This window comes from Umezawaea sp. NPDC059074 (genome assembly GCF_042738955.1).
Lineage (GTDB): Bacteria > Actinomycetota > Actinomycetes > Mycobacteriales > Pseudonocardiaceae > Umezawaea.
Window position 1 is genome coordinate 114128 of record NZ_JBHYHC010000005.1, and the last position, 51933, is coordinate 166060.

51 protein-coding genes and 2 riboswitches (1 of these 53 running past the window's edge) are annotated in these 51933 nt (G+C 71.0%); of the genes, 23 read left to right on the forward strand and 28 right to left on the reverse strand.

Translation table 11 applies throughout. From position 1 onward, the window contains the following. The 5 genes in view from ACFWW9_RS04095 to ACFWW9_RS04115 are tightly spaced (at most 52 nt apart) and all read right to left on the reverse strand, a layout consistent with a single transcriptional unit that may run on beyond the window. On the reverse strand, window positions 1-1887 hold the 5' portion of the coding sequence (locus ACFWW9_RS04095; protein WP_390371137.1) for a xanthine dehydrogenase family protein molybdopterin-binding subunit. It extends 549 nt beyond the left edge of the window; the window shows 1887 of its 2436 coding nt (coding positions 1-1887); it begins with the start codon at window positions 1885-1887; its stop codon lies off the left edge, out of view. Continuing rightward, entirely contained in the window at window positions 1884-2402 is a 519-nt protein-coding gene (locus tag ACFWW9_RS04100) for a (2Fe-2S)-binding protein (RefSeq protein ID WP_390371139.1), read from the reverse strand. Before ACFWW9_RS04100 ends, ACFWW9_RS04095 begins: the two co-directional genes overlap by 4 nt. A 52-nt stretch (window positions 2403-2454) precedes the next feature. Further along, window positions 2455-3567 carry an XdhC family protein gene (locus tag ACFWW9_RS04105; RefSeq protein WP_390371140.1) on the reverse strand — a complete coding sequence of 371 codons (1113 nt, stop codon included), beginning with the start codon at window positions 3565-3567 and terminating at the stop codon, window positions 2455-2457. Then, entirely contained in the window at window positions 3560-4636 is a 1077-nt protein-coding gene (locus ACFWW9_RS04110; protein WP_390371142.1) for a VWA domain-containing protein, read from the reverse strand. The genes ACFWW9_RS04105 and ACFWW9_RS04110 overlap by 8 nt, the downstream gene beginning before the upstream one ends. Before the next feature lie 46 nt (window positions 4637-4682). Next, the gene (locus ACFWW9_RS04115; protein ID WP_390371144.1) at window positions 4683-5549 is read right to left on the reverse strand and encodes an AAA family ATPase; all 867 of its coding nucleotides are present in this window, start codon (window positions 5547-5549) and stop codon (window positions 4683-4685) included. A 91-nt stretch (window positions 5550-5640) separates the two neighbouring features. On the opposite strand from ACFWW9_RS04115, the gene ACFWW9_RS04120 reads away from it, so the two are divergent. Further along, window positions 5641-5907: a PspC domain-containing protein gene (locus ACFWW9_RS04120; RefSeq protein ID WP_390371146.1), complete on the forward strand. Its 267-nt coding sequence runs from the start codon at window positions 5641-5643 to the stop codon at window positions 5905-5907. On the opposite strand, the gene ACFWW9_RS04125 is transcribed toward ACFWW9_RS04120, so the two are convergent. From ACFWW9_RS04125 to ACFWW9_RS04145, 5 genes are all read right to left on the reverse strand, one after another. After that, entirely contained in the window at window positions 5908-7296 is a 1389-nt protein-coding gene (locus ACFWW9_RS04125; RefSeq protein ID WP_390371148.1) for a beta-N-acetylhexosaminidase, read from the reverse strand. After that, window positions 7293-8135, reverse strand: a complete 843-nt coding sequence (locus tag ACFWW9_RS04130; RefSeq protein ID WP_390371150.1) for a carbohydrate ABC transporter permease — start codon at window positions 8133-8135, stop codon at window positions 7293-7295. The genes ACFWW9_RS04125 and ACFWW9_RS04130 overlap by 4 nt, the downstream gene beginning before the upstream one ends. Beyond that, complete coding sequence (locus tag ACFWW9_RS04135; protein ID WP_390371226.1) at window positions 8132-9013, reverse strand: carbohydrate ABC transporter permease; 882 nt, start codon at window positions 9011-9013, stop codon at window positions 8132-8134. The genes ACFWW9_RS04130 and ACFWW9_RS04135 overlap by 4 nt, the downstream gene beginning before the upstream one ends. An 8-nt stretch (window positions 9014-9021) precedes the next feature. Continuing rightward, window positions 9022-10305, reverse strand: coding sequence for an extracellular solute-binding protein (locus ACFWW9_RS04140; RefSeq protein WP_390371152.1), 1284 nt, complete (start codon window positions 10303-10305; stop codon window positions 9022-9024). Between the two features lie 106 nt (window positions 10306-10411). Further along, a complete protein-coding gene (locus ACFWW9_RS04145; protein WP_390371154.1) occupies window positions 10412-11071 on the reverse strand; it encodes a copper homeostasis protein CutC in 660 nt (219 codons plus the stop codon). A 437-nt stretch (window positions 11072-11508) separates the two neighbouring features. On the opposite strand from ACFWW9_RS04145, the gene ACFWW9_RS04150 reads away from it, so the two are divergent. Both ACFWW9_RS04150 and ACFWW9_RS04155 read left to right on the forward strand, forming a co-directional pair. After that, a complete protein-coding gene (locus tag ACFWW9_RS04150) occupies window positions 11509-12114 on the forward strand; it encodes an RNA polymerase sigma factor (protein ID WP_390371156.1) in 606 nt (201 codons plus the stop codon). Window positions 12115-12173: 59 nt separating this feature from the next. Beyond that, window positions 12174-12596 (forward strand): carboxypeptidase regulatory-like domain-containing protein, encoded by a 423-nt coding sequence (locus ACFWW9_RS04155; protein WP_390371228.1) that lies wholly within the window; start codon window positions 12174-12176, stop codon window positions 12594-12596. A 613-nt stretch (window positions 12597-13209) separates the two neighbouring features. Here ACFWW9_RS04155 and groL read toward each other — a convergent pair. The 4 genes from groL to ACFWW9_RS04175 form a co-directional block, all read right to left on the reverse strand. After that, window positions 13210-14829: a chaperonin GroEL gene (gene groL / locus ACFWW9_RS04160; protein WP_390371157.1), complete on the reverse strand. Its 1620-nt coding sequence runs from the start codon at window positions 14827-14829 to the stop codon at window positions 13210-13212. 218 nt (window positions 14830-15047) lie between these two features. Beyond that, entirely contained in the window at window positions 15048-16376 is a 1329-nt protein-coding gene (locus tag ACFWW9_RS04165; RefSeq protein WP_390371159.1) for a serine/threonine protein kinase, read from the reverse strand. Window positions 16377-16407: 31 nt separating this feature from the next. Then, entirely contained in the window at window positions 16408-16614 is a 207-nt protein-coding gene (locus tag ACFWW9_RS04170; protein ID WP_390371160.1) for a cold-shock protein, read from the reverse strand. A gap of 82 nt (window positions 16615-16696) precedes the next feature. Then, a complete protein-coding gene (locus ACFWW9_RS04175; protein ID WP_390371162.1) occupies window positions 16697-17377 on the reverse strand; it encodes an AIM24 family protein in 681 nt (226 codons plus the stop codon). A gap of 40 nt (window positions 17378-17417) precedes the next feature. Here ACFWW9_RS04175 and glp point away from each other — a divergent pair, with 40 nt between their 5' ends. The 5 genes from glp (at window position 17418) to ACFWW9_RS04200 (ending at window position 24301) form a co-directional block, all read left to right on the forward strand. Then, window positions 17418-18626 (forward strand): gephyrin-like molybdotransferase Glp, encoded by a 1209-nt coding sequence (glp, locus tag ACFWW9_RS04180; RefSeq protein ID WP_390371229.1) that lies wholly within the window; start codon window positions 17418-17420, stop codon window positions 18624-18626. Window positions 18627-18664: 38 nt separating this feature from the next. Continuing rightward, a complete protein-coding gene (locus tag ACFWW9_RS04185) occupies window positions 18665-20092 on the forward strand; it encodes a M48 family metalloprotease (protein WP_390371164.1) in 1428 nt (475 codons plus the stop codon). Window positions 20093-20317: 225 nt separating this feature from the next. Beyond that, window positions 20318-21028 (forward strand): phosphatidylserine decarboxylase, encoded by a 711-nt coding sequence (locus tag ACFWW9_RS04190; protein WP_390371166.1) that lies wholly within the window; start codon window positions 20318-20320, stop codon window positions 21026-21028. A gap of 3 nt (window positions 21029-21031) precedes the next feature. Beyond that, window positions 21032-22009, forward strand: coding sequence for a CDP-diacylglycerol--serine O-phosphatidyltransferase (gene pssA / locus ACFWW9_RS04195; protein WP_390371167.1), 978 nt, complete (start codon window positions 21032-21034; stop codon window positions 22007-22009). 66 nt (window positions 22010-22075) lie between these two features. After that, window positions 22076-24301, forward strand: coding sequence for an AAA family ATPase (locus tag ACFWW9_RS04200; protein ID WP_390371169.1), 2226 nt, complete (start codon window positions 22076-22078; stop codon window positions 24299-24301). Window positions 24302-24304: 3 nt separating this feature from the next. Here the strand turns inward: ACFWW9_RS04200 and ACFWW9_RS04205 are convergent, their stop codons facing one another. Further along, window positions 24305-24949 (reverse strand): LytR C-terminal domain-containing protein, encoded by a 645-nt coding sequence (locus tag ACFWW9_RS04205; protein WP_390371171.1) that lies wholly within the window; start codon window positions 24947-24949, stop codon window positions 24305-24307. Beyond that, window positions 24946-25245 carry a DUF3263 domain-containing protein gene (locus tag ACFWW9_RS04210; protein ID WP_390371173.1) on the reverse strand — a complete coding sequence of 100 codons (300 nt, stop codon included), beginning with the start codon at window positions 25243-25245 and terminating at the stop codon, window positions 24946-24948. Before ACFWW9_RS04210 ends, ACFWW9_RS04205 begins: the two co-directional genes overlap by 4 nt. A 135-nt stretch (window positions 25246-25380) precedes the next feature. Between ACFWW9_RS04210 and ACFWW9_RS04215 the strand changes: the two genes are divergently transcribed. Further along, window positions 25381-25965, forward strand: coding sequence for a peptide deformylase (locus ACFWW9_RS04215; protein ID WP_390371175.1), 585 nt, complete (start codon window positions 25381-25383; stop codon window positions 25963-25965). A gap of 9 nt (window positions 25966-25974) precedes the next feature. After that, window positions 25975-26538 (forward strand): dihydrofolate reductase family protein, encoded by a 564-nt coding sequence (locus tag ACFWW9_RS04220; protein WP_390371177.1) that lies wholly within the window; start codon window positions 25975-25977, stop codon window positions 26536-26538. A gap of 1097 nt (window positions 26539-27635) precedes the next feature. Here the strand turns inward: ACFWW9_RS04220 and ACFWW9_RS04225 are convergent. Next, window positions 27636-28229, reverse strand: coding sequence for a YdeI family protein (locus ACFWW9_RS04225; protein ID WP_390371178.1), 594 nt, complete (start codon window positions 28227-28229; stop codon window positions 27636-27638). Between the two features lie 153 nt (window positions 28230-28382). On the opposite strand from ACFWW9_RS04225, the gene ACFWW9_RS04230 reads away from it, so the two are divergent. Next, a complete protein-coding gene (locus ACFWW9_RS04230) occupies window positions 28383-28988 on the forward strand; it encodes a LysE family translocator (protein ID WP_390371180.1) in 606 nt (201 codons plus the stop codon). Here the strand turns inward: ACFWW9_RS04230 and ACFWW9_RS04235 are convergent. Beyond that, window positions 28975-29709, reverse strand: a complete 735-nt coding sequence (locus tag ACFWW9_RS04235) for a hypothetical protein (RefSeq protein WP_390371181.1) — start codon at window positions 29707-29709, stop codon at window positions 28975-28977. The genes ACFWW9_RS04230 and ACFWW9_RS04235 overlap by 14 nt on opposite strands. A 121-nt stretch (window positions 29710-29830) precedes the next feature. Next, window positions 29831-29957, forward strand: a riboswitch (TPP riboswitch). Here ACFWW9_RS04235 and thiC point away from each other — a divergent pair. Together thiC and thiD are read left to right on the forward strand one after the other, a co-directional pair. Continuing rightward, window positions 29949-31604, forward strand: a complete 1656-nt coding sequence (gene thiC / locus ACFWW9_RS04240; protein ID WP_390371183.1) for a phosphomethylpyrimidine synthase ThiC — start codon at window positions 29949-29951, stop codon at window positions 31602-31604. It overlaps the preceding riboswitch by 9 nt. 1 nt (window position 31605) lies before the next feature. After that, window positions 31606-32427, forward strand: a complete 822-nt coding sequence (gene thiD, locus ACFWW9_RS04245; protein ID WP_390371185.1) for a bifunctional hydroxymethylpyrimidine kinase/phosphomethylpyrimidine kinase — start codon at window positions 31606-31608, stop codon at window positions 32425-32427. Here the strand turns inward: thiD and ACFWW9_RS04250 are convergent. After that, window positions 32398-32985 (reverse strand): TetR/AcrR family transcriptional regulator, encoded by a 588-nt coding sequence (locus ACFWW9_RS04250; protein WP_390371187.1) that lies wholly within the window; start codon window positions 32983-32985, stop codon window positions 32398-32400. The two genes, thiD and ACFWW9_RS04250, sit on opposite strands and share 30 nt — an antisense overlap. A 47-nt stretch (window positions 32986-33032) precedes the next feature. On the opposite strand from ACFWW9_RS04250, the gene ACFWW9_RS04255 reads away from it, so the two are divergent. Next, a complete protein-coding gene (locus ACFWW9_RS04255) occupies window positions 33033-33431 on the forward strand; it encodes a DUF1707 domain-containing protein (protein WP_390371231.1) in 399 nt (132 codons plus the stop codon). Between the two features lie 36 nt (window positions 33432-33467). Further along, window positions 33468-33998: a VanZ family protein gene (locus tag ACFWW9_RS04260; RefSeq protein WP_390371189.1), complete on the forward strand. Its 531-nt coding sequence runs from the start codon at window positions 33468-33470 to the stop codon at window positions 33996-33998. On the opposite strand, the gene ACFWW9_RS04265 is transcribed toward ACFWW9_RS04260, so the two are convergent. The 4 genes from ACFWW9_RS04265 to thiO form a co-directional block, all read right to left on the reverse strand. Continuing rightward, window positions 33995-34438: a MarR family winged helix-turn-helix transcriptional regulator gene (locus tag ACFWW9_RS04265; RefSeq protein WP_390371191.1), complete on the reverse strand. Its 444-nt coding sequence runs from the start codon at window positions 34436-34438 to the stop codon at window positions 33995-33997. The genes ACFWW9_RS04260 and ACFWW9_RS04265 overlap by 4 nt on opposite strands. 81 nt (window positions 34439-34519) lie before the next feature. After that, window positions 34520-35281 (reverse strand): thiazole synthase, encoded by a 762-nt coding sequence (locus tag ACFWW9_RS04270; protein ID WP_390371193.1) that lies wholly within the window; start codon window positions 35279-35281, stop codon window positions 34520-34522. A gap of 2 nt (window positions 35282-35283) precedes the next feature. After that, window positions 35284-35484 carry a sulfur carrier protein ThiS gene (thiS, locus tag ACFWW9_RS04275; RefSeq protein ID WP_390371195.1) on the reverse strand — a complete coding sequence of 67 codons (201 nt, stop codon included), beginning with the start codon at window positions 35482-35484 and terminating at the stop codon, window positions 35284-35286. Beyond that, entirely contained in the window at window positions 35481-36482 is a 1002-nt protein-coding gene (gene thiO / locus ACFWW9_RS04280; RefSeq protein ID WP_390371196.1) for a glycine oxidase ThiO, read from the reverse strand. The genes thiS and thiO overlap by 4 nt, the downstream gene beginning before the upstream one ends. 6 nt (window positions 36483-36488) lie before the next feature. Further along, window positions 36489-36600: riboswitch (TPP riboswitch) on the reverse strand. Window positions 36601-36646: 46 nt separating this feature from the next. Between thiO and thiE the strand changes: the two genes are divergently transcribed. Beyond that, window positions 36647-37288, forward strand: a complete 642-nt coding sequence (gene thiE, locus ACFWW9_RS04285; protein ID WP_390371198.1) for a thiamine phosphate synthase — start codon at window positions 36647-36649, stop codon at window positions 37286-37288. Between the two features lie 102 nt (window positions 37289-37390). Here the strand turns inward: thiE and ACFWW9_RS04290 are convergent, their stop codons facing one another. Both ACFWW9_RS04290 and ACFWW9_RS04295 read right to left on the reverse strand, forming a co-directional pair. Beyond that, a complete protein-coding gene (locus ACFWW9_RS04290; RefSeq protein ID WP_390371200.1) occupies window positions 37391-38554 on the reverse strand; it encodes a S1 family peptidase in 1164 nt (387 codons plus the stop codon). A gap of 441 nt (window positions 38555-38995) precedes the next feature. Then, on the reverse strand, window positions 38996-39727 hold the full coding sequence (locus ACFWW9_RS04295; protein WP_390371202.1) for a hypothetical protein: 732 nt from the start codon (window positions 39725-39727) through the stop codon (window positions 38996-38998). 101 nt (window positions 39728-39828) lie between these two features. Between ACFWW9_RS04295 and ACFWW9_RS04300 the strand changes: the two genes are divergently transcribed. Next, complete coding sequence (locus tag ACFWW9_RS04300) at window positions 39829-40785, forward strand: threonine/serine dehydratase (protein WP_390371203.1); 957 nt, start codon at window positions 39829-39831, stop codon at window positions 40783-40785. Here the strand turns inward: ACFWW9_RS04300 and ACFWW9_RS04305 are convergent. Further along, window positions 40782-42281, reverse strand: coding sequence for an MFS transporter (locus ACFWW9_RS04305; RefSeq protein WP_390371204.1), 1500 nt, complete (start codon window positions 42279-42281; stop codon window positions 40782-40784). The genes ACFWW9_RS04300 and ACFWW9_RS04305 overlap by 4 nt on opposite strands. 461 nt (window positions 42282-42742) lie before the next feature. Then, entirely contained in the window at window positions 42743-43501 is a 759-nt protein-coding gene (locus ACFWW9_RS04310; protein WP_106185379.1) for a GntR family transcriptional regulator, read from the reverse strand. A gap of 229 nt (window positions 43502-43730) precedes the next feature. On the opposite strand from ACFWW9_RS04310, the gene ACFWW9_RS04315 reads away from it, so the two are divergent. The 5 genes from ACFWW9_RS04315 to ACFWW9_RS04335 are packed head-to-tail and all read left to right on the forward strand — an operon-like array spanning window position 43731 to window position 49330. Next, window positions 43731-45017 (forward strand): sugar ABC transporter substrate-binding protein, encoded by a 1287-nt coding sequence (locus ACFWW9_RS04315; protein ID WP_390371206.1) that lies wholly within the window; start codon window positions 43731-43733, stop codon window positions 45015-45017. A 9-nt stretch (window positions 45018-45026) separates the two neighbouring features. After that, window positions 45027-46016 (forward strand): carbohydrate ABC transporter permease, encoded by a 990-nt coding sequence (locus tag ACFWW9_RS04320; RefSeq protein WP_390371208.1) that lies wholly within the window; start codon window positions 45027-45029, stop codon window positions 46014-46016. Further along, window positions 46013-46834, forward strand: coding sequence for a carbohydrate ABC transporter permease (locus ACFWW9_RS04325; protein ID WP_390371210.1), 822 nt, complete (start codon window positions 46013-46015; stop codon window positions 46832-46834). Before ACFWW9_RS04320 ends, ACFWW9_RS04325 begins: the two co-directional genes overlap by 4 nt. 5 nt (window positions 46835-46839) lie before the next feature. After that, a complete protein-coding gene (locus ACFWW9_RS04330) occupies window positions 46840-48273 on the forward strand; it encodes a glycoside hydrolase family 3 protein (RefSeq protein ID WP_390371212.1) in 1434 nt (477 codons plus the stop codon). Window positions 48274-48286: 13 nt separating this feature from the next. Further along, window positions 48287-49330, forward strand: a complete 1044-nt coding sequence (locus ACFWW9_RS04335) for an SIS domain-containing protein (protein ID WP_390371214.1) — start codon at window positions 48287-48289, stop codon at window positions 49328-49330. A gap of 124 nt (window positions 49331-49454) precedes the next feature. On the opposite strand, the gene nagA is transcribed toward ACFWW9_RS04335, so the two are convergent. Continuing rightward, window positions 49455-50657, reverse strand: coding sequence for an N-acetylglucosamine-6-phosphate deacetylase (nagA, locus tag ACFWW9_RS04340; RefSeq protein WP_390371215.1), 1203 nt, complete (start codon window positions 50655-50657; stop codon window positions 49455-49457). Window positions 50658-50843: 186 nt separating this feature from the next. Between nagA and ACFWW9_RS04345 the strand changes: the two genes are divergently transcribed. Then, window positions 50844-51518 carry a FadR/GntR family transcriptional regulator gene (locus ACFWW9_RS04345; RefSeq protein ID WP_390371216.1) on the forward strand — a complete coding sequence of 225 codons (675 nt, stop codon included), beginning with the start codon at window positions 50844-50846 and terminating at the stop codon, window positions 51516-51518. Window positions 51519-51933 lie beyond the last annotated feature (415 nt).

Consider the following 51933-nt stretch of genomic DNA (forward strand, 5'->3'; position numbering starts at 1 on the left):
CGACTCGGCGTCCATTCCCGGCTCCATGCCGTCCGGCAGGTTGTGCGCCACGTGCGCGGCGAGCACGACGTCGGTGAGCGCGGTGCTGGTTCCCGTGCCGCGCACGGAGAACCGGCCCGCGGAGAAGTCCACATCGGACTCCGCGCACTCCATCAGGTGCGCGGCCAGCGTGCGGGCCTTGGCCAGCACCTTGTCCGCCGCCAGCACGATCGCCGTGCCGCCGACGGCCAGCGACCGCGACCCGTAGCTGTCCATGCCCTTGTGCGAGGACTGCGTGTCGCCGTGCAGCACCTCGACGTCCTCGAACGGCACGCCGAGCCGGTCCGCCACGATCTGGCTCCACGCCGTCTCGTGCCCCTGCCCGTGCGGCGAGGTGCCGGTGATCAGCTCGACCTTGCCGGTGGGCAGCATCCGGATCGCCGCGTGCTCCCAGCCGCCGGCGCCGTAGCGCAGCGAGCCGAGCACCCGCGACGGCGCGAGGCCGCACATCTCGGTGAACGTGGAGATGCCGATGCCGAGCTGCACCGGGTCACCGCTCTCCCGCCGACGCGCCTGCTCCTGCCGCAGCTCGTCGTACCCGAACAGCTCCATGGCCCGGTCGGTCGCGGCCTCGTAGTTACCGGAGTCGTAGGTGAGCCCGCAGACCGTGGTGAACGGGAACTCCTCGTGCTTGATCCAGTTCTTGCGGCGCAGCTCCATGGGCTCCATGTCGAGCTCGACGGCCAGCTCGTCCATCAGCCGCTCGATCGCGAACGTGGCCTCGGGGCGGCCCGCGCCGCGGTAGGCGTCCGTCGGCACCTTGTTGGTGAACACGTTGACGCAGGTGAACCGGTACGCGGGGAACTTGTAGATGGCGTTGAACATGAACGCGCCGAGGATCGGCACGCCCGGCGTGACCAGCCGCAGGTACGCGCCCATGTCGGCGAGCAGGTCGACCTTGAGGCCGGTGACCGTGCCGTCGCGGCGGGCGGTGACCGTGAGCTGCTGGATCTGGTCGCGGCCGTGGTGGGCGGACAGCATCGACTCGGTGCGCGACTCGGTCCACTTCACCGGCTTGCCGAGGCGGCGGGCGACCAGGAGGGTCAGCACCTCCTCGGGCGTGACCTGGAGCTTGCCGCCGAAGCCGCCGCCGACGTCCGGGGCGATGACCCGCACCTTGTGCTCGGGGATGCCGAGCACGGCGGACAGCATCCACCGCAGGATGTGCGGGACCTGGGTCGCCGACCACATGGTGATCGACCCGCCGCCGGGGTCGACGACGACGGACCGGGGCTCCATGAACGCCGGGATGAGCCGCTGCTGGCGGAACGTCCTGGTGACCGTCACCTCCGCGTCGGCGATGGCCTGGTCGACGTCCGCGCCCGTCCCCGCCTCGGCGGAGTCGAACACCCAGGTCGCGCTCTTGTTCGTGCCCAGGTCCGGGTGCACGAGGTCGGCGCCGTCGGCGATGGCGGCGTTCATGTCCAGGACCACGGGCAGGTCCTCGTACTCGACGTCGATCGCGGCCAGCGCGTCGTGCGCCTCGTAGTCGCTGCGGGCGATCACGACGGCGACGCCCTCGCCGGCGAAGTTGACCTGCCCCACGGCCAGCGACGGGGCCGGTGGCGCGAGCATGTCCTCGGTGATCGGCCACGCGCACGGCAGGCTGCCCTGCTCGTCGGCCACGTCCTCGCCGGTCAGCACCAGCAGCACGCCGGGCATGTCGGTGGCCGCGCTGACATCGATGCTGACGATCGTCGCGTGCGCCATCGGGCTGCGGAGCACGGCCATGTGCAGCATCCCGGCCATCTGGATGTTGTCGGTCCAGCGGGTGTCGCCGGTGATCAGCCGCGCGTCCTCCTTGCGCAGCCGCGCCCGGCCGATCTCCGGTTCGGCGGTCGCGGTCATTCCCCGCCCCCGACGTGCGAGTGGGTGACCTGCTCGGCTTCAGGGCCCGCGCCGGGCCGCATCTCGTGGGCGGCGGCGCGGACGGCCTTCACGATGTTCTGGTAGCCGGTGCACCGGCAGAGGTTGCCCTCCAGGCCCTTGCGGACGGTCTCCTCGTCCGGGTCGGGGTGGTCGGCGATCAGGTCCAGCGACTGCATGATCATGCCGGGGGTGCAGAACCCGCACTGGAGCGCGTGGTTCTCGTGGAACGCCTTCTGCACGGGGTGGAGCTGCCCGTCGCGGGCGAGGCCCTCGATCGTGGTGACGTCCCGGCGGTCCGCCTGCACCGCGAACACGGAGCACGACTTCACGCTGTGGCCGTCGAGGTGGACGGTGCACGCGCCGCAGTTGCTCGTGTCGCACCCGATGACGGTTCCGGTTTTGCCTAGTCGTTCTCGCAGGTAGTGGACCAGCAGCAAGCGCGGTTCCACGTCGTCGGTGTAGCTGACGCCGTCGACGGTGACGGTGATGCGCATGAAACCCTCCAGGCCAGTGGTGGGTGACCGTTGTCACATCACCCTAACTCCGCTACCTGTGGATCGCGCCGTCCAGAATCGTCAATCGCTCACCGCGACCGCCCCAGCGCAGAGCGATGATCTCGGCCGCGATCGACACCGCGGTCTCCTCCGGCGTGCGCGCGCCCAGGTCGAGCCCGATCGGCGACGCCATCCCGGCCAGCTCGCCCTCGGTCACGCCCGCCTCGCGGAGCCGCCGCAACCGGTCGTCGTGCGTGCGCCGCGACCCCATCGCGCCGACGTACGCGAGCTTCAGCCGCAGCGCGACCTCCAGCAGCGGGACGTCGAACTTCGGGTCGTGCGTGAGCACCGCGACGACGGTCCGCTCGTCCACGCGCCCGGCGTCGGCCTGCGCCGCGAGGTAGCGGTGCGGCCAGTCCACGACGACCTCGTCGGCCTCCGGGAACCGGCTCGCGGTCGCGAACACCGGCCGCGCGTCGCACACCGTGACCCGGTAGCCGAGGAACGTGCCGAGCCGGGCCATCGCCGAGGCGAAGTCGATCGCGCCGAACACCAGCATCCGGGGCGGCGGCTCGAACGAGTTCACGAACACCGTCATGCCCTCGCCGCGGCGCTGCCCGTCCGGCCCGTAGTGCAGCGAGCCGCTGCGGCCGGTCGCGAGCATCCCGCGCGCGTCGTCCACGACGGCGTCCGTCGCGCGGGCCGACCCGAGCGTCCCGGACACCCGGTCCGGCCAGATCACCACGCGGCGGCCCAACCGGTCGGCGTCGGGGTGCTCGATGATCGTCGCGATGGCCACCGGCACCTCCGCGCGCACGGCCTCGTGGATCTCGGCCAGCTCGGGGAACGTGGCCGCGTTGATCGACTCCACGTAGACGTCGATGATCCCGCCGCAGGTCAGACCCACCGCGAACGCGTCGTCGTCGCTCACGCCGTAGCGCTGGAGCACCGGCTGGTCCTCGGCGACGACCTGCTGCGCGAGGTCGTACACGGCCCCCTCGACGCAGCCGCCGGACACGCTGCCGGTGACCTCGCCGTCCGGGCCGACCAGCATCGCCGCGCCAGGAGCCCTCGGCGCCGAGCTGAAGGTCGCCACGACCGTGCCCACTCCCACGGTCTGCCCGTCCGCGACGCGGCGGGCGAGTTCGTCGAGCACATCACGCACGGTTGATCTCCTTGAGCAGGTGGCGCAGGGTGTCGAGGCTGTGGCCCGCCAGGAGGCGGTCCACGTGCGGCAGGGCCGCGATGATCCCGGACTGGGTCGGCGCGTAGCCGTCCTTGCCCGCGTGCGGGTTGACCCAGATGACGGCGTGCGCCAACCGCCTCAACCGGGCCAACTGCTCGCCCAGCAACGCGGTGTCGCCGCGCTCCCACCCGTCCGAGAACACCACGACGACAGCCCGCCGCGCCACCCCGCGCTGCCCCCACCGGTCCAGGAACACCTTGATCGTCTCACCGAGCCGGGTCCCGCCCTCGTAGTCCGGCACGGCACGGGTGGCTGACAGCAGCGCGAACTCGGCGTCGCGGTGCTTGAGCTGACGGCTCACCCGCGTGAGCCGCGTGCCGAGCGTGCACACCTCGGTCGGCATCGCCCGCGCGACGACGTGCGAGAACCGCAGCAACGCGTCCGCGTACGGCGACATCGAGCCCGACACGTCGACCAGCAGCACCACCTTGCGAGGCCGCGTGCCCTTGCGCCGGTACCTCGGCCTGGCAGGCTCACCCCCGGCCGCGAGCATCGCCCGCAACGTCCGCTTCGGGTCGAGCTGCCCGCTCCTGGCCTTCGTCGCCCGCAACGCCCTTCTTCTGGGCGGAACGGGCTTGAGCGTCGCGATCAACTCCCGCAGGTGCGCCTTCTCGGCCGGGGTCAACCCGGCGATGTCCTTGTGCCGCAGGACCTCGGTGTCACTGGCGGCCGTGGCGAGCCGCCCGCCCCGCCCGTCCTGGCTCTCCCCACCGTTGAGCGCGGCGAGCTGGGTCGCCCGCAACTTCCGGTGCCGGGCCCTCCGCGGCGGCTCACCCCCGAACCAGGCCTCGAACGCGGCGTCGTACCGCGGCAGGTCGTCGGGCTCCCCGCACAACGTCAACCGCCCGGCCCAGTACAGGTCGTCCCGGCTGCCGGGATCCACCAACCCGACCGCCCCGACGTACGCCTGCACCCGCTCGGGCCCGCACCCGACACCCGCTTGGCGCAGCGCACGGGCGAACCCGACGTATCCGGTCAGAACCGTCATCCCACAATTGTGCGCCTCCACGAGTTGGAGGATCGTCCGAAGAATCTCAACTGGCCTCTCGGCCCAGCACCCCCGACGCCACCGCGCGGGTGGCGTCCTCGCGGTACTTGAGGACCGCTCCCAGGGTGGTGGCGGCTGTTTCGGCGTCCAGTTCGGTGCGGCCCAGTGCGAGCAGCGCGGCCGCCCAGTCGAGGGATTCGGCCACGCCCGGTGGTTTCAGCAGGTCGAGGTCGCGGAGTTTGCCGACCGCGGTGGCGATCTGGGTGGCGAGGTGTTCGGTGACGCCCGGTTGGCGGCGGCGGATGATCTCCACCTCGCGGGGCAGGTCGGGGTGTTCGAGCCAGTGGTAGAGGCAGCGGCGCTTGAGGGCGTCGTGGACCTCGCGGGTGCGGTTCGAGGTCAGGACGACGATCGGGGGGACGAGGGCGCGGATCTCGCCCAGTTCGGGGATGGTGACGGTGTTGCTGTCCAGGACTTCGAGCAGGAAGGCCTCGAACTCGTCGTCGGCGCGGTCGACCTCGTCGACCAGCAGCACGCACGGGGACTCCTCCAACGCCCGCAGCAGGGGCCTGGCCAGCAGGAACCGGCGGGTGTAGAGGGAAGCCTCCGCGGTGTCCGGGTCGACGGTGGACCCCGCGGCCTCCAGGGCGCGCAGGTGCAGGAGCTGGCGGGGGAAGTCCCAGTCGTAGAGGGCCTGGGAGGCGTCGATGCCCTCGTGGCACTGGAGCCGGATCAGCGGGAGCGAGAGGGCCTGGGCCAGTGCCAGTGCCAGCGACGTCTTGCCGGTGCCCGGCTCGCCCTCGCAGAACAGGGGCCGGTGCATCTTCAGCGCCAGGAACGCGGCCGTCGTCACGCCCGCGTCGGGCAGGTACCCGACGCGGTCCAGTTCGGCGGCGAGCTCGTCCGGCGTCACGCCCTGAGGGTACGGCCAGGGTCGCGGATCCGGGGGACGTCAGGGTCCGCCCCCGATGTTCTCGCAGCTCCTGGACGGCATCGTTGTACCCATGACGAACAACGTGCTCAACGAGACCACCGACAAGGTCAAGAAGCTCCGCCGCAGCCGGGACGACAAGATGCTCGGCGGCGTGTGCGGTGGCGCGGCGAAGCTGATGGGCATCGACGCGACCCTGCTGCGCATCGGCCTCGTGGCCGCGACCCTCTTCGGCTTCGGCACCGGCGCCATCCTCTACATCGCCTGCTGGGTGCTCATCCCCGAGGAGTCCAGTAGCCCGGACCTCTACCAGCCGCAGGACACCCCGCACACCTTCTAGTCACCGTGGGAAGCCAGGGACGCCCGGCATCGTCTGCCACGGGTGTGGTCCGGCCAGTGGCCGGTACTCCACGCCCAGCGCGTCGAGCCGGGGCAGGTGGTGGGTGGCGAGCCGCTCGAGGAACTCCTCCTCGTCGCGCTCGCCACCACTCCACACGACCTCGGCGAACGCGGCCAGCCTCGGGAAGGCCGCGTAGTCCAGCCGCCGCGCCGAGTCCAGGTGCTCGGTCCACACGTTCGCCTGCGCGCCGATCACCCGCCCCGGCTCCTCGCCGGTGAGGACCGAGGGCACCGGCTCGTACCGGTAGACGTCCGAAAGCGACAGCACCGTGCCCACCGGGATCGGCTCGTCCGGCGAGTCGGACTGCCGGTAGTCCAGGTACACGTGCCGCTCCGGGCACATCACCACGTCGTGGCCGCCGCGCACGGCCGCCACCCCCGCGTCCTCCCCGCGCCACGACGCCAGCACCGCGCCGTCCGGCAGCGGCCCGACCTCGGCGATCTCGTCCCAGCCGAACGCCCGCCGCCCGTGCGTCGCCAGGTGTTCCGCGATGGCCCGGATGAACCCGCCGTGCGCCTCCGTCGCGCCCGGCACCTCGTCGCCGCCGAGCCCGATCACCGCGCTGGGGAACACGTCCACCAGCTCGTCGAACACACCCCGGTAGAAGTCCACTGTGGACTCCTCCAGGTTCAGCACGTTCTCGTTGATCCCCCAGTCGGTCCAGACGCCCACGGGGTCGCCGCTCCCCAGTTCGGGGTACGCCGCGATGGCCGCCTGGCTGTGGCCGGGCACGTCGATCTCCGGCACCACGGTCACGTGCCGCGCCGCCGCGTACGCCACGACCTCGCGCAGGTCGTCCTGCGTGTAGAAACCGCCGTGCGGCCTGCCGGTCGACACCTTCGCGCGCCGGTCGCCGTAGCGCGACTCCGGCCGCCACGACCCGACCTCGGTCAGCCTCGGGTACCGCTTCACCTCGAAGCGCCAGCCCTGGTCGTCGGTCAGGTGCAGGTGCAGCACGTTCAGCTTGTGCGCCGCGATCAGGTCCACGTACCGCAGCAGGTCGTGCTTGGGCAGGAAGTGCCGCGCCACGTCGAGCATGCAGCCCCGCCACGGGAACCGCGGCCGGTCCTCGACCACGCACACCGGCAGGGACGGCGGGTCCGCGCTGATCGGCGCGGCCCGGAACGCGTCCGGCCCGCGCAGCTGCCGGAGGGTCTGGGCGGCGTAGAACGCGCCCGCCGCGTCGGCCGCCTCGACCGACACGCCCTCGGTGGTGACCACCAGGCGGTACGACTCCGCGGGCCCGTCGACGAACGACACCACCGGCTCGATCCGTTGCGTCACACCGGTTCCGGGGGTGAACCGCGTCGGCTTGGGAAGCAGGCTCATCCCTTCACCGCCCCGGCGAGACCGGACACGAGCCTGCGCTGCACGAGCACGAAGAACACCAGCACCGGAATGGTCATCAGGGTCGAACCGGCCATGATCGCTCCCCAGTCGTTCTGGTCGGGTTTGATGAACGCCTGCAACGCCAGCGGCAGCGTCTGGTTCTCCGCGGCCGAGATGATGAACGTCTTGGCGAACAGGAAGTCGTTCCACGCGTGGATGAACGCCAGCACGCTCGTGGCCACCAGACCGGGCGCCACCAGCGGGAACAGCACCTGCCACAGGAACCGGAAGCGGCTCGCGCCGTCCAGCGTCGCGGCCTCCTCCAGCTCCACCGGCACCGCCGCGACGAACCCGCGCAGCATCCAGATCGCGAACGGCATGCTGAACGCCAGGTGCACCAGCACCAGCGAGCCGAGGTGGTTCAGCCCGAACGCGGGCAGCGTGTCGCCGACCGACCGCATCATGAAGAACAGCGGCACGGTCAGGGCTTCCACCGGCACCATCTGCACCACCAGCAGCATGATCAGCATCGTCGTCCGGCCGCGGAACCGGAAGCGGGTCAGCGCTGTGGCCGCGAGGAACGACATCAGCAGGCTCAGCACCACCACGACCAGCGCGACGACCAGGCTGTTCAGGAAGTACCGGCCGAAGCTCTGCACGGTCAGCGCGCGGGTGAAGTTGTCCAGCGTCGGCGCGAGCGTCCACGGCCGCGGGTTCGCCGAGATCACCTCGTCGGCGGGCTTCAGCGCGGTCAGGACCATCCAGTACAGCGGGAACGCGATCACCGCGGCGATCACGACGGTCACGAGTTCGGCGATCAGCCTGCCGGGACGTTTCACAGCTCTTCTCCCGACTTCCGCAGCGCCCGCAGGTAGCCGATGGTGATCAGCAGCAGCAACGCGGTCATGACGACGCCGATGGTCGCGCCGAGGCCGTACTCGGACGCGGCGAAGGCCTGCTGGTAGGCGTAGACGTTGAGGACGAGGTTGCGGCCCGCGATGCCGCCGCCGTTGGTCATCACGTAGATCTGGGTGAACACCTTGAAGTCCCAGATGATCGACTGGATCGTCACGACGAGGATCAGCGGGCGCAGCAGCGGCAGCATGACGCTGCGCGCGGTGCGGACCGTGGACGCGCCGTCGAGCGCCGCGGCCTCGATGACCTCCTGCGGGATGGCCTTGATGCCCGCGTAGAGCGTCACCATGACGAACGGGAACGAGCACCAGATCACCTGCGCGGCCACGAGACCGAAGGCGAGCCAGCGGTCGAACGTCCAGGAGAAGCCGGTGCTGCCGAGGATCTCGTTGACCAGGCCGAAGTTCGCGTCGAACAGGAACAGCCAGATCGTCGAGCCCGCGACGGCCGGGGTCGCCCACGCGCCGAGCGCCGCCAGGAACAGCAGCATCCGGGCCCAGGGGCGGCCCCTGGTGGCCAGGACGGCGAGCGCCGCCCCGACCACCAGGGTGCCGACCACGCAGGTCGCGGCGAAGCCGACGGTCTGCCACAGCACGGTCCAGAACTGCGGGTCCGCCAACAGCTTCATGTAGTTGCCGAGCCCGAGGAACACCAGCGGGGCCCCGCCGCTGACCTGCTCCTGGCCGTAGTCGAACAGCGAGATGAGCACCAGCTGGTAGATCGGGTAGGCCATCAGGCCGCCGAGCACCAGCAGTGCCGGGGTGAGGTAGGCGAACGCGGTCCTGCCGTCACCCCGCGCCATGCGCTGCGTCACGAGCCGAAGGCCGCGTTCATGGTGTCGGCGGCCGTCTTGGTGGCGGTCTCGACGTCCTTGCCCTCCGCGGCGATCTGCTGGAGCATCGTCGGGATCACGGCCTGTGCGTCGATCTTGGCCCACGACGGCGTGACCGGCACGAACTTCGTGCCCGCTTCCAGGGTCTTGATGAACGGCTGCTCGAACGCGTCGTTCTTGGCCACGTCGGCCTGCACGTCGGCGAACGTCGGCAGGTTGCCCATGGCCTGGAACATCTTCTGCTGGTACTGCTTGCCGCCCAGGAGTTGGAGGAACTGGTTCGCCAGCGTCCGGCGCTCGGTGCCCTTCATGACGCCGAGCAGGTTGCCGCCCGCGAACGCCGGGGCGATCGAGCCCGCGGTGGCGCCGGGCAGCGGCACGACCGCGTACTTGCCCGCGGCGGCGCTGGCGTCGACGGACTTGCGGTTGAAGTCGCCGCCGATGACCATCGCGGCCTTGCCCGCGCGGAACGCCTCGACGCTCGCGTCGCCGCCGTTGGCCGCGCACTGCGCCGCCGGGCAGATGTCGTCGGCGATCAGCTCGGTGTACTTCGCGACGCCCTTCTTGGACTCGGCGCTGTCGATCTTCGCCGTGTACTTGCCGCCGCTGCCGGTGGCGAGGTCGCCGCCGTTGGCCCACACGAAGGGCAGCATGCCGAACGTGTACTTGCCGCCCGCGGAGATGCCGAGCAGGTCCGGCTTCGCGGCGCGGATCCTGCGGGCCAGCGGGGCGATCTCGTCGAGCGTCTTCGGCGGTTGCACGCCCAGTTCGGTGAACACGTCCGTGCGGTAGTAGAGGGCGCGGACGCCGACGTACCAGGGCAGGCCGTAGGTCTTGCCGTCGACCTTGGCGGTGTCGAGCACGGCGGGCAGGAAGTCCTTGCTGTCCGCCCAGTCCGAGGTCTCCTTGGTGATGTCGGCGAACCCGCCCGCGGCGACGTAGCCCGCGAGGTCGGTGTTGCCGAACTCGGCGACGTCCGGCGCGCTCTTGGGGTCGCTGAAGGCGGCCTTGAAGCGCTCGGCGCGGGTGGACACCTGGATGTACTGGACGTCCACGGTCACGCCGGAGTGGGCGGCCTGGAACTCGCTCACCGCCTGCTTGACGACCTCCTCCTTGGGGCCGCGGTTCACCTCGTCGAACAGCCACACCCGGAGCTGCCCGGACTTCTCGTCGGTGCCCTGGGTCGCCGGTCCCGACGACGTCACCGGCGCGCACCCGGCCAGCACCACGGAACACGCCGCAGCCAACAACACGAACCGCATCTCAGATCCCCTCAGCGACATTTATTGCACAATGTGCAACGGTCATTTCGCGGTGAGCAACGCGATTCGGCGATGTTAGGAGCGGCGTGTCCGTTTCGGCAAGGGTCTAGACCAGATCCGCCCAGGTGCGCACGGCCTCCTGGGACACCGGACCGCTCCAACCGGACGGCCGGACGGCACTGCCGACGTGGAAGCCGGTGGCCCCCGCCGCCTTGAGCGGGCCGACCTGTGCGGCCTGCAAACCGCCGCCCACCAACACGGCCAGGCCGTCGGCCTCCTGCCGCGCGAGCAGCTCGCGCAGCACCGGCAGGCCGTCCGCGACGCCCTTCGGGCTGCCGCTCGCGAGCACGGTGTCGCAGCCGAGCTTCGCGACGACCGACCACGCGGCCAGCGGGTCGGCGGAGTTGTCCAGCGCGCGGTGGAACGTCCACCGGCACCCGTCCAGCTCCCCGAGCACGGCCGTGACGGTCTCCTCGTCGACCTCACCCGACGGGGTGAGGAACCCGAGCACGAACTCGGTCGCGCCCAGCTCCCGCAGCGCCGCCGCGTCCCGGCGCAGCACGTCGACGCTGCCGGGCGCGAAGCCCGTGGCGTCGCGGAGCATGACCCGGATCGGCAGGTCCGTGGCGGCCCGCACGCTCCTGAACACCGACGGAGGTGGCGTGAGCCCGTCGGACGCCATCTCGACCACTAGTTCCAACCGGTGTGCTCCACCGGCCTGCGCGGCTTCGGCATCGGCCGCGTCCAAAGCGATGACTTCCAGCATGGTCCAGACCATAGGCGTGTGCTGCGCGTGACGACGTCACCCGCGCGGCCTCACCCGTCACCCTCACGGCGGCACGGCCCGACCACGGGGCGCACCGACACGTCCACTCGCCGCGAAGAAGCGGCGAAAAGATTTCCATATGGGTGTATCTACTCAGACCGACTGCGCTCTTGTGCTGGTGACAGACCTCAAAGACCCAGCTCGAGGAGGCCCGATGACCGCCGAACCGCCCGGCGACCAGCGCGGGACGACCTCCTCGGCCGGGAACGGCGGCTGACGAACCACAGGGGGGCGTGGTGGAGAGTCGGTCGACGTCGAGGGGTGTCGATCGGGGAGACCGCCAAGCGGAAGCGGTCCGCGGCGTTTCGGGGGAGGCGACGCGGACCGCTTCGGCGATCATCAGGACCAGTGCACCGGACGGACCGGGAGGTGAGGACGTGGGTGAGTTGCGCACGACCGGCGAACACCCTCCATGGGAGGGCTTGGCCGGCACGGACAGACACGCGGCCTGCGTGAACGCCGCCCGCGCGGGGGACAGGCGCGCGCTGGACGTGCTCGTCGCCGAACTCACCCCGCTGGTGTGGCACGTCGCCAGAGGACACGGACTCGACCGCGCCACGGCCGAGGACGTGGTGCAGACGGTGTGGCTGGCGTTCCTGCGCCACGTCGACCGCCTGCACGAACCGAAAGCCCTCGTCGGCTGGCTCGTCGTCGCGACCCGCCGCGAAGCCCGGCGCACCTGGACGCCGAGCAGGCGGGAGACCGGCCTCAGCGACGAGGTCGCCGACCACCTGGAAAGCACCCAAGGCCTCCCCGAGGACGCAGCGCTCGTCGACGACCGGGACATCCGGTTGTGGCGGGCTTTCGGTCGTTTGTCCCAAAGGTGCCAGGAACTGCTGCGGCTCACCGTCCTCGCCGGACGCGCCGAGTACCGCACGGTGGCCGAAGCCCTGTCCATACCGCGCGGCAGCATCGGCCCCACCAGGGGCCGCTGCCTGACAACGCTGCGCACACATCTCGACGCGGAAGGAGGATCGCGGTGAACGACATCGACCCGCGCGATGACCCCAGGGGCTTCGAGGACACCGCCGTCCTCTCGGAGCTGACCCGACTGGTCTACGAACTCGACCCACCACCCGCGGACCTCGTGGAACGCGTCCAGTTCGCCATCGCCCTGGAGGACCTCGACGTCGAGGTGGCCCGGTGGGAGCGAGCCGGATCGTTCGCGGGGGTACGCGGAGGGCAGCCGGGGACCATCACGTTCACGGTGGACAACCTGACGCTGATGGTGAACTTCACGTCCACCGGGGCACGACACCGGATCGACGGGTGGCTGGTGCCCGCCGGGGAGCACACGGTGGAGGTGCGGGTGGCCGAGCACGAGTCGTCGACGACCAAGGCCGACGACGGTGGGCGGTTCGTGCTGTCGGACGTGCCGACCGGGACCACGCAGATCGTGGTGCACCTGGTGAACGCCCGCGGGGAACGTGGGCGGACCGTGGTGACGCCGACGATCATGTTGTAGGGGCTGTCGGTCGGGGATCTGGGGTTTGGGGGTTCCGGCACAAGCGTCACCGCCGCGGCGCTTGTGCTCGGTTCTGAGGGTCGGTGGTTTTTTCCCGGCCCGGTGCTGGGGTTGACCGGTGGTTTGTCCCGGTCTGTGTTAGTGGGCTGGTGTTTGCTCCCGGCCCGTGTGAGTGGGCTGGTGTTTCCTCTCGGCCTGTGTGAATGGCTTCGCGCCGGCCGATTTGACTTGGGGCCCCTCTTTTTGGCGCTAGTCGGGCCAAAACGGCAGGTGGAAAGCTTGCCGCCCGACTGAGTTTAGCGCCAAAAACCCCAAGTAAAATCGGCCTCAAGCAGGCGCGTGGCACTAGGTAGTCATGCGGCCACCAAGGCTGGCCAGGCAGTCATGCGGCCACCAAAGCCGGCCGGGCAGTCATGCGGCCACCAAGGCTGGCCAAGCAGTCATTCCGCTCCAAGACCGAGATCTCCCTCTAGGTCTCCTACCTGGACCTTCGCTCTTTTTTCTTCTTTTTGCTCTTCATAAATTGTTTTTCATTGTTTTTCATGTACGAAGGCCCCGAACCTGTGTGGTTCGGGGCCTTCGAGGGTCTAACTGTTGGCTTTGGTCTTCTGGATCAGAAGTCCATGCCGCCGGCGTCGGGCGCGGCCGGGGCCGCGTTCTTCTCCGGCTTGTCGGCCACAACGGCCTCGGTGGTGAGGAACAGGGCCGCGATCGAGGCGGCGTTCTGCAGGGCAGAACGGGTCACCTTGGTCGGGTCCGGCACGCCCGCGGCGAGCAGGTCCTCGTAGACGCCGGTCGCGGCGTTGAGGCCGTGGCCGATCGGGAGGCCCTTGACCTTCTCCACGACGACACCGCCCTCGAGGCCGGCGTTGATGGCGATCTGCTTCAGCGGAGCCTCGACGGCGACCTTGACGATGTTGGCGCCAGTGGCCTCGTCGCCGGTCAACTGAAGGTTCTTGAAGACCGCTTCAGCAGCCTGGAGCAGGGCCACGCCACCACCGGCGACGATGCCCTCCTCGACGGCGGCCTTGGCGTTGCGCACCGCGTCCTCGATGCGGTGCTTGCGCTCCTTGAGCTCGACCTCGGTCGCGGCACCCGCCTTGATGACGGCGACGCCACCGGCGAGCTTCGCGAGGCGCTCCTGGAGCTTCTCGCGGTCGTAGTCCGAGTCGGACTTCTCGATCTCGGCGCGGATCTGGTTGACGCGGCCCTGGATCTGCTCGGCGTCACCCGAACCCTCGACGATGGTCGTCTCGTCCTTGGTCACGACGACCTTGCGGGCGCGGCCCAGCAGCGAGATGTCGGCGGTGTCGAGCTTGAGGCCGACGTCCTCGGTGATGACCTGGCCACCGGTGAGGGTGGCGATGTCCTGGAGGATGGCCTTGCGGCGGTCGCCGAAGCCGGGGGCCTTGACGGCCACGGACTTGAAGGTGCCGCGGATCTTGTTGACGACCAGGGTCGCCAGCGCCTCGCCCTCGACGTCCTCCGAGATGATGAGGAGCGGCTTGCCGCCCTGCATGACCTTCTCCAGCAGCGGGAGCAGGTCCTTCACCGAGGAGATCTTCGAGCCGTAGAGCAGGATGTACGCGTCCTCGAGGACGGCTTCCTGGCGCTCCGGGTCGGTGACGAAGTAGGCCGAGGAGTAGCCCTTGTCGAAGCGCATGCCCTCGGTCAGCTCGAGCTCAAGGCCGAGAGCGTTGCTCTCCTCGACCGTGATGACGCCTTCCTTGCCGACCTTGTCCATCGCCTCGGCGATGAGCTCGCCGATCGTCGAGTCGCCCGCGGAGATGGACGCCGTGGCGGCGATCTGCTCCTTGGTCTCGATCGTGGTGGCGGTCTTCAGCAGCTGCTCGGTGATGGCCTCGACGGCCTTCTCGATGCCGCGCTTCAGGCCGAGCGGGTTCGCACCGGCGGCCACGTTGCGCAGGCCCTCGCGCACGAGCGCCTGGGCGAGCACGGTGGCGGTGGTGGTGCCGTCGCCCGCGACGTCGTCGGTCTTCTTCGCAACTTCCTTGACGAGCTCGGCCCCGATCTTCTCCCAGGGGTCCTCGAGCTCGATTTCCTTGGCGATCGAGACGCCGTCGTTCGTGATCGTGGGGGCGCCCCACTTCTTCTCGAGAACGACGTTGCGGCCCTTCGGGCCGAGCGTCACCTTGACGGCATCCGCGAGGATGTTCATGCCCCGCTCGAGGCCGCGCCGGGCTTCCTCGTCGAACGCGATCATCTTGGCCATTGCGGTGTGTTCCTCCGCCTTTTAAAGGATATGGGGCCACTGCGGACGTGCGTCCACAGCGGAACACGGTGCTTGGCCAGGATGGTGCCCGCGACGGACGACCTGCCCCGGAAAAACCGGGACGAGCCTCACCGTCCTAGCCCGCGTGCTGGCACTCGGGTGGTCCGAGTGCCAGTTCGTGTTTAGCACTCGACAGGGTCGAGTGCAAGAAGCGCAGGTCAGGAGGAGGGCTTCACCGGCACGCTGGTGGGCAGCGGTTTGCGGCTGCCCGACGTGGGCTCGCCGACCTGGATGGACTGCTTGGTCGACGTCGTGCCCGGCGTGTCGCTCGGCGGCTCGTCGCTGGGCGACAGCAGGATCACCAGGATGATCACCAGCGCGACGGCGATCACGCCGACGACCACCGGCGCGAACCACGTCGGCCGCGAACTGGAGGTGCTGCCGAACGCGCTGGTGCCGACCGGTGCGGGCGGGCGCAGTCGGACCGGGTCCTGCGAGCTGGGGTGCGGCTGCTGGAACGGCGGCTGCTGCTGCGGGTAGACCGGCGGCCGGACCTGCTGCTGCGGCTGCGGCGGCTGGTACTGCTGCACGGGCATCGGGCCGGAGTTCGGCCCGAGCACGGGCTGCTGCACCGGGATCGACCCGGACGGGGGCTGAGAGCCGCCCTGCTGGCCCGCTCCCGGCTGGCGGCGCTCCGGGGGGTTGCCGGGCCGCTGCACCTGCGAGAGGGCGCCACGGGCCGCGTTGATCAGCTCCTGGCAGTTCGCGAACCGCTGGTTCGGGTCCTTCGCGGTGCCCTTGCGCAGCACGTCGTCGATCGCGGGCGGCAGCACCACCAGCGACGTCAGCGGCGGGATCTCCTGGGCGAGGTGGCCCTGGATGACGTCCTGCACGCCGCCCTGGAACGGCGGCCTGCCGCTCAGGCACGCGTAGAGCATGCAGGCCAGCGCGTACGCGTCGGTGCGGCCGTCGACCGGCTCGCCGCGCAGGTGCTCCGGGGCCGCGTAGGTCGGCGACCCGAGGAAGTCGCCCGTGCGGGTGCGGTGGCCGGTGGCCCCGCGCCTGGTCAGGCCGAAGTCCGCCAGGTAGACGTGCTCGCGCACCGCCTCCTTGGTCGTGACCAGCACGTTCGCCGGCTTCACGTCCAGGTGCACGAGGCCCTTGCCGTGCAGCATGTCGAGCGCTTCGGCGACCTGGCCGAGCAGCGTCAGCGTGCGCGCGGGCGAGAGCGGCCCGTCCTTGATGTGGCTCGCGAGGTCCGACCCGTCGACCAGCCGCATGGCGATGTACAGCAGCCCGTCGACCTCGTCGAAGTCGTAGAGCGGCACGATGTTGGCGTGGTCGATGGCCGAGGTGTTGCGCGCCTCGTCGACGAAGCGCTCGCGGAACTCGGCGTCCGCGGTGAGGTGCTCGCCGATGACCTTCAGCGCCACCTTGCGGCCGAGTCTGACGTCCGTCGCCCGGTAGGTCACGGACATGCCGCCCCGACCGAGGACGCCGTCGATCCGGTAATGGCCTAGCCGCCGCCCGCTCAGGTCCTCCGACACGCGGGGCAGCCTAACGTCCGCCTGGGGCGGGTCACGACGCGCGGCGCACTTCCGAGGCCTGACTGCGACCGTCCCTGCCTGCCTCGATCGTGAATTCGACCCGGTCGCCCTCGGCCAGCGTGCGGAATCCGTCCATCTGGATGGCGGAGTAGTGCACGAAGACGTCCGGGCCCCCGTCGGTCGCGATGAAGCCGTAGCCCTTTTCCGAGTTGAACCACTTGACCGTGCCGATCGCCAAGACGTCCTCCTAAAGCGCAAAAAACGCGAGGCAAACCGCAACGCTAGAAGAACAAGCAGTCGTCGTGTACCTCCTTACGGAGTCATGGACGTGAGCCGATCGCCTGCCCGTGCAGCCAACTCCCCAGGTGCTGGGGGCTGCGGGTCTGGGTCAGGACCAGTCCCGGACCGGCGAAGTCGAACGCCAGGCCCTCGCCGGTGCGCATCGACTGCGCCCCGTCCGGGGCCAGCGCGCGCAGCCTGCACTGCATGGACTCGCCGAAGCCGACGACGTGGCCCGCGGCGATGCTCACCAGCTCGCCGGGGGCGAGCATGACGATGTCCAGCGTCCCGTAGCAGGTCAGGACGACCGTGCCGCGGCCGAACAGGTAGGTGAGGAAACCGCCGTCACCGCCCTGGAGCGCCCGCAGCGGCGGCGCGGCCGGGTCCATCGCCACGGTGCCCGCCGACGCCAGCCAGCTCGTCCGGGCGGCGCACCAGCCGCCGGTGCCGTCCAGCTCCAGCACGTGCAGGTCGCCCGGCAACGACGGCGCCACGTCGACCCAGCCGCCCTCCGGGCTGGCCGTGCAGCTCGCCGCGGGGACGCCCTTGCCCTGCCCCTTCAGCGGCGGCGCGGCCTTCGGGTCGTAGCTGACGCCGTAGCTGCTGGCGACGAACCCGGCGCGGTCGACCAGCACCGGCTCGCCGGGGGCCAGCACCAGCCGCGCGATCCCGAAGGTGGGCGTGTGTCGCGTGCGGACCTGCAACGTTCTCCCCCTGTTCACAGCGGTGTCGGTCGGAGCAGTCTGGCACGCGCCCGGCAGGATGGTCGTCGTGTCGAAACCACTCACGAGCGTCGCCGAGCACCGGGCGGCGGTGTCCGGGCTGGTCGGGCTCATGCCGGTCCGCACCCTCCCGATCGCGGACTGCCTCGGGCTGGTGCTGGCGGCGGACCTGGTCGCGCCGATCCCGCTGCCGCCGTTCGACAACTCCGCGATGGACGGGTACGCGGTCCGCGCGGCGGACGTCGCCGACGCGCCCGTGACCCTGCCGGTCGCGCAGGACATCCCGGCCGGGAAGACCGACGTCGCTCCGCTGGAGGCGGGCACGGCGCACCGGATCATGACCGGCGCTCCCCTTCCCGAGGGCGCGGACGCCGTGGTGCAGGTCGAGCACACCGACGGCGGGCTCGACCGGGTCCTGCTGCGCTCGGGGGTCGCGGCGGGCACGCACGTCCGGCGGGCCGCGGACGACGTGGCGCTCGGCGCGACGGTCCTGCGGGCGGGCCGCGTGCTCGGACCGGCGCAGCTCGCGCTGGCGGGGGCGCTGGGCTTCGGCGAGCTGCCGGTGCGCAGGCGGCCGAGGGTGCTGGTGCTGTCGACCGGCTCCGAGCTGGTCGGGCCCGGCGAGCCGCTGCTGCCGGGGCAGATCTACGAGTCGAACGGCCTGATGCTGGCGGCCGGGGTGCGCGAGGCGGGCGGCGAGGCCGAGCTGCTGCGGTTCGTGCCGGACGACGTGGACGCGTTCCACGCCGCCCTCGCGCCGCACCTGGACGCCGTCGACCTGGTGCTGACCTCCGGCGGCGTGAGCGCCGGGGCGTACGAGGTGGTCAAGGACGCCTTCACCGGGCAGGGCGTGGAGTTCCTCAAGGTCGCGATGCAGCCCGGCGGGCCGCAGGGCGCGGGCCGGTACCGGGGCGTGGCGGTCGCGACGCTGCCCGGCAACCCGGTGAGCGCGCAGGTGTCGTTCGAGGTGTTCGTGCGGCCCGCGCTGCTGGCGTCGATGGGCTTCCCGGTCGTGGAACGCCGGACCGCGCGCGCCCGGATCAGCACCGCGATCACCTCCCCCGCGGGCCGGACCCAGTACCGGAGGGGCGCGTACGACGCCGAGTCCGGCGAGGTCGTGACGCCGGTCGGCGGGCCCGGATCGCACCTGCTGTCGGCGCTGGCCATCGCGAACTGCCTGATCGAGGTGCCCGAGGACACGACCGAGCTGGCCGCGGGCGACCTGGTGACGATCCGTTACCTGGAGTAGCTAGGCTGCCGCGTCCGACTTCCCTTGGGGGACCTCTGATGCGCATCGCACTGGCCTTCGCCGTGCTGGCCGGGTTCTTCGTCGCGGTGCTCGCCGTCACCGCCGGGGCGGGCGTGCTGGCGGTGTACGCCTTCGCGCACGGCTTCGGGGCGGCCGCGTTGACGCTCGCGCTCGGCGCGGTGCTGCTGACGACCGCGCTGGGCGGGGCGCTGGTGCGGGCCGCCCGGATCGTCCAGCAACCGGCCGGTGCCCCGCTGACCAGGGACGACCAGCCCTCGCTGTGGCGGGTGGTGGACGAGCTGGCCGTGGCGGCGGGCACCCGCGCGCCGGACGACGTGCGACTGGTCGTGGGCGTGAACGCGGTGGCGTGGGAGCAGACCCGGATGGTCGGCCTGCGGACCGGCCGCCGGTACCTGCTGATCGGGTTGCCGCTGGTGGCGGGCCTGACCGTCGGCGAACTGCGGGCGATGATCGCCCACGAGCTGGGCCACTACGGCGACCGGTATGCCCGGCTGGCGACGCTGGTCCAGCGGACCGACGGCGCGCTCGTGCTGACCGCCGCCCAGCTCACCGGCGTCCTCGGGTGGCTGGTCGGCCACTACTCGCGGCTGTCGACGCGGGTCGCGGCCGCGGTCAACCGCGAGCTGGAGTTCCACGCCGACAAGGCCGCCGTCGCCGCCACGGGCGCGGCGACCGCGCGGGCGATGCTGGGCAGGCTCGGGCCGTTGACCGCCGCGTGGGCGCACTTCGAGCGCGAGTTCCTGGCGCTCGTGCCGGACTCCGGGCGCACCCCTCCCCTGCTGCTGGGGTTCCGCGCCTTCCTCGACGACCCCGACGTGCGGGAGCGGCTCGCCGGGCTCGACGTCGCCCTGTTCGAGGACCCGCCCCGGTCGCCGTTCGACACCCACCCGCCGGTCCGGGAGCGGATCGCCGCGATGGCGGGCGGCGGCCCGGCGACCGTCGACGACCGGCGGGCGTGGACGCTGCTGGCCGACCTGCCCGCGCTGGAACGGGGCCTGGACCACGGGTCCGGGCCCGCCGCGGACTGGCCTGAGGTGGTCGCCCGCGCCCACGCCGCGCGCGCCGAGCGGCGGGCCGGGACGCTGGCCGACGCGGCCCGCGCGAGCGGCGTCGCCGAGCACGGCACGGCGGACGAGGTGCTGGCCGCGCTGGGCCGCGGCGAACTGCTGCGCCTCGGCGAGCCGCTGATCGCCGACGGCACCCCGGCCTCCCGCCTCGTCGACACCGTCGTCGAGCTGCTCGGGGCGCTGGTGGTCACCGAGCTGCTGCACTCGGGCCGGGCGACCCTCGGCCTGGACTGGAGCGGCCGCACGCGGGTCGTGCTGGTCGACGGCTCCGAACCGGACGTCCTCGACCTGGTCGAACCCGCCGTCGTGGACCCGAGGGAGGCCGAGGCGGCCCGGCGCGCGGTCGCCGCCCTTTGTGACCGAACGCTCACCGACTGACATTGATCACGGCATGTGACCCGGATTACAGTGCTGTCACGTGACCGTGCGGCCCCAGTGGCACGCCAAACCGCAGCAGTCACCCTCCAGCAGGCCGTCCGTCCGGTCCGCGCGTTCAGTCGGGGGACGCGCGGGCCGGCCGGACGACCGTTATGGGCGCTTGGCGTAGCGTGTGGCCGGCCCAAGCACAGCCCGACCACGGAAGAGCAACGGATTCCCCACGAAATGAACTCCGACCGCGATCAGCACAGTGGTGGCGTTTCCCACTTCATCGAACTCGCTCGGGGCATCGTGCCCCCCATGCACCCCGCAGGCCGCCCTTTCGTCGCGGGAGCGGCGGTGGCCAGTTTCCTGCTGAGGCGGTTCTCCAAGCGCGCAGGCGTGCTCGGTTTCCTCGTCACGGCCTGGGTCGCCTGGTTCTTCCGTGAGCCCAAGCGGGTCCTGCCGACCCGGCCGAACATCGCGGTGGCCCCCGCCGACGGCACCGTGTCGCACGTCGTCGAGGTGGCGCCGCCCGCCGAGCTGGGTCTCGGCACCGAGCCGATGATCCGCATCAGCGTGTTCCTGTCCGTCTTCGACGTGCACGTCCAGCGCGTGCCCGCGGCGGGCGAGATCCGCCAGGTGTCCTACCACGCGGGCAAGTTCCTCTCCGCGGACCTGGACAAGGCCAGCGAGGTCAACGAGCGCAACACCGTGCTGCTGCGCACGGTCGGCGGCCACGACCTCGTCGTCGTGCAGATCGCGGGCCTGGTGGCCCGCCGCATCGTCTGCCAGGTCGTCGAGGGCGAGAAGGTCGAGGCGGGCCAGACGTACGGCCTGATCCGCTTCGGGTCCCGCGTCGACCTCTACGTGCCGCGCGGCAGCCGCCCGCTGGTCGAGGCGGGCATGCGCACCATCGGCGGCGAGACCGTGCTCGCCGAGCTCCCGGAGGACTGATCCTTGGCTCCCAGCACGCCGGGCATCCGGCTGCTCCCCAACGCCATCACCGTGCTCGCCATGAGCGCGGGCCTGTCGGCGGTGCAGTTCGCCATCGTCGGCATGTGGGGGGCGGCGATCGCCGCGATCGCCGCCGCGGCCCTGCTCGACGGCCTCGACGGCCGGATCGCGCGGCTGCTGGACGCCACCAGCAAGATGGGCGCCGAGCTGGACTCGCTGGCCGACGCCATCTCGTTCGGCGTCGCGCCCGCGCTGGTGATCTACGTGTGGCGGTTCGAGCCGAACCGCGGCGGGTGGATCGTGGCGCTGGTCTTCGCCGTCTGCATGGTGCTGCGGCTGGCCCGCTTCAACACCCTGCTGGACGTCGAACAACCGCCGTACGCCAAGGAGTTCTTCGTCGGCGTGCCCGCGCCCGCGGGCGGCCTGCTGCTGTTGCTGCCGCTGATCATCGATGAGCAGATCGGCCACGGCGGCTGGTGGTCGTCGGTGCCGGTGGTGATCGTGTGGACGGTCGGCGTGGCGCTGCTGCTGGTCAGCCGCATCCCCACGCTGTCGCTGAAGTCGATCAAGGTGCCGCCGCGCGCGGTGGCCCCGATGCTGGTGCTGGTCGCCCTGCTCGGCGCGGCGATCATCACGTTCCCGCTGATCGCGCTGATCTGCGCGATGGTCGTCTACCTGGTCCACCTGCCGTACTCGGTGCGCCGCTACCTGTGGCTCGCCAAGCACCCCGAGGCGTGGTCCGTGCCCGCCGCCGACCGCCGGGCGATCCGCCGGGCGCACGGCGTGGCCAACCGCCGCCTCGGGCTGCGCCAGCCGCTGCGCGGCCGGGTGGCGGGCGCGGCGCTGCGCGTGGCGCGGCTCCCGAGGCGCAACGGCGTCGACCCGACGAAGGTCGGCGTCGAGGCCGGGGTCAAGCGGCGCAACTGGCGCCAGCTGGGCCTGCGCCGCGACCAGCGGCCGAAGGACCCGACGCAGAACTAGCCCCGAAGCGCGGGTCTCTCCACGGAGGGCCCGCGCTTCGGCGTTCGCGGCACTAGTCTTCGGGGCGTGATCACGCTGACCGCTCGGCTGACCCCGTCCGCGTTGGACACCCGCCGCGGTGTCGTCCGGCTGCACCAGGAGGTGCTGGACGCGCTGGGGCTGCGCGCGTGGGACGCTGTGAAGCTGACCGGCGCCCGCGTGAGCGCCGCGCTGGCGGCCGCGGGCGACGGGCCGCCCGGAGTCGTGCTGGTGGACGACGTGACGCTGTCGAACCTCGGGATCGTCGAGGGGTCCGAGGTCGTCGTGGCGCCGGTGGACGTTGCGGGCGCTCGGTCGGTGACGGTGTCCGGGTCGCGGCTGGCGACGACGTCGCTGACGCCGGAGACGCTGCGGCTCGCGCTGACCGGCAAGGTGCTGACCGTGGGCGACGCCGTGTCGCTGCTGCCGCAGGACCTCGCGCCGCCGCCCGGCGTGGACGTCGGGTCGACGCGCAGCAAGCTGTCGAACGCCATCGGCATGACGTGGACCAACGAGCTGCTGACGATCACCGCGACCGACCCGGCGGGCCCGGTCGCCGTGCAGCCGTCGAGCGTGGTCGGCTGGCGCGACGGACCGCGGACCGGTGACGCCGCGCCGGTCGCCGACGGGGCGGTGGTGCAGGTCGCCGTGACCGGGCGCGCCGTGACGTCGACGTACGTGCCGCCCGCCGAGGTCGCGTTCGTGCCGCCGGTCACCGACCTGGTCGGCCAACGCGACGCCGCGAAGCGGCTCACCGAGTGGCTGGACCTGACGTTCCTGCGGCCGGACCTGCTGGCGAAGCTCGGGGCGTCACCGCGGCTGGCCGCGCTGGTCAGCGGCCCCGAGGGCGTCGGGAAGGCGACCCTCGTGCGGTCCGTGGCGCAGAGCGTGGACGCGGACGTCGTGGAGCTGGCCGCGCCGAGCATCGCGGTGCTGGAGTCGAACGCGACCGCGCAGCGGCTCGCCGACGCCGTGACCGCCGCGTCCGCGAAGGACCGCCCGGCCGTGCTGCTGCTGACCGACGTGGACGCGCTGCTGCCCGCGTCGTCCCCGCCGCCGGTCGCGACCGTCGTGCTGGACGTGCTGCGCTCCGCCGTGCGCACCAAGGGGTTGGCGCTGGTCGTCACGACCGCGCACCCCGAGTCGGTCGACCCGCGGCTGCGCGTGCCGGAGCTGGTGGACCGCGAGCTGACGTTGGCGCTGCCGGACGGCCGCTGCCGCACCGAGCTGCTGCGGATGCTGATGCGGGACGTGCCGATGGAGTCCGACGTGGACCTCGGCGCGATCGCCGACCGCACACCGGGTTTCGTCGTCGCGGACCTCGTGGCGCTGCGCCGCGACGCCGCCGTGCGCTCGGCGCTGCGGCAGCGCGACCACGACGAACCCCGCGTGGCGCAACAGGACCTGCTCGGCGCGCTGGACACCGTCCGCCCGGTCTCGATGTCCACTTCGGACACGTTGCAGACCGGCGGGCTGACGCTGGACGACGTCGGCGACATGACCGAGGTCAAGCAGGCGCTGACCGAGGCCGCGCTGTGGCCGTTGCAGTACCCCGATTCCTTCGCCCGCCTCGGCGTCGCCCCGCCGCGCGGCCTGCTGCTCTACGGGCCTCCCGGCTGCGGCAAGACGTTCCTGATCCGCGCGCTCGCGGGCAGCGGGCAGCTCAACGTGCTGTCGGTCAAGGGCGCGGAGCTGATGGACAAGTTCGTCGGCGAGTCCGAACGGGCCGTGCGCGAACTGTTCCGCCGCGCCGCGGAAGCCGCGCCCGCCATGGTGTTCCTGGACGAGGTGGACGCGCTGGCGCCGCGCCGCGGCCAGTCGTCGGACTCCGGCGTGGCGGACCGCGTGGTGGCCGCGCTGCTGACCGAACTGGACGGCGTGGAGCCGTTGCGGGACGTCATCGTGCTGGGAGCGACGAACCGGCCCGAACTGGTCGACCCGGCGCTGCTGCGGCCGGGACGGTTGGAGCGCCTGGTCTACGTGCCGCCGCCGGACGCCGAGGCGCGCGGCGCGATCCTGCGCGCGACCTCGCGCAACACGCCGCTGGCCGAGGACGTGGACCTGGACGAGCTGGCGGAGTCGTTGGACGGCTACTCGGCGGCGGACTGCGCGGCGCTGATCCGCGAAGCCGCGCTGACGGCGATGCGCGAGTCGCTGGAAGCGGTCGTCGTGACGGCCGCGCACCTGGCGAGCGCGCGCAAGGCCGTCCGGCCCTCGCTGGACCCGGCGCAGCTGGCCTCGTTGGCCGCGTACGCCGAGTCCCGCAAGCAGTAGGCGCTACTTGACGTTCTGCGTGCCCTTGTAGTCGTTCGTGACGATCACGATGATGCCGGGGTGCGCGGCCTCGATGCCGTCGAAGCGGGCCTCGACCCTGGCCTGCATGACGGCGGCGAGGGACTTCGCCGACTCTTCCTCTTCGGTGCCGGGCCGGTAGTAGACGGTCGTCGTCGGGATCTGGCCCTGGGAGTAGTTGCCGGTCTCGGCGACGTCCCAACCGGACCGCTTCACGTCCTCCGTCGCCTTCGCGGCGAGACCGGCGATGGTGCTGTTGTTGTAGACGCGCACCGGCGGCTTCGCGGCGGTCGGCTGACCACCGGGCGGTGGTGTCGCCGCGCCGGTCGTGCCCGCCGGAGGGGCCTGCGTCGTCGTCGTGGCGGCCGGGGCCGAGGTCGTGGTCGGGGCGGCCGACGTCGTCGCGGGCGGCTGCTCACCCGAGGACGCGGGCGGGGACGCGGGAGCGGACTCCGACGCGCTGCCCGCGGGCGGCTGGCTCGACGACGTGCCCGTCGCGGTCTGGTCGCCGTCGCCACCGCCGAACAGCGTGAAGACGCCGATCACCAACGCGACCAGCGCGACGCCGAGCAGCGCGAAACCCGCGGCCCGAGCCGGGTGGGAGGAACTGGGGGATTCAGGAGAACTCATCGGTGCTCGACACCATTCGGCTCGAAACCGAAGCGGCGCGCAGAACGTGCGCGCAGCCGGACCGTGCGAAGTTTGCGAAGACGTTTCACGAGCATCGGGTCGGCCGCGAGGGCCTCCTCCTTGTCGATCAGGCCGTTGAGCAGCTGGTAGTACCGGGTCGCGGACATGTCGAACAACTCTTTGACAGCCTGTTCCTTGGCGCCCGCGTACTTCCACCACTGGCGTTCGAAAGCCAGGATTCCGCGCTCCCGAGCGGTCAAGCCGTCATCCGGCTCCCCTGCCCCTGCGGCGTCCATCCGGCTCCTCGCCTCACGGTTGAGGCCATCGGGCCGACCCGTGTGATTTCCAATGGCCAATTACATCACGTGATCGTGATCGCGGTCGCTTCAACGGTCGGCGCGTCCGAACTGACACGCCGATAAGCTCACGTCATGGCTGTTCACCACATCCGGATCGCCGGTGACCCGGTACTGCACAACCCGACGAAGCCGGTAGAGGCCTTCGACGACGAGCTGCGCACGTTGATCGACGACATGTTCGAGACGATGGCGGCGGCGCACGGCGTGGGCCTCGCGGCCAACCAGATCGGCGTCGACCTGCGCCTGTTCGTCTACGACTGCCCGGACGACGAAGGTGTCCGCCACTGCGGCATCGTGGTCAACCCGGTGCTGGAGACCTCGAAGCTGCCGGAGGGCATGCCGGGCCCGGACGACGACTTCGAAGGCTGCCTCTCCGCCCCCGGCGAGTCGTACCCGACGGGGCGCGCGGACTGGGCGAAGGTGACCGGCCAGGACGGCGACGGCAACCCGATCGAGGTGGAGGGCACGGGCTTCTTCGCCAGGTGCCTCCAGCACGAGACGGACCACCTCGACGGCTACCTGTACCTGGACAGGTTGGTGGGCCGGTACAAGCGCGAGGCGAAGCGCATGCTCCGCTACAACGAGTGGGGCGTCCCCGGCCTGTCGTGGGACCCGGCCAACTCCGAGGACCCGTTCGCGGACGACGACGAGGACTAGGCGCGCGCGATGAGGAAGATCGTCTACTCGCTGGCGGTGTCGCTGGACGGCTACTTCGAAGGCCCGAACGGGGAACTCGACTGGCACCAGGTGGACGGTGAGCTGCACGCCCACATGAACACCCGGTTCCGCGAGTACAGCGCCTTCCTCACCGGCCGGGTCACCCACGACCTGATGGCCGACTACTGGCCGACAGCGGACCAGAACCCGGCCAGCACACCGGAAGAGGCGGAGTTCGCCTCGATCTGGCGCGACGTCCCCAAGATCGTCTTCACCAGGGGGACGACCACCAGCACCGCCTGGAACACCACGATCCGCCACGAGGTGGACGCGGACGAACTCCGCGCCCTCAAACACCAGCCGGGCGGCGACATGGTCGTGGGCGGCCCCAATCTGACAGCCACGTTCCAGGCCTTGAACCTGATCGACGAGTACACGATCTACATCCACCCGGTCCTGGTGGGCAACGGCAATCCCGCATTCCTGGACTCCACCACCCTGACAACCTTGGACCTGGTGCAAACCAAAACCTTCACCAACGGCGTGGTCCTTCTCCACTACCGCACCCCCTAACCCCACCAACCAAACTCCGGGCCGAGACGCCCCCGTCTCGTCGAGACGATCCCGTACCGACGAGACGGAACCGACCGGTCGCGCTCCACGGTGGGACCTGGCTGCCACGCGACCACCGCTGGATCCAGACGACCGATCACAGCGGGGCCAGCCACGCCATGCCAGCCATGCCGGACGGACCCAGACCAGGTACGGCAAGTTGGTCACGCCGGGGCGCGTCGCCAGCGGCCGATCAGCCTCACGGCGGCAGTCACCTCGAGCCGATCGCGCCAGACCGGTCACGACTGGTCGGCCACACACCATCAGGCGAGCCACGCCGGCCAAGCCGAACTAGTCACGCACACCGGGCCAGCCAGGCGAGCCACACCGAACAGCCAGCCACCGCGTCGATCGAACCGGACCAGTCGGTCGATCACTACGGCTCAAGTGGGCGCGGCGACCCAGAGCACGGCGGGGCGGACCGGCGGGGACAAGCCCAGGTCGGCCAAGTCAGCCGAACTGTTCGAACCAGACTGGCCGCATCCGATTGAGTCGACCGGTCTAAGTCGGCCGAGCAAGATCAGCCGGACCGACCAGGCAGGCCAGGCCAAGCCGGGCGGGCCAAGCCGGGCGGGGCAGCCCAAGCCACACCAAGCAGATCGGATCGGATCGGCCAAGCAGATCGGCCAGGCCTGGCCAGCCGCGCCAAGTCAGGCGAGCCGGAGCGGCCGGGCAGGCAGGCAGGCAGGCAGGCAGGTCGGCAGGTCGGCAGGTCGGCAGGTCGGCAGCCGGATCGGCTGGGCCGGATCGGCTGGGCCGGATCGTCCGTGTCAGGTCGGGTCGTGGCGGGTTGAGGGGTCAGCTTGGTTGGTTCAGGTTCCGTTTGGCCGGGTTGGGCGTGATCGGGGTGTGGCGAGTCGGGGTTGGGTGCGTCGAGGCGGTCCCGTCGATACGAGTGCGTATCGACGGGACGGTTGCGTCTTGGGAGTGGCTCGTCGGGACGGGGTGGTTGCGTCGATACGGGGGCGTATCGACGGGACCGTTGCGTCTCGGTGTGGGCCGTTCGTCGGGACGGGGGCGTCTCGACGGGGTGGGGGTGTCCTGAGGGGTGGCTGGTGTTAGGGGGTGGCGGTGGTGAGGGTTGTGAGGATTTGGGTTAGTTGGGTTGCTCGGGTGGTGGGGGTTTTGGCTTTCATCAGGCGTAGTAGGAGGGCGTACTGGTGGGTGCGGTCCAAGGACTCGAAGGCGGTTTTGGCCGTGGGGTTTGCGGCTAGTTCTGCTGCCAGGTCGTCTGGGACTGTGGCGATTCGTTGGGACAGGTAGGCGGCGTCCCAGCGGCCGTCTGCCTTTGCCGCGGCGATCGCGGCGAAGCCCGGGTCTCGCATTCGGCCGGAGGCGATGAGGGCTTCTGCCTTGTCCACGTTGACCTTGGACCACGCGCCCTTGGGGCGTCGGGCCGAGTAGCGCTGGAGGTAGTACTCCTTGTCGAGGGAGCGCCGGATGCTGTCGATCCAGCCGTAGCAGAGGGCACCGTCCAAGGCCTGGGTGATCGTGATCGACGTTTTGCCCGAGCCCTTCTTGGCGATCTTGCACCACACGCCGGCCTTCAGCTCGTGGTGGGAGTCGAGCCAGGTCACCCACTCGTCGAAGGTCGTGAAGACGATGATCTCCGCGCCGTCGAGCGTCTCCACCTGGTCCTGTTCCCGCAGCATTCGAGCCGTCCTCTCGTTGGTTCCGACTCCGATCCTGCCCGGCAAAGTGCTCACCGAATGAGCACTTAAATCAGGAGTCGAACGCAATCCAACCCCCACTCGCTCAAGTCCGGCTCGAAAAACGGCTTGCCGCACCCCCTCACCATTGAGTCCATGCTGGACAACCTGGCCGCCCTCGTCGCGGCGTCGTTCCTGATCGCCCTGTCCCCCGGCCCCGGCACGGCGCTGGTGCTGCGGCAGTCGGTTCGCGGGCGGCGCACGGCGTTGGCCACGGTCGCGGGCATGGAGGTCGGGGTCGCGTGTTGGGCGGTGGCCGCGGCACTGGGGCTGTCGGTGTTGCTCACCGCGTCCGAGGTCGCGTTCCACGTCCTGCGGGTCACCGGGGCCCTCTTCCTGGTCTACCTCGGCGTGAAGGCGCTGCTGTCGGCGCGCAAGGACAGCTCGGCGGTCGAACCGGCCCCACCCTCGAAGGCGTTCCGGTCCGGGCTGGTCGTCAACCTGGCGAATCCGAAGCTCGGCGTGTTCGCCATCTCGTTCCTCCCCCAGTTCGTTCCGGCCGGGGAAGCGGGCAAGGGGCTCCTGCTGCTGTTCGCCGTCGTCTGGGTCGTGGTCGACACGCTCTGGTACCTCGTCGTGGTCGGCGTGCTGCACCGGATCCGCGGCTGGCTCGCGCGCTCCAAGGTCCGCAAGACCCTGGAAGGCGTCTCGGGCGGAGTGCTGGTCGCGCTGGGGCTGAAGCTGGTCCTCACGCCTCGGTAGGGACCTGCACCTCGACGACTCCGGCCCGCGGCGCCCGCGGGTGGTCCAGGCGCACCTGGTGGTCGCCTCGCGCGGACTCGTCGCGCCGCCAGTAGATCTCCGGCAGCCCGACCAGCTGCACGTGGGTCGCGCACGCGGCCAGGTCCGAGTAGTGCCCGGCCAGCACGTGGGCGCGCAGCCGTTGCACCTGTCCGACCGTCGCCACCTCCCCCACCAGCAGGAACGGGATCAGCAGCCGCCACGTGGACGCCACCACGTCCCGGCTCCGGTGCGGGGCCCGCAGCACGGCCCTGGCCACGCGCAGCGCGTGCTCGGCGGGCGTGATGACGTCCCCGGCCCCGGAGTGGTGCCACGACCAGCGGGCGGCTTCGGCCATCGCGCAGCGCAGGCAGTCCAGCGCGCCCGTCGCGGACTCGACCCCGCACTGCGAGCAGGTGACCAACGTCATCGCCCAGTCGGTGCACGTCCACGAGTACCGGCCGACCTCGTCCTCCAGCACCAGCTCGGCCAGCTCGCGCTCGCCCGACCCGCCTTCGCTGAGCTGCTCGGCGGCCAGCAGCGCGTGCCAGTCCGGCAGCCAGACCTGGTCGACCAGCTCCACGCAGAACCGGCACTCGGGGTAGCCGCGACCCGCGAGGTCGCCGCACGAAGGGCACGCCGAAACGGCCGCGGGTCGTTCACCACGCCGCGCGCCGGGTGGGAACGGCTGGTGATCAGCCACGCGGAGAAAGGTACGCCGAAAGTGGCGCTTTCGCGCCGGCCGATGCGGATCAGTTGTAGGCGACCGCACCGGGCGGCGGCTAGCCGGCCGTGCCGGAGCCTGGCTATGGTCAGGAGGACAACTCAAAACACGCGGGAGCTCGCGCCGAAAGCGGGCTGAGAGGGTGGTTGTGCCGAAGGGCACGGTGCCGCCGACCGCTCGAACCTGACCGGGTAATGCCGGCGTAGGGAGGAAATGTCGTGACGGCACTTGACGACCGCTCTGTCCGACCGTCAGTCACCACCGGCCCGATCTCGGGCTCCCGCAAGGTCTACCGCGACGCGGGTGAGGGTGTGCGGGTCCCGTTCCGCAGGGTGGAACTGACCAACGGCGAGCACGTCGACCTGTACGACACTTCTGGTCCGTATACCGACTCCAACGCGACCATCGACGTCCACAGTGGACTTCCGAGGCTCAGGGCGGACTGGATCTCCGCGCGCGAGCCGGTGAACGGCGCCGTGACCCAGCTCGCGTACGCGAAGGCCGGGATCGTCACGCCGGAGATGAGGTTCATCGCGGTCCGCGAGAACATGGATCCCGAGTTCGTCCGGTCCGAGGTGGCCGTCGGGCGGGCGGTCATCCCGCTCAACCGGAACCACCCCGAGGCCGAGCCGATGATCATCGGCAAGAAGTTCCTCGTGAAGATCAACGCGAACATCGGCAACTCCGCCGTGTCCTCGTCGATCGAGGACGAGGTCGACAAGATGGTGTGGGCCACCCGCTGGGGCGGCGACACGATCATGGACCTGTCGACCGGCAAGCGGATCCACGAGACCCGCGAGTGGATCATGCGCAACTCGCCGGTGCCGGTGGGCACCGTGCCCATCTACCAGGCGTTGGAGAAGGTCGACAGCGATCCGGCGAAGCTCACGTGGGAGCTGTACCGGGACACGGTGATCGAGCAGGCCGAGCAGGGCGTCGACTACATGACGGTCCACGCGGGCGTGCTGCTGCGGTACGTGCCGATGACGGCCAAGCGCGTGACGGGCATCGTGTCGCGCGGCGGGTCGATCATGGCCGCGTGGTGCCTCGCCCACCACAAGGAGAGCTTCCTCTACACGCACTTCGAGGAGCTGTGCGAGATCCTGCGCGCCTACGACATCACGTTCTCCCTGGGTGACGGCCTGCGGCCCGGTTCCATCGCCGACGCCAACGACGAGGCCCAGTTCGCCGAGCTCCGCACGCTGGGCGAGCTCACGCACGTCGCCCGCGCCCACGACGTGCAGGTGATGATCGAGGGCCCCGGCCACGTGCCGATGCACAAGATCGCGGAGAACGTGCGGCTGGAGGAGGAGTGGTGCGGCGAGGCGCCGTTCTACACCCTCGGACCGCTGGCCACGGACATCGCGCCCGCCTACGACCACATCACCTCCGCCATCGGCGCGGCGCAGATCGGCTGGCTGGGCACGGCGATGCTCTGCTACGTCACGCCGAAGGAGCACCTGGGCCTGCCGAACCGGGACGACGTGAAGACCGGCGTGATCACCTACAAGATCGCGGCGCACTCGGCCGACCTGGCCAAGGGCCACCCCGGCGTGCAGGACTGGGACGACGCCCTGTCCAAGGCGCGGTTCGAGTTCCGCTGGGAGGACCAGTTCAACCTGTCGCTGGACCCGGACACGGCCCGCTCGTTCCACGACGAGACGCTGCCCGCGGCCCCGGCGAAGACGGCGCACTTCTGCTCGATGTGCGGGCCGAAGTTCTGCTCGATGAAGATCACCCAGGACGTGCGCCGGTACGCCGAGGAGCACGGTCTGTCCACTGTGGAGGCCATCGAGGCGGGCATGGAGGAGAAGTCCGCCGAGTTCGGCGACCACGGGAACAAGGTCTACCTGCCGGTCGTGGAGACTTCCTGACGTGAACGAGACTCCTCCACGGGTCCTCACCATCGCCGGGTCCGACTCCGGCGGTGGTGCGGGCCTGCAAGCCGACCTGCGCACGCTGTTCGCCTGCGGTGTGCACGGGATGACCGCGGTGACGGCGATCACCGTGCAGAACTCGCTGGGCGTCTCGGGGTTCACCGAGATCCCGCCGGAGGTGGTGGCGGCGCAGATCGTGGCCGTGGCCACCGACATCGGCGTGAACGCGGCCAAGACCGGGATGCTGGCGAGCGCCGCGATCATCGAGGCGGTCGCCGAGGCCTGCGACCAGGTCCACATCGGACGGTCGGGCACGACGCCGTTCGTCGTGGACCCGGTGGCCGCGTCGATGCACGGCGACCAGCTGCTGACCGACCAGGCGTTGGAGGCCGTGCGGACGCTGCTGTTCCCGCGCGCCACGCTGGTGACGCCGAACCTCGACGAGGTGCGGCTGCTCACCGGCATCGACGTGCGGGACCGGCCGCGGCAGCGGGACGCCGCGAAGGCCCTGTTCGACCTGGGGCCGGAGTGGGTGCTGGTCAAGGGCGGGCACATGTGGTCCGACCCGGAGTGCCTCGACCTGCTGTTCGACGGCGAGGACTTCCTGGAGCTGCCCGGTCCCCGCTACGACACCAAGCACACGCACGGCAGCGGTGACACGCTCGCGTCGTCGATCAGCTCACGGCTGGCGCGCGGCGAGGACGTGCCCACGGCCGTGCGGTTCGGCAAGGACTTCGTGGTCCGCTCGGTGGCCGCGTCGTACCCGCTGGGCGCGGGCGTGGGCCCGGTCTCACCGCTGTGGAGGCTGGAGCAGGCCTGACAGCGCCACCTCCATGGCCAGGAGCAGCGCCTCGTCCTGGTCGCGGGTGTAGAGCATCCGGGCGGCGAAGCCGTCGGCGAGGGCCAGCACGGCGTCGGCCAGCACCAGCGGGTCGACGTCGTGCCGGACCTCGTCCGAACCCTCCAGCAGGTCCGCGACGACCCGGCCGATGTCGCGGTCCTGGTCGCGCAGGACGCGGGCGTACTGGTCGTCGCGCACGCCCTTGTCCGCGAACGCGTGCCGCACCAGGACTTCCGCGCGCCGCACGTCGTCCAGCGGGAGCGAGGCCACGAGGTAGCGGTGCAGCACGACCGGGACGGGTCCGGTCCGGTCCACGGCGGCGAACCGCTCCACCATCCGCTCGTCCGCGAGGTCCAGCGCGAACCGGAGCATGGCGTCCTTGGTGGCGAAGTACTTCTGCACCGCGCCCGCCGACCGTCCGGCCTCCGCGGCCACGGTCCGCACGCTCACCTGCTCCATCCCGTCGCGCACGACGACCCGCAGCAGCGCGGACCCGATCTCCCGGCGCTGCTCCGCCCGATCCACGACCTTCGGCACCCGCGCCCCCTCATTTTTAGATACACTCGTATCCTAACCACTTGGGGGTGGACGTGCACGAGCAGCGGACGAGGGCCTCCGACGCGGACCGCTCACGGACGGCGGAACGCCTGGCCACGGCGTTGTCCGAAGGCAGGCTGGACGTCGCCGAGTTCGACGAGCGGACCCGCCGCGCGCTGGCCGCGACGACCCTGGGCGACCTCGCGCCCCTCACCGCCGACCTGCCGGTCACCGCGGTGGACCGGACCGCGGCGAAGAAGGAGGTCGACCGGAAGAAGATCCGCGCGGAATGGGGCTACTGGGCCGGTGGCGCGGTGATCATGACCGGCATCTGGGGCGTCGCGTCGGTCACCCAGGGCGAACCGAAGTTCTTCTGGCCGCTGGCCCCGCTGGTCATCTGGGGTCTGATCCTGCTCGCCGAGATGATCTGGGGCACAGACGACTGAGCCAACCGGAGCAGCCCGCCGCACGTCTCACACGGCATGCACCAGTACTCGCGGGACGCCTATTGGGCCGAGGTCATCCTCAACCAACCGCTGGTCGTCCTGGCGCTGGTGCTCGGCTGCTCCACGGGCGGCGTGGTCTCGCTGGCGCTGGCGCGGAAGTTCGACTGGCGGCGGGTGCCCGCCGTGCTGGCGGGCTGCGGGCTGGCGCTGGCCCTCGCGGTCACGATCGCCCGCCCCGGCGTCCTGGGCGTCACGACGCTGCACCCGCTGCGGCTCTGCGTGCTCAACGACTTCTCGCTCGCCGGCTCGCTGGCCAGGCTGAACTTCCTGATGCTCATGCCGTTCGCCTTCTTCGGCACGCTCGCCACCCGCAGGCCGGGGCTGGTGCTGCTCGCGAGCGCCGCCGTGAGCGGCGGGGTGGAACTCGTCCAGGCCATCACCGACGTGGGCGTGTGCGAGGCGCAGGACTTCGCCAACAACACGATCGGCGCGCTCTTCGCCGTCCTGCTGGGCCGGCTGTGCACCTGGGCGTTCAGCGACGACAAGCGAAAGGCGGCCGCCCTCTAGCGGTTCTCCTCCGCCACGATCTCCTCCAACGCCCCGAGCGCCGCGATCAGCGCCGACTGGTGCTCGGGCGAGAGCATCTCCATCCGCCGCCGCAGCTCCGTCATCCGGGCCGAGCGGACGCCGGACACCATCTCCTCGCCCTCGGGCGTGGGGGTGGCCAGCCAGGCGCGGCCGTCCTGCGGGTCGGGCTCGCGCCGCACGTACCCGGACTCCACGAGCGCCGCGACGATCCGCGACAGCGTGGGCGGGGCAACGCCCTCCTTCTGCGCCAGGTCCCCCAGCCGCATCGGTCCGCAGCGGGCCAGCGTCGCCAGCGCGGACACCGCGCCGGGGCCGAGGCCGGGCGAGCCGGTGCGGCGCAGCAGCCTGGACAACCTGCCGATGGTGAGGAAGAGGCGCGCGGTGGCGTCTTCGACCTCATCGGCCTTCGGGGCCGTCACGGCATGTCCTCCTCGGGGCGGCGCGGCGGGAAGCGTTCAGCATCCATCATGCCGCGTCGCCCGACCAACCCCGACGGGTGATCACCCCTCCACGGCCGGGCTGGACGCCTGCGCCCAGAACCGCTGGGGGATCCGGCCCGCCACCCTGGCCAACCTGCCGCCTTCCACGCCCGCGCGCATCGCCGCGGCCATCCGCTCCGGGTCGCGGGCCCGCGTCACGGCCGTGGCCAAGAGCACAGCGGAGCACCCCAGCTCCATCGCCAGCGCCGCGTCCGACGCGGTGCCGACGCCCGCGTCCAGGACCACCGGCACGGTCGCGCGGGACACGATCAGCTCGATGTTGTGCGGGTTGCGGATGCCCAGCCCGGTCCCGATCGGCGAGCCGAGCGGCATCACGGTGGCGCAGCCGACGTCCTCCAGCCGCTGGGCGAGCACCGGGTCGTCGTTGGTGTAGGGCAGGACCACGAAACCGTCGTCCACCAACGTCTCCGCGGCGGCCAGCAGCTCGAACGGGTCGGGCAGCAGCGTCTTCTCGTCCGCCACCACCTCCAGCTTCACCCAGTTCGTCTCCAGCGCCTCGCGCGCCAGCCGCGCGGTCAGCACGGCCTCGGCCGCGCCCCGGCAGCCCGCGGTGTTGGGCAGCACCTCGATCCCCAAGCGCCGCAACAGCTCCAGCACGCCGGTTCCGCCGCCGACGTCCATCCGGCGCATCGCCACGGTGGTCAGCTCGGTGCCCGAGGCGACCAGCGCGCGTTCGAGCACGGACAGGTTCGCCGCGCCCCCGGTCCCCATGACGAGCCGCGAGCCGAACTCCCGGCCCGCGATGACCAGCGGATCGTCCACGTTCACCCTCCCTGGACCGCGGTGAGCACTTCGACCGTGCCGCCGTCGGGCACGACCGTGGACGGCCACTGCGCCCTCGGCACGACCTCGCCGTCGACCGCCACGGCCACCCCGCGAGCGGGGGCGCCGAGCAGGTCCAGCACCGCCGCCACGGTCGTGTCGTCCGGCAGGTCGCGCAGTTCGCCGTTGACCCGTGCCTTCACCGGGTTCCTCCTTCGCGCAGCAGGGTCAGCACCACGTCCGCCGTGATCGGCGCGAGCAGCAGTCCGTTGCGGTGGTGGCCGGTCGCGGCCAGCACACCGGGTTCCAGCCACCTGATCACCGGCAGGTTGTCCGGGCTGCCCGCGCGGAACCCGGCGGCGGCCTCGACCAGCTCGTACTCGGCGATGCCCGGCAGCACGACCTCCGCGTCGCGCAGCAGGTCCCGCACGCCGCCGACGGTGACGGCCGCGTCGAACCCGCTGTCGTACTGGGTCGCGCCCACCACGAGCCCGCCGTCCCTGGGCACCAGGTAGACCGGGCGGCCCTCCACGTGCGCGCGGATCGTCCTGGTCGGCGGCGGCAGCGCTCCGCGGCGACCCGCCAGCCGCAGGATCTCGCCCTTGACCGGCCGGATCACCGGCGCCAGCGCGGGGTGCAGCTCGCCGCTCCACGCGCCCGCGGCGATCACCACGACGTCCGCGTCCACAGTGGACACCGTCGCCCGCCGCGGTTCGACGACCACACCTTCGGCGGCGCACGCCTTGCGCAGCGCGGACAACAGCTTCCGGTTGTCCAGGGCGAGGTCTCCGGGCACGGACAGGCCGCCGCGCACCCGCGGCCCCAGACCGGGTTCGAGCGCGCGCAGCTCGCGACCGGTCAGCCGGTCGGCCTCGCGACCGAGGCCGCGCAGGTGGTCGGCGAGCACGTCCAGCACGCCCACGTCGGCGGAATCCAGTGCCACGGCGAGGGTTCCCTCCGCGCGCAGGCCCACGTCGCCCAGTTCTCGGGCGAACGACGGCCACCGCGCCAGCGACCGGGAGCCCAGGTCCAGCAGCTCCTCCTCGCCGGGCCACGACTCGGTGACCGGGGCGAGCATCCCGCCCGCGACCCACGAGCCGCCGGTGCGGCACTCGTCGTCGAAAACCGTGACGGCACAACCACTGGCGGCGACCCGCCAGGCGATGGACAGGCCGATGACACCGCCGCCCAACACGGACACCCGTGGAACCAAGGCACTCACGCTCCCTGCGCCGGCATGACCCGGATCAGGTTCGACGGTCGGAGCGAACCACGCTCCCTCTCAGCCCGGTGGATTCCGGGCTCCCGTGCGGAACCACCTTCACCGTAGCGCACGGATCGGTGGCGCGGTTACCGTCCTGACCCGTGCCAGGACTCGACGGAACCCGGATCAGGCGGCGGCTCGCCGCGGCGAAGCTCTACCTCTGCACGGACGCGCGCGCCGACCGCGGCGACCTCGCCGACTTCGTCGACGCGGCTCTCGCGGGCGGCGTCGACATCGTCCAGCTGCGCGACAAGGGGCTGGAGGCCAGGCAGGAGATCGCCGCGCTGGAGGTGCTGGCCGAGGCGTGCGAGCGGCACGGAGCCCTGCTGTCGGTCAACGACCGCGCGGACGTGGCGGCGGCGGTCGACGCGGACGTGCTGCACCTCGGGCAGGACGACCTGCCGGTCCCCGTGGCGCGGAGGCTGCTCGGCGACGACGTGGTGATCGGCCGGTCGACGCACGACGTCGAGCAGATGACGGCGGCCGCGGCCGAGCCCGGCGTCGACTACTTCTGCACCGGCCCGTGCTGGCCGACGCCGACCAAGCCGGGCCGCCCGGCCCCCGGCCTCGACCTCGTGCGCGCCACGACGGCGGAGCGGCCGTGGTTCGCGATCGGCGGGATCGACCTCGGGAACCTGCACGAGGTGCTGGACGCGGGCGCGACCCGGATCGTGGTCGTCCGGGCGATCACCGCCGCCGAGGACCCCAAGGCGGCCGCGCGGGCGCTGCGGGCCCTGCTCTGACGAAGCGGAACGCCCCCGTACCGGAGCAGGGTGCCGGTACGGGGGCGTTCGCGGGGTGGCGTCGAGCGGGCAGGGAGGCTGCTCGCCGCCGGACGTGCCCGGTCAGCCCCTGGTGAGGGTCAGACCGTAGGCCGACAGGATCTCGCCGACCGGCTGGAAGTAGGTCGTGCCGCCGGAGGTGCAGTTGCCCGAACCACCCGAGGTCACGCCCTGGGCCTGGCTGAAGTTGGTGCCCGCGACCCACGAGCCGCCCGAGTCACCGGGCTCCGCGCAGGCGTTGGTCCTGGTCAGGCCGGACACCGAGCCCTGCGAGTAGTTCACGGTCGCGTTCTTCTGCTGGACCGTGCCGCAGCGCCAGCCCGTGGTGGAGCCGGACCGGCAGATCGCCGCGCCGACGGCCGCCGAGGTGGAGCCCGTGACGGTGACGTTGGAGCCGTTGTAGCGGTTCACCCACGGACGGGAGGTCCAGCTGCTGTTCGTCGCCACCCAGGAGTAGTCGTTTCCGGGGAACGACGAGCCCCGGAACGTGCCCTGGGAGACCCGGTTGAAGCCGGTGGTGGTGCTGCCCACGCTGCCGCAGTGGCCCGCCGACACGAAGCCGCCGGTGACCGCGAAGCCGATCGAGCAGCGGCTGCCGCCGATGTAGTACGCGTCGCCGCCGCGGGTGTCGTAGAGCGTCGTCGGCGTGTCCGTGGTCTCCGCGACGGTGACCGCGGGGCTGATGCCGCGGGCCGTGGCCAGGAAGGCCTCGGCCGCCGCGTCCCGCTTGTCGCGGTTGACCTCGACGACGACCGTGTTGGAGGCCTCGTCGACGCGCCAGCTCGTGACCGAGGCGGGCGCCTTCAGGGAGTCCAGCGCCGCCTGGGTGCCCGCGAGCTGCTGCTGCGAGAACCGGACGACCCGGACGTCGGCGCCCAGCGAGCGGGCGGTGTCGGACTTGGTGGCGTCCGTGGTCCCGACGGTGAGCTTGCCCGAGACCGAGTCGATCCAGGCGCCCGCGAACTTGTCGCCGAGGGCGTCCTTCACCTTGGTCTCGATGGTGCCCGAGTTGGCGTCGTTGGCCAGTCGGGTGCGTGCTTGGTCGGCGTTCAGGCCGAGGTCCCGCTGGACCGCTTGGAGCAACTCCGGGGAGTAGCTCTCCGTGTCGGCGGGACTTGCCACGTTCACCGCAGCGGGACCGGCGATCGCCGGTACGCTGAGAGCAATCGCCGCGCCGGCCGCCAGCAGGGCAACTCCGGTGAGGCGGGCCGCACTCGTGCGGATCATTAGACGTCTCCCTCATCTTCGGGTGCAGGGAACCCGTGAGCTGGTTGCAGGGACCGGCTCTCGGGGGCTCTAGGGGGACGGGTGGTGGGGCGGCGGCAGGGGTCGCCCCACCCTCCTCCTACTTCTTCCGTCCCGTCCTCGGTGCCATGCCCGTTCGGATGAGGGTCGCGAAATGACCTCGGAAAGCCTCGGAGTGACGCGTCGTCGTGGGGTTTCCACGGTTCGCACAGCCCTCCTCCCGGTTGTCTACTCACCGGTATTCACCCGATCGAGCGACGTTATAGGCCTGTGACCTGTGACGGTTGAGGCCATCTGAGGGCGAAGTGTGTCACAGCTCACGACCGTTCGACTCCGGTGTGTAGCTATTGACTGTTAACTCTTACTCGGAGTAATGAAACGATCACCGGATCGGGTTTGTTGCCAGTTGGTCGATTCGGCGGTTTACCCCGGCGTTCCCACGCTCGACGGCGGTGCCGGAGTGGACTGCACGGGGGGCGCCTCGCTCGTCTGCAGAGCGGTCGACGACGGGGTCGTCGAGGGCTGCGAGGACGTGCTCGGCGCGCTCGACCCGGTCGTCGTCGAGGGCGCTCCGGAGGTCGTGCTCGGCGGCGGGGTCGTGGCGCTCGGGGCGTCCGGAGTGGACGCCCCGCTCGGCGGCGGGGCCTCGGGCTTGCGGTCGGTCGGCTTGCCCACGACCGCGCCGAGGCTCGTGCCCTCGGTGCCGCCGGAGAGCGGTGCGCCGCGCACCCACTCGACACCCGTCACGGCCAGCATCCCGAGCACGAACACCAGCAGCGCCCCGGCCGCGATCCTCGGCCAGCGCCGGGTTTCCGGTGTTTTGTCCTCGGTGTCCACTTCGGTCACGGGGACCGTGTGGACCTTGTCCTCTTCGATCTCCTCGACGACCTCGGCATCGGTCCGGCCGGCTGCCGGTTTTACCACCCACGCCTTGCTGCCGACCCGCCGCACCGAGGCGCGGGTCCGTTCGATGGAGCTCTGGTACAGCGCGCTGCCGATGGTGCTCACGACACTGGCGACAGCGGCGCCGGCGACAGTGCCGGCGACGTTCAACTTCGATCCCAGGAAGGCCGCGGTCACCGCGGCCAACGCTCCCGCGGCGATCTGCGCGGGCTTGAGGTCCAGTCCGGTCTTCTTCTCGTTCTCCTCGCTCATGATCCTCAACTGCTAGCCGGTTTCCTGCTCGTCCGAGAGGTGGACGGGTCGACCGCCGTGTCGGTTGGTCGGAGGTGAGGACCACCACGCATCATCTCCTGGTGCGCCTGGTCACGATTTCCGACATCCGGGCGGCGGCCGACCTCGTGGCCCCCGCCGTGCTGCGAACCCCGCTCCTGCCGTGTCCGTGGGCCGACCCCGACCGACCGCTGTGGCTCAAACCCGAGAACCTCCAGTCCGTGGGCGCGTTCAAGATCCGCGGCGCCTACCACGCGCTGGCCCGGCTGCCCGAGGACGTCCGAGCGCTGGGGGTGGTCGCCTACTCCAGCGGCAACCACGCCCAGGCCGTCGCCCACGCGGCCGCGCTGTTCGGCGTGCCCGCGGCGATCGTCGTGCCGGACAACACGCCGCAGATGAAGATCGACGCCACCCTCGCGCTCGGCGCGGAGGTCCACGTGGTGCCGATGCCGGAACGGGAGTCCCGCGCCCGGTACCTCGCCCACCAGCGGGGGGCCACGCTGATCCCGCCGTTCGACCACGTGGACGTGATCGCCGGGCAGGGCACCGTCGGGCTGGAGATCGCCGAGGACCTGCCCTCGGTGGAGACCGTCCTGGTGCCGGTCAGCGGTGGCGGGCTGATCTCCGGGGTGGCCGTGGCGATCAAGTCCCTGTGCCCGGACGCCCGCGTCATCGGCGTCGAGCCCGCGCTGGCCGCCGACGCCGCCGACAGCCTCCGCGCGGGCCGCCGGTCGGCCTCGTGGCCGCCCGCGCTGCGGGCCAGGACGATCGCCGACGGGCTGCGGGCCGAACCGTCCGAGCTGACGTTCAGCCACATGCGGGAACTGGTCGACGGGGTCGTGACGGTGTCCGAGGACGAGATCCGCGCGGCCGTGGCGTGGCTGGCCCGGCGGTCGCGGCTGATCGCCGAGCCCAGCGGCGCGGTCGTCGTCGCGGCCTACCTCAACCGGCGGGACGAGCTGCCGCTGGGCAGGACCGTGGCGGTGGTGTCCGGCGGGAACCTGGACCCGGAGCTGCTGGCGGAACTCCTGGCGGTCTAGGTCCGACCCGCCCGCACGTGCGTGGGCGGGCCCTCGACGCCGCACGAGTGGCAGTCGCCGGGGCCGGGCGTCTCGGCGTCGGGCTGGGGCGGGGTGTCGCGGAGGGTGTCGTTGTCCGTGCCCAGCGCCAGCAGCCCGCCGACGGCGGCCGCGCCCGCGCACACGAGCAGGGCCTTCTGCCAGCTCGCCGTCATCGCGGTGGGATCGGTGTACGCGGTGCCGGTGAGCCCGGACAGCGCGGGCAGGGCCGCCACGGCGACGAGGCTGCCGGTCCGGGCTACGGCGTTGTTCACGCCCGAGGCGACGCCCGCGAAGCGGTCGGGGGCGGCGGCGAGCACGGTGGCCGTGACGGGGGCGACGACCGTGGCCAGGCCGAGGCCGAAGACGACGATGCCGGGGAGGACGCCGGTGAGGTAGGTGGCTCCGGGTTCGGCGTTGCGCAGCAGGAGCATGCCGGTCGCGACCAGGAGCGGTCCGACCACCAGTTGGGTGCGGGGGCCGACGCGCTGGGCCAGGCGGCCGGACCGCGCGGACAGCACCAGCATGATGATCGTGATCGGCAGACCGGCCAGTCCCGCGGCCGTCGGCGAGTAGTGCAGCGACACCTGGAGCTGGAGGATCATCAGCACCAGCACGCCGCCCAGCGCCGCGTACATCAGGAACGTCAGGGCGTTGGCCAGGACGAACGTGCGGTTGGCGAACAGCTGCGGCGGGACGAGCGGGGTGTGGCCGCGGACCTGGAGCAGGCCGAAGGCGATCAAGCCGACGATCCCGACGACGGCCGCTCCGAGGACCAGCGGGTCGCCGACGCCGCGTGCGGGGGCCTCGACCAGCGCGCCGGTGAGGCCCGCGAGACCGAGCGCGCCGACCACGGAGCCGAGGATGTTCGGGTGGCCGGTCAGGGTCTCGTCGCGGGACTCCGGGACGAACCTGCGGGCCATCCACACGCACACGACGGCGATCGGCACGTTGATGAGGAACGCCAGCCGCCAGCTCCCGGCCTGCACCAGCAGGCCGCCCGCGAGCGGGCCGACGGCCGACGCGATGCCCCCGAGGCCCGACCACGCGCCGATCGCCCGCGACCGGTCCTTGCGGGCGAACGTGGACTGGAGGATCGCCAGCGAGCCCGGCGTCAGCAGCGCGCCGCCCACACCTTGGAGGATGCGGGCCGCGACCAGCAGTTCCGTGGTGGGCGCCAGGCCGCACAGCAGCGAGGCCGCGCCGAACCAGAGGACGCCGAAGGTGAACATGCGCCTGCGGCCGTAGCGGTCGCCGAGCGACCCGGCCACGAGGATCAGCGCCGCGAGGGACAGCAGGTAGCCGTCGAGGATCCACTGGAGGCCCGCGACGGACGCGTGCAGCTCCTCGCCGATCTTCGGCAGCGCGACGTTGACGATCGTGCTGTCCAGCATCGCCATGCCCGAGCCGACGATGGTGGTCGCGAGCACGGCCTTGGCCCTGGGAGTGCCCCAGACGATCACTTCGGTGGTCACCACGGCGCCATTGTGACCCCGTCCGGTGGCGCGGGCTCCGTCGAGCCGGTGCCGGGAAGGTCACGACAACGCCACGAGCCATTCGAAATCCCTATGGGACTCAGGCCCGAATTTCACCCTATGGGACGCTTGGCCGGGCCCGCGGCCGGTTCATCCGCCGCCGGGACCGCAGCCCAGAGGTGTTACGGCCGGGTGTCCACGACGGGCCCAAACCGGTGAACAAGGCCACTGCGACACCGAGGTCCCCTGATCGGGAACGCCCCCGAATTACCGCCCGCGGAGGGGGTCCGGCAGTTTCGGGCTCCATCGCCAAACCGGATAGGCGAACTAGTGTCACGTTGTCCGAAAGTGGACTTCCGGATCGATCTGACCTGCGCCGACGTGGTTATGACCAGTGCGCCGAATGGCCGTTCACGAGTGCGGAAAAGCCGCTCCGCGACGAGCGCGGAGCGGCTTGTCGACAATCAGCCCGCCGGGCGGTTGAGAGTGGCCACGAACTTGTACCGGTCCCCCCGGTACACGCTTCGCACCCACTCCACGGGGTTGCCCTCGGTGTCGAACGAGTGCCTCGACAGCAGCAGCATCGGCAGGCCGATGTCCGCGCCCAGGAGTTCGGCCTCCTCGGGGCTGGCGAGAGCGGTCTCGATCGTCTCCTCGGCGTGGCCCATCTCGACGCCGAACCGCTCCCGGAGCACCTGGTAGAGCGAGGTGCCGGGGGCGAGGTAGCGGCGCAGGCCGCGGAACCGGCCCAGCGCGAGGTGGGTCGTCTCGATGGCCATGGGCTCGTCGTCGGCGAGCCGCAACCGGTGCAGCCTGAGCACCTTCGCGCCCGCCCGCACGCCGAGGAACCTGGCCAGTTCCGCTTCGGCGGGCAACTCGGACGCCTCGATCAGCCGTGACGACGGCTTGCGGCCCTGAGCTCGCATGTCCTCTGTGTACGAAGACAGCTGAAGGCGCTGCGCGACCTTCGGCTCGGCCGCGAAGGTTCCCTTGCCCTGCACCCTGAGCAGCCGTCCTTCGACGGTCAGCTCGGCGAGCGCCTGGCGGACCGTGGTCCTCGACACGTCGAAGTCCGCGGCCAGCGACCGTTCGGTCGGGATGGGGGATCCGGGCGGCAGCGCGCGCAACAGGTCCAGCAGGTGCCGCTTGAGTCCCCAGTACTTCGGCTCGCGTTGCGCACGAGACCTGGCGTCCACGCCTGCTCCAGGCGTCGTCTCCAGCATGGCCTTCCTCCTCGTACAGCATCGCGGCTCCACCCACAGGATGCCTTGTCCGCGCCGGATCGTGCGTTCGAACCCCCGACAAGCCATAGGAAATTCGTCGGATGACTTTGCAACGTCTCGGCAACGTGCTTGACAGGGGCTGTGGCGCGGCACACTCTAGGCCGCATTGGTCTACACCACTTGGCTGGTCCCGGTCGATGTTCGACCGGGCTTCTGAAAGGGCGCAAACGTGAAGGGCTGGAGAGGACTTGCCGTTGGTGCCGCCGCACTGGCGGTAACCGTGGCCGGATGTGGCACGAGCCCGTCGGGTACGACGGCCGCTGAGTCGAGCGGCCCGAAGACCCTGACGGTCTGGCTGATGGACGGCTCCGCGCCGACCACGCTGACCGACGCCTTGAACAAGGAGTTCCAGGACTCGAACAAGGACGTCACGGTCAAGTACGAGGTCCAGAAGTGGGGCGGCATCCAGGAGAAGCTGACCACGGCGCTGACCAGCGACACCCCGCCGGACGTCATCGAGCTCGGCAACACCCAGACGCCGAAGTTCGCGTCCGAGGGCACGCTGCTCGACCTGACCGGTGACGCCGCCAACCTCAACGGCGGCGAGTGGCTCGGCGGCCTCAAGGACTCCCTCACGTGGGAGAACAAGCAGTTCGGCCTGCCGTTCTACGCGTCGAACCGCACCGTCCTGTACCGGACGGACCTGTTCGAGGCCGCCGGCATCACCGCGCCGCCCACCTCGAACGACGAGTGGCTGGCCGCGATCGAGAAGCTGAAGACCGCCAACGCGTCCAACCCGGACTTCCAGGCGCTCTACCTGCCGGGCCAGTCCTGGTACACGCTGCTCTCGTTCATCTGGGACCAGGGTGGCGACGTCGCGAAGAAGGACGGCGACAAGTTCGTCGGCTCGCTCGACTCCGCCCAGGCCAAGGCGGGCGTGGACTTCTACAAGAAGCTCGTCGACGCCTCCGGCACCAAGGCCCCGAAGGACACCGACGAGGCCAAGCCGCAGCAGATGGAGGTCTTCGGCACGGGCAACGTGGCGATGATGATCGGTCTGCCGTGGGAGCTGGGCGGCGCCGTCAAGGCCAACCCGGACCTGGAGAAGAAGACCTCCGCGTTCCCGATCCCGTCCAAGACCGCCGGCAAGGCCGCTCCCGTGTTCCTCGGCGGCTCCAACCTCGCGATCCCGGCCGGTAGCAAGAACGTCGACCTGGCCAAGAGCTACCTGAAGCTGCTCAGCAGCAAGAAGTACCAGGACCAGCTCGGCGCCGCAGGCACCGTGCCCGGCACCTCGAAGGACACCGCCTCGCTCGCCTCCAACCCGGTCGGCAAGGCGCTCGCCGCCTCCTCGGCCAACGGCAAGGTCACCCCGGCCACGCCGAAGTGGGCGGCCGTCGAAGCGGGCCAGAACCCGCTGAAGGACATGCTCACCGCGTACCTCACCGGCGCGAAGAGCCTGGACCAGGCCACGGGCGACGCCAACACAGCGCTGACCGCGTTGCTCGGCGGCTGACGATCCCCGATGACGGCCGTTGAAACGACCGACGCCGCGGTGCCGGTGAGGACTTCCTCGCCGGCACCGCGGCGTGCCGTTGCGGGCGGCGCGAGGCGCCGCCGGGGTAGCGCCTTCGACCGGTTGCTGCCGTACCTGCTGCTGGCCCCCGCCGTGATCGGCATCCTGTGGCTGATCGGTTTCCCGGTCGTCTCGGTGGTGGTGACCAGTTTCCGCAAGCTCGACCTGGGTGAACTCGTCCGCGGCGAGGTCAAGTGGGTCGGACTGGACAACTACACCAAGGTCCTGAGCGACCCGCGCTTCTGGGAGATCACCGTCCGCACGGTGGTCTTCACGGCCGTCGTGGTGGCCACCTCCGTGGTGGTGGGGCTCGTGATCGCGCTGCTGATGCGCCAGCTCAGCACGCCGATCCGCATCCTGCTCCAGGTGTGCATGCTGCTGGCGTGGGCGATGCCGATCATCGCGTCGACCACGGTCTACCAGTGGATCTTCGACCAGCAGTACGGGATCCTGAACAAGATCCTGGTGAAGCTCGGCTTCGACTACGCGGGCCACTCGTGGTTCTCCACGGGCACGGCGACGCTGTCGGTCATCGGGCTGCTCATCGTGTGGCAGGCGATCCCCTTCCTCGCCTTCTCCCTCTACGCGGGCGTGATCGGCGTCCCCGCGGACCTCTACGAGGCCGCGGGCATCGACGGCGCGACGGCGTGGCAGACGTTCCGGGCGGTCACCTGGCCCGAGCTGAAGCCCCTGCTGATGATGGTGACGTTCCTGTCGCTGCTGTGGGACTTCAAGGTCTTCACCCAGATCTGGGTGTTCAAGGAGGGTGGGCCGAGCGGCGGTTCCACGACGCTGCCGGTCCTGCAGTACCTGGAGGGCATCTCGCAGAGCCACTTCGGCGTGGCCGCGGCGGTGAGCGTGCTCATGGTCGTCATCCTGACCCTGCTGACGGTGTCCTACCTGCGGAAGCTGCTCCAGACCCAGGAGGGCAAGCTGTGAACGCGAAGAAGGTGTCGGCGAACGTCGTCGCGGTGTTCATCGCGGCGTTCTTCGCCTTCCCCACCTACTGGATGGTCACGACGGCCCTCAAGCCGAAGAAGGACCTGCTCTCCAGCGACTTCGACCTGATCCCGTCGTCGGTGACGAACAGCAACTTCGTCACCGCGTGGACCAAGCCGGGCTTCCTCCAGTCGCTGGGCAACAGCCTGCTCGTCTCGCTGTCCGCCGTGGTGGCGGCGCTGGTGATCGGCCTGCTGGCCGCGCTCGCGCTGTCCCGCATGCGCTTCCGCGGCCGCAAGGGCTTCGTGATGCTCATGCTCGTCGCGCAGATGGCGCCGTTCGAGGCCCTGCTCATCCCCATGTTCCTGATGATGCGCGACCTCGGCCTGTACCAGCAGCTGTCGTCGCTGATCCTCATCTACTTCGCGGTGACGCTGCCGTTCTGCGCGTGGACCCTGCGCGGCTTCGTGAACGGCATCCCGATCGAGCTGGAGGAGGCCGCCATGGTCGACGGCTGCGGCCGGTGGGGCGCGTTCCGGCGCGTCACGCTGCCGCTGCTCGGCCCCGGCCTCGTCGCCACGTCGGTGTTCGCGTTCATCACGGCGTGGAACGAGTTCCTGTTCGCCAAGGTCATGGTGCGCGCCGAGGACAAGGAGACCCTGCCCGTGTGGCTGAGCGGCTTCCAGTCCGCGTTCGGCACCGACTGGGGCGGCGCGATGGCCGCGTCCGCCCTGTTCACCGTGCCCGTGCTCGTGTTCTTCCTCATCGTCCAGCGGAAGATGGTCACCGGCGTCACCGCCGGTGCCGTGAAGGGATAGAGCGCATGTCGCTGCACCGGCTCGCGGCCGCCGTCCTGCTACCGGGTTTCCACGGGACCACCGCTCCCGACTGGTTGCTCAAGCGCGTGACCGACGGGCTGGGCGGCGTCGTGCTGTTCGGCCGCAACGTCGTGGACGACGACCAGGTCACCGCGTTGAACGCGCAGCTCCGCGCGGCACGCGGCGACGTGGTCATCGGCATCGACGAGGAGGGTGGCGACGTCACCCGCCTCGACGCCGGCAAGGGCTCGGAGGTGCCGGGCAACCACGCCCTCGGCGCCACCGGCGACCTCGCCCTGACGCGGGAGGTGGCCGCCTCCATCGGCGCCCGCCTCGCCGCGTGCGGCGTCAGCCTCAACCTGGCGCCCTCGGCCGACCTCGTGCTGACCCTGGAGGACCCGATCATCGGCGTCCGCGCCTTCGGGTCGGACCCGGTCGTCGCGGGCGAGCACGTGGCCGCGTTCGTGGAGGGCCAGCAGGCCGACGGCGTGGCGGCGTGCGCCAAGCACTTCCCCGGCCACGGCGCGTCCACCGCCGACTCGCACCGCGAGCTGCCGGTGCTGCCCAGGACCGTCGCCGAGCTGAACGCCGTGGAGCTGGTGCCGTTCCGGGCCGCCATCGCCGCGGGCGTCCGCTCGGTGATGACCGGGCACCTCGTCATCCCCGAGTGGGGCGAGGCACCGGCCACGCTCAACCCCAAGGCCATCGCCGTGCTCCGCGACGAGCTGGGCTTCACCGGCGCGATCATCACCGACGGCCTCGACATGAAGGCCGTGGGCGGCGACCTCGCCCAGGGCTCCGTGCGCGCCCTCGCGGCGGGCGTGGACGCCCTCTGCCTCGGCGGCGAGCCCCTCGACGACGACGGCCTCCAGTGGCTGATCGACAGCATCGTCGCCGCCGTCGAGTCCGGCGCCCTCTCCCGCCAGCGCCTCGAAGAAGCAGCGACCCGCACCGCGGCGCTCGGCACCCCTCCCGCGACCGTCACCGGTCACGACGCCGAAATCGGCCTGGTAGCCGCGCGAAGGGCCGTCGAGGTCACCGGCGAGCTGGTCATTACCGGTCCACTGCTCGTGGTGGACCTGGTCGTCGCCCCGTCGGAGGCCGTCGGCGCGGTGCCGTGGGGCCTCGGCCCGTACCTCACCGAGCTCGTGGAGGGCACGGAAGTGCTGGCCACGGACTCGGTCACCGCCGAGGAGGTCGCGGAGAAGGCCGACGGCCGGACCGTGATCGTGGTGACACGGGAGGCCCACCGGCACGCCTGGGCTCGCGATCTGGTCGCCGACATGACTAGAATTGGTCTGGACCTGGTGCACGTCGAAACCGGCGTGCCCGGTCCGGACCTGGGCACTGCCGCCCGCGTGAACACCCATGGCGGTTCACGGGTGTGCCTGCGAGCCGCGGCAGAGCGCATCGCCTCAAGCCGCCTCAAGACCACCTGACAGGGGTTACGAGATGACCGAGCAGCAGCCCGGCCAGCACATGGCGGCGGAGATCGCGCAACAGCCAGCGATCTTCGCCGACCTCGTCCAGCGGCGTGCCGAGATCGCGGAGGTCGCCGCGGTCGTCCGCGACCGCAAACCCAGGTTCGTCCTGTTCGCGGCCCGCGGTTCCAGCGACCACGCGGCCCTCTACGCGAAGTACCTGACCGAGGTCCTCCTGCAACTCCCCGCAGGCCTCGTCTCCCCCTCCACGACCACGCTGTACGGCGGCAAGCCGGACCTGCGCGACGTCCTCGTCGTGTCGGTCAGCCAGAGCGGCGGCTCCCCGGACCTCCTGGAGGTCACGCAGGCCGCCCGCGCGCAGGGCGCGTTGACCGTGGCGGTCACCAACACGTCCGACTCGCCCCTCAACGGCGCGGCCGAGCTGTCGGTCGACGTCCGCGCGGGCGTCGAGCACGCCGTGGCTGCCACCAAGACCTACTCGGCGACGCTGCTGGCGCTGTACCTGCTGTTCGACGCCATCCGCGGCGGGAACGGCGAACACGCCGCCAACCTCGGCGACCTCGCCCAGTCCACTTTGGACGCGTCGAACGACGCGGTGGCGGAAGCCGTGCAGCGCTACCGCTTCGTGGACCGCGTCCTCACCACCGGCCGCGGCTTCTCGCTCCCCACGGCGCTGGAAGCGGCCCTCAAGCTCGCGGAGACCAGCTACCTGGGCGCCCGCGCCTACTCCGGCGCGGACCTCCTGCACGGCCCCGTGGCCGCCGTGGACGGCGAGACGGCCGTCCTCGCGGTCACCAGCACCGGCAAGGGCGGCGACGCCCTCCACGAGGTCCTGGACGTCGTCCACGGCCGCGGCGCGGACGTGCTCGCGGTCGGCTCGGCGGCCGACAAGGTCTCCGCGGCCCTGCGCATCCCGGTCGCGGAAACGGCCGAGGAAGTGGCCCCCATCCTGGAGATCCTCCCCGTCCAACGCCTGGCCCACGGCCTCGCGCTGGCCCGCGGCGGCGACCCGGACAGCCCGCGCGGCCTGAAGAAGGTCACCCGCACCCGCTAGACCGCAACGGAAGAGGGGCCCTCCACCCGGAGGGCCCCTCTTCCGTTCTCACTCCCGGAACACCAACGGGGACCCCGCGACCACGGTCGCAAGGCCCCCGCCACCCCCCCCGGTTCCCCCCAGGTCACTGCCCGGCGGTCGCGTACCCCACAGCCGGGGCCAGCACGCCACCGGCGTCCGCGTCGAACACGACCGCCCCGTCCACCCAGACCTTGCGCGGGTTGAGGTCCTCGTCCCACCACACCAGGTCGGCCACGGCCCCCGGCGCCAAGCGCCCGAGCCCCGACTCCCCGATGACCTCGGCGGGGATGATCGTCGCCGAGGCCAGGGCGTCGGCGACGTCCACACCGACCGACACGATGTTCCGCACGGCCCGGTCCAACGTCAGCGCGCTGCCCGCGATGGTCCCCTCCGGCGACCGGGGCACCCCGTCCTCGGTCAGCAGCACGTCGGCCCCGCCGAGCTGGTAGCGCCCCGGCGGCATCCCCGCGGCGGCGACGGCGTCGGTCACCAGCGCCACCCGGTGCCCTGCGGCGTTGAACACCAACCGGCAGACGTCCGGCCCCACGTGCGCCAGGTCGGCGATGAGCCCGAGCGTGAACCGCTCGTCCACCAGCGCCACTCCGGGCACACCCGGTTCCCGGTGCCCCAACGGCCGCTGCGCGTTGAACAGGTGGGTCACCATCCGCGCGCCCGCGTCCGCCGCGGCGCGCGTCTGCGACCCCGTGGCGTCGCTGTGCCCGACGGCCACCAGGATCCCGGCCTCGGACAGCCGCCGAACGGCTTCCAGCCCACCGGGCTGCTCCGGGGCCAGCGTGACCATCCGCAGCGCCCGCCGCAACGTCTCGTCGGCCAGCAGCTCGTCGATCTGGGCGGCGCCGGGTTCGACCATCAACGCCGGGTCGTGCACACCGGGTCGTTTGGGCGACAGGAACGGTCCTTCGAAGTGCACCCCCAACGGCCGCGCGCCGACCCCCTCGGGCAGCGCGGCGGAGGCCGCCAGCACCGCGCGGGCCTGCCGGATGGCGATCGGCACGGGGGCGGTGATCAGCGTGGGCAGGAACCGGGTCACCCCGGTCTGCGGCAACGCCTCGGCCACCACCCTCATGCTCGCGGTGTCCACTTCGGCGAAGTCGACACCGACCGCCCCGTTGATCTGGATGTCCACCAGACCGGGGGTGAGCAGTCCGTCGGCCAGCACTTCGGCGCCAGCAGGCGGTTCACCCGCGACGACCTCGACGATCCGCCCGGCCCGGATGCGCACGTAGGCGGGACCGGTGATGGTGCGACCGAGTAGTGCTCGCGGGGCTGCGACAACCGTGTCCAAGGTCCCTCCTCAAATGGTCCAGACCATTATGGCGGCAAAACACTGATTTAGTCACGTCCGGTGAGAAGATAACCGACTAAGTCCACGATCAGTCGGACATGAACAAGGAGGGGACACGCGGAACCCACACGAGTAGCCCATACTGGACACCAGACATCCGAGGTCTACTACCGAGTCGAGGGTGCCGTGGCAGTCACGGACGACGCGATCCTGCGTGTCAAAGAGATGATCGTCAGCGGGGAGTTGAAGCCGGGCGACCGACTTCCCCGCGAAGCGGACCTGGCAGAACGCCTGGGCCTCTCCCGCAACTCCCTGCGAGAAGCGGTGAAGGCCTTGTCACTGGTGCGAGTCCTCGACGTCCGCCAGGGCGACGGCACGTACGTCTCCAGCCTCCGCGCGGACGACCTCCTCGGAGCCCTGTCGTTCGTCCTGGACCTCCACCGAGGAGAAGACTCGGTCCTGGAAGTCCTCCAGGTAAGACGAATCCTGGAACCCGCAGCCTCAGCGATGGCAGCACAACGCATCACCCCGGACGAGATCGCCACCCTCAGAGCCATGTGCGACGCGGGCGAAAACGCCAGGTCGGTAGAGGAACTGGTAGACCACGACCTCGAGTTCCACCGCGCGATCGCCAAGTGCTCCGGCAACGCCTACCTGGCCCAACTACTGGACACCCTGGCAGGCCCCACAGTGCGAGTGCGCATCTGGCGAGGCATAGCCCAAGCCGGAGCAGCGGAACGCACGATCGCAGAACACCGAGCCATTGTGGACGCACTGGCACTACGAGAAACCGAACTGGCCCGCTCCTGGACCACAGTCCACGTAGCAGGCGTAGAACAGTGGCTCTCAGACCTGGCCTGAGCAAAAGTGCCAGACCAGGGAAGCAACCACAACGCACCCAGCCCCGGCCCCGGCCCTACCTGCACCGCACGGATCTGGCCTTCTCTTCCGGCCCCCGGCCGGCACCCGCACCGAGACCAATCGCAACGGCCCTTTGGGCCCCCGGCCGCCACTAGCACCGCACGGAACTGGACTAAATATCTTCCGGCCCCCGGCCGCCACTGGCACCGATCCCAACCGCACTGTCTTCTTCCGGCCCCCGGCCGGCACCCGCACCGGGACCAAACCAGACCGTGCCGGCAGGTTCTTTTAACCCCCAACCCTGGCAACCCCCGATTGTTTTTGCGCCCCCACCCTCTTTCGCTTTGTCAAGCCGTCTTTCCAGGCTTGACAAAGCGAAAGAGGGTGGGATAATCGGCGCAATCGGGGGTTCAGC

Excerpts from the sequence above, each read along its gene's own strand:
- ACFWW9_RS04220 (WP_390371177.1), top strand. The coding sequence starts at position 25,975 with ATGAGGAAGATCGTCTACTCGCTGGCGGTGTCGCTGGACGGCTACTTC.
- ACFWW9_RS04185 (WP_390371164.1), top strand. The coding sequence starts at position 18,665 with ATGCGCATCGCACTGGCCTTCGCCGTGCTGGCCGGGTTCTTCGTCGCG.
- ACFWW9_RS04125 (WP_390371148.1), bottom strand. The coding sequence starts at position 7,296 with ATGAGCCTGCTTCCCAAGCCGACGCGGTTCACCCCCGGAACCGGTGTG.
- ACFWW9_RS04230 (WP_390371180.1), top strand. The coding sequence starts at position 28,383 with ATGCTGGACAACCTGGCCGCCCTCGTCGCGGCGTCGTTCCTGATCGCC.
- ACFWW9_RS04295 (WP_390371202.1), bottom strand. The coding sequence starts at position 39,727 with ATGAGCGAGGAGAACGAGAAGAAGACCGGACTGGACCTCAAGCCCGCG.
- groL (WP_390371157.1), bottom strand. The coding sequence starts at position 14,829 with ATGGCCAAGATGATCGCGTTCGACGAGGAAGCCCGGCGCGGCCTCGAG.
- ACFWW9_RS04260 (WP_390371189.1), top strand. The coding sequence starts at position 33,468 with ATGCACCAGTACTCGCGGGACGCCTATTGGGCCGAGGTCATCCTCAAC.
- ACFWW9_RS04145 (WP_390371154.1), bottom strand. The coding sequence starts at position 11,071 with ATGCTGGAAGTCATCGCTTTGGACGCGGCCGATGCCGAAGCCGCGCAG.
- ACFWW9_RS04190 (WP_390371166.1), top strand. The coding sequence starts at position 20,318 with ATGAACTCCGACCGCGATCAGCACAGTGGTGGCGTTTCCCACTTCATC.
- ACFWW9_RS04100 (WP_390371139.1), bottom strand. The coding sequence starts at position 2,402 with ATGCGCATCACCGTCACCGTCGACGGCGTCAGCTACACCGACGACGTG.
- ACFWW9_RS04290 (WP_390371200.1), bottom strand. The coding sequence starts at position 38,554 with ATGATCCGCACGAGTGCGGCCCGCCTCACCGGAGTTGCCCTGCTGGCG.
- ACFWW9_RS04120 (WP_390371146.1), top strand. The coding sequence starts at position 5,641 with ATGACGAACAACGTGCTCAACGAGACCACCGACAAGGTCAAGAAGCTC.
- ACFWW9_RS04135 (WP_390371226.1), bottom strand. The coding sequence starts at position 9,013 with ATGGCGCGGGGTGACGGCAGGACCGCGTTCGCCTACCTCACCCCGGCA.
- ACFWW9_RS04310 (WP_106185379.1), bottom strand. The coding sequence starts at position 43,501 with ATGCTGGAGACGACGCCTGGAGCAGGCGTGGACGCCAGGTCTCGTGCG.
- ACFWW9_RS04140 (WP_390371152.1), bottom strand. The coding sequence starts at position 10,305 with ATGCGGTTCGTGTTGTTGGCTGCGGCGTGTTCCGTGGTGCTGGCCGGG.
- ACFWW9_RS04335 (WP_390371214.1), top strand. The coding sequence starts at position 48,287 with ATGACCGAGCAGCAGCCCGGCCAGCACATGGCGGCGGAGATCGCGCAA.
- ACFWW9_RS04330 (WP_390371212.1), top strand. The coding sequence starts at position 46,840 with ATGTCGCTGCACCGGCTCGCGGCCGCCGTCCTGCTACCGGGTTTCCAC.
- ACFWW9_RS04205 (WP_390371171.1), bottom strand. The coding sequence starts at position 24,949 with ATGAGTTCTCCTGAATCCCCCAGTTCCTCCCACCCGGCTCGGGCCGCG.
- ACFWW9_RS04110 (WP_390371142.1), bottom strand. The coding sequence starts at position 4,636 with ATGACGGTTCTGACCGGATACGTCGGGTTCGCCCGTGCGCTGCGCCAA.
- glp (WP_390371229.1), top strand. The coding sequence starts at position 17,418 with ATGGTCGTCGTGTCGAAACCACTCACGAGCGTCGCCGAGCACCGGGCG.
- ACFWW9_RS04225 (WP_390371178.1), bottom strand. The coding sequence starts at position 28,229 with ATGCTGCGGGAACAGGACCAGGTGGAGACGCTCGACGGCGCGGAGATC.
- ACFWW9_RS04210 (WP_390371173.1), bottom strand. The coding sequence starts at position 25,245 with ATGGACGCCGCAGGGGCAGGGGAGCCGGATGACGGCTTGACCGCTCGG.
- ACFWW9_RS04215 (WP_390371175.1), top strand. The coding sequence starts at position 25,381 with ATGGCTGTTCACCACATCCGGATCGCCGGTGACCCGGTACTGCACAAC.
- ACFWW9_RS04320 (WP_390371208.1), top strand. The coding sequence starts at position 45,027 with ATGACGGCCGTTGAAACGACCGACGCCGCGGTGCCGGTGAGGACTTCC.